This is a genomic window from Spirosoma aerophilum, from assembly GCF_054782495.1.
Genome location: NZ_BAAGSJ010000004.1, coordinates 173,014 through 230,684, shown reverse-complemented (window position 1 = coordinate 230,684; position 57,671 = coordinate 173,014). Strand labels below are relative to the sequence as shown.

The window sequence follows — 57,671 nt, the reverse complement described above, 5'->3', positions numbered from 1 at the left end:
ATATTTCCGGGCGTATCGTTCCGACAGGACGACCGTGTTGGGGGCTGCCAGCGCCGTTTTTGGATTGCCGTTTAGCCATTCGGTGTCGAAAATGTCGAAGTACTGCGGTTCGGTGAAACACAGGTTCCTGGATTCCTCAAACTTCTGTGAAAAGCCGCCTTTGCCATCGGGCACAGCCATGATACGCCGGGAGACATTTTCGAGCCGGGCCGCCGTTTCCACAAAGGGAAGTTCCTGCCGCAGCACATCGCCCATGGGCCGGGGCGTAGCATCGGTTGGCACCACGTTCTCCTGCCGTATGTCGGTAACGACCCAAAACGTCCGGTCGACTTTAGCATGGTATCGGTCAAAACTGAACATGTAGCTGACCAGTAGGAAAATCACCAGACTACACGCCAGACCAATGGAAAGGCCAATGATGCTGATGAGAGTAACTTTCCGGTTACGCCACAGATTACGAAGCGAGATGTTGAGGTAGTTGCGGAACATAAAAGTTGAGGGTTGAGGTAGTTTAGCTGGCGCGGGCAGTTGCCCGTGCCTTTTCATGAAGTCAGTATTCACTGACGCAAGCGAACCGGGACGTCGGACCGGCTTGCTACATGTGAAGGCATGGGTGAATACCCGCGCCAGCTAACACATCAGATCACCAACTACTATGATGGATCAAATATATATAATTTTCTTATATATAAGAAAATTATATATTACTCAAAAAGCCATCTTTTGTTAGCTGAAACCCGCTTGTATTTGCCCTAAATTAGCGGAGCCATGGGCTTTGAGACTAGTGAGGCAAAATGGTGTAATCAAGTACGTAATGACAAAGAAAGTTGCCATCGTGACAGGGGCTGCCCGGGGAATCGGTTTAGCCACAACAAAACTATTTCTGGAAGATAACTGGCAGGTCGCCATGGTTGACCTTGACGAAGCGGAACTGCAAAAAGCGACGGCAGAACTGCCCGGCACATTAGCTGTTCATTGTGACGTTTCCAATCCGGGCATGGTTACCGACATGGTAGCCAGGGTACTCTCTGCGTTCGGGCGCATTGACGCGCTGGTCAACAATGCCGGTGTCGCCATTTTCAGGCCGCTCGAAGAAACGGATTTTGAGGCCTGGCGAACGGTGATGGCGACGAATCTGGACGGTGTTTTTCTGTGTACCCAGGCCGTTATACCCGCCTTGAAAGAAACCCGGGGTGCCGTTGTGAATATAGCCTCTATTTCGGCGGTTCGGGCCAGTACCCTGCGGGTGGCCTATGGCACTTCGAAAGCCGCCGTTGTGCACCTGACCAAACAACTGGCGGTGGAACTTGGCGATTATGGCGTTCGGGTAAACTGCATTTCGCCCGGCCCGGTAAAGACTAAACTGGCCGAAGCCGTTCATTCGCCCGAAATCATCAAAGCCTATTACGACGGTATTCCGTTGAACCGCTCCGCTACCGAGCGGGATATTGCCGAAGCCGTCGTATTCCTCTGCTCCCCCAAGGCCTCCTTTATTACAGGGCAGATGATAGCCGTAGATGGCGGTTTCGACGCAGCGGGTATCGGCCTGCCTGCCCTTCGCAAAGCAAGGGAGTAGGTATAGGCTGTCGTACCGACCGTCGATGCGTCGAACCGTCCCGGTCGGTACGCCAATCAATACCTATGACGATGCCCGCAATAAGGTTCGCTGTTTGGCTAAATCTTCTTTCTTGACAAACGTGATGGGCACAAACTCATCGGTGGGGGAGCCGATGTAATAGAGCGTCCAGTCGCGGTCATATTCGGCCAGCAGCTGCCGGATGCACTCGACCCGGTCGAAGGTGGGCACGCGGCAGTCGCCCCAGTAGAACAGTTCGACCCGATAATGCAGTGCCTGCTTCTGTCCATTGATGGTTACGTCGATTTCGATGTCCTGCTTGCCGGGCAGCGAAGAGATGGGTATAGCGATGTACGACATAGTGTTAGGGAAAGGATAAGTGATTGAGTTTATTCATTTCTCAGGCTCTTCACCGGGTTTGTCAGGGCGGTCCGATACGTTCGCCAGCCAATCGTCAGCCCGCCCAGCAGGAGCATCGTGCCGAAACATAGCCCTAACAGGCCAAAGCCCACCGTGATGTGATAGGCAAACGTCATCAGAAAAAAGCTGCTGGCCAGGTACCCCAGCGGGAGGGCGACAGCCCCGGCAATGAGCAGCAGACGCAGAAAATCCCACGACAGCAGCCACACAACCTGCCCCACGTTGGCACCCATCACTTTACGCACACCCACTTCTTTGGTTCGCAGCGCGGTGGTGTAGGTAACCATTCCCAACAGGCCCAGACAGGCAATAGACATGGCTAAGCCAAGCAGTAAGCTCATGAAATTCAGGTCGTCGGTATGGCTGTGGCGCTGATACAGAAAGTCGTCGTACCACTGTCCGGTAAACGGCTCGTAGGGGTTAAGTCGTTTCCAGATGCGGGCAATATCGGCTTTAACGACTTCGGGGTTTCCGCCGGTAACTTTCACCGTCAGATACCGAAATTCACCTGGCTGGTAGCGCAGTATCAGCGGGCGAATTTTCCAGACCATCGTGGCAGACTGAAAGTCTTTCACAACACCAGCAATCTGCACATCCGTACTATCATTGAGCCAAAGCGTTTGCCCAACGGCTTCTTTGGCATCGCCAAGTCTAAAAGCCCGCACGGCTTCTTCGTTGATGACTACCCGGCTCGACGCTGAATCAGATACGGATAGTGGGATATTTTGTCCTTCCAGTAGGGTGAGCCCGGTGGCAGGAATTAGGTTGGCGTCGGTGGCAAAGACATCGGCTATTGAGGAGTCACTCCTGGTTTTCTGCCGATAGACTATCCGCCAGTTACTGCCATGATCGCCAAACAGGGCGGCCGTTGCGGTTACCCGTTCTACCCCCGCCAGTTGACTGATCTCGTCGGATAGTCTGGCCACTGGAAAGCCGTTCAGCGGAATGGTCAGCAGCCCTTTCCGTTGGAACCCGTAATCGGCTGTGGCCATAAACTGTTGCTGTCGGGCCATGGCCAGCAATGCAATCATAGCCAGCAGCGAAATAGAGAACTGGGCGACTATCAGCGATTTGCGGAGGGTTATCCCCTTAAACACCCGAATGCCCGTTTGGCTTCGGAGTACCTGCGCCGGTTGAAATCCCGACAGGACGCGGGCTGGTAACAATCCTGCCAATACCCCCGTGACAACGCTGAAAACAATGAAGACGAACCAGAGCATACGGTCGTTCTCCCAAGCTACACCGCCAATCAGCCACTGCTGCACAAAGGCCATCGGTTTCACAACCTGCAACATGAGGTAAGATAAGCCGAGCCCCAACACCGACAGAATCACCGATTCGGCCATGAACTGACCCATCAACTGCCAGCGTAGTGCCCCGGACACTTTCCGGATGCCAACCTCGCGGGCGCGGCTCAGTGACCGGGCCAGCGTTAGGTTGATGTAATTAAAGGCTGCCAGCAGCAGCGTCAACAGACCAACGCCCATTTCTGTCTCCAGTTTTCCGGCGGTGGGTTCGTAAGTCGCGTGCATGAGGTCTTCGCGCGAGGGCGAAAGGCTGGTCAACGACTGGCTTCGGAAGGTGTACCCTTTTTCGTCGGTAAACCGAATCCCTTTGGTGGCCCGGATGGCGAGTGATGGCAAGGCTGCATCGAGCGTTTCAACTGAAACACCGGGCTTGAGCTTGACATAGGTATATCCTTTGCTGTAGTATTTCCAGTCGGTCAGGGATCGCTGCCAGGCTGGCGTAGACAAGGTTGACATGGAAACAAGCATGTCGAAGTTCAGATGTGATTTGGCTGGGTTTTTAGCGAAAACACCTGTTACGGTCAGCGCGCCAAACTCGCCATGTTCCATAACTTTCCCAACAGGATTGGCGGTCCCGAAAAAACGCTCGGCGGTTTCCGGGGTCAACACCAACGTATTAGGCGCAATAGCGGCTCGACCGGCTGTTAGTTTGAATCCGAATACGGTGAAGAAACCCGGATCGACTGCGCTGAATACCACGGGCAATTGCTTCCGATTCGCCGTGACTTCGCCGTAAATCCGAACCACGCGGGTGACGGTTTCGACAAAGGGGTAATGACGTGCCAGGTCTTCGGCAAGTGGGAGGGGTGTTGTGGCGAACCCCTGCTCGTCGTTGGTGTTGGCTGTTACATCCGTGATGATCCGGTACGTACGGTCGGTGTGGGGGTGAAACGAATCATAATCGAACGCGCCTTTGATGTCGATCATGGCCAGCAAACAGACCAGCATGCCCGACGCCAGACCGAAAACGTTGATAAAGGAAAACAGCTTGTGTTTCCATAATGTACGCAGGGCCGTTTTTAGGTAATTTTGTAGCATGAGTCTGGATAACAGGTGGTTCCGTAATCGGGTGAGATAGTATGCCCAAATGTTGTACCAGTAATCGTAAAGATCTGTATGTTAATGACTTATCTAATGAAAATGAACGTCCACTGTCCGATTGCGGACAGTGGACGTTCATTTGTGGACAGGCACGTTATACCGATGCTTGTGCCCCTGAAGGGCAATGAAAAGAACTCCGTCAATTCGGCAGCATAACTGCCCGCTCGTCGAGGGTTTTGGCAATCTGGTTGGCCAGGGTGGTGGTTCGAAAAGCCGTTTGGCGGTCGCACTCGTTGGAGAAAACGACGATGCCCATGTTCAGCTCGGGGTAGTTGACGCATAAGCTGCTGAAACCGGGAATGTTGCCGTCCTGCCAGATGGCCCGGTAGCCGGACACGTTGCGTATCTGCCAGTTCAATCCGGCCGAATACCGGTTTTCATCACCCCAGGTTGGCCGGTGAGCCAGTTTTGCCGCTTCATGCTCTTCGGCCACGTTCCATTGGATGTACGTCAGCATGTCGGCCACGGTCGATTTCAGGGCACCGGCTCCCTGGAGTTGATCGGGGCTATTGGGCATCAGTACACCGTTGCAGTTGTAGCCCTTCGCGAACCGACTCTGATCGGCGGACGTCAGGGTAATTTTTGTGTCGTGCATCGCCAGCGGCCGGGTCAGTTTCTCCCGGATAAGCTCCTCGAACGGCATGTTGTAGATCCGCTCCAGAATGTATCCCAGTAACTGAGCACCCGCATTCGAGTAGTTGAACGTAGACCCCGGCGTACTGGAGAGCTTCACGGTATGCAGGTCGCTGAAAAAGTCATTCCGGCTGTAATTCTGCAAAAGCTCAGTGGCAATGGCCGACGACGGTACGCTCGTATCCGCAAACGCGTCCGGGCGATCGGGCAACAGAAACGGTAGCCCCGACCGGTGATTGATGAGGTGAAAAAGCCGGATGGGTTGCCCCTGATAAGCCAGATTGGGGTAACTGCCCGTCAGGTATTTGCGAATATCATCGCCCAGCCCGACCTTCTTTTCGACGACGGCCTGCGCCAGCAACGAACCTGTAAAGGTCTTGGTGATGGATGCGAGCGGATAAATCGTTTGACCCGTCGGGAGTTGCTGGCTCCCTTTTTCGACAGTGCCGTAGTTGTACACGTACGTTCGCCCATCCCTGACAATGCCAATCGATAGTCCGACAGCCTGCGGAACTGACATAAACTGTTGTGCCGCCTGTTCAACAACAGCGTCGACGGAGTTTTTGAGTGGATTATCCGTCAACGCCTTTTTCAGCAACGCGGGTAATACCGGCGACTGTTTCGGGTAAACAAGGGCCGTTGGCAGCAGTAACAGTGCGGAGGTAAGCCAGGCATTCATGGGTAGTTTCTGGTTTGAGTTTTGTCAATAGATGCAGGTTTGCGCAAACAGGTTGCGTCGGTAGTTGTCGCAAACAGCTTCTAGCTGTTTGAATTGGCTTTGTCTGGGCCAAGCTCTGGCTTGGCCTTATTTTTCAGCTCGCAACGGCCAAGCCAGAGCTTGGCCCAGACAAAGCCAATTCAAACAGTCTCTGGCCGCTTGGACTTACTCAACCTTCTTCAAATACTCAATCGCATTCGTATTTCTTGGGTTCAGCGCCAGCGACTGCTTGTAGTTTTTGATCGCTAATGCTCTGTTCCCCAGGCGGTCGTAGGTCTCAGCCAGGCTGTCGTAGGTGTTGTAGCCTTTCGGGTACAGACTGACATTCAACTTGAAAATCTCCAGCGCTTCCTTTAGTTTTCCCTGACCGGCCAGCGTATAGCCCCAGATGTTCACATACTCTTCACTCAGAAATAACTCCGGGTGTTTTTTTCGGACGGCCTTCACAACGGTAAGAGCCTGTGCATATCCCTGTTTTTTGAGTTCGGCATTGAGGGCCGTCAGGGCGGCTGGCTCACCAAATAGCGCGTCCATGATTTTACCGGATAGTTCGCCGAGTTGCCCCTGGGTTGATTGATCGGAGTTGTTAGCGAACAGGACAAGGGCCGTTTTCTGATCGGGATACAGGTCGCAGTAACTGGCGAAGCCGAACGTACCGCCCGAGTGCTCGATCCGTCGCTTGCTGTCGATGGTTTTGTGCAGAAACCAGTTCAGTCCAAACGCCTGACTGTCGGGGCTGCCCCAGGTCAGTTGATGGCTTAAGTTGACGGCCGGGTCGCGCTCATCCAACTGATACGCAGCATACTTCAGCAAATCGGCTGCACTATAGCGAAGGCCACCGGCGGCCTGCATGGCTTTCAGCGTAAAGGCTGGCATCTGGACGCCATTTCCACTGTAGCCTATCGCAAACTGATCCGCTGGTTGTGGCGAACCAAAGGTGTTGCGCATGGCGAGGGGTTGTTCAATTTGCGTGGCAACCAACTCCTCGAAAGGCTTTTGGTAAATCTTCTCCAGAATATACCCCAGCAATTGGGCCGCCACGTTGGAGTGACGGGGATTGTGACCGGGAGCCGCCCTGAGGGTAACCTTATGCAGGTCATTGAAAAAGTCGGGACGGGTGTAGTGCTGTAGGCCGTTCACCATCAGGAAGGGAATGGAATCGGGGTTCGCCTGCTTATAGGCGTCGGGCTTATCCGGGAAGTTATCCGGTAGCTCCGACGTCCAGTTGGTCAGGTTGACCAGCCGAATGGGTTGGCCGTTAAAGGCCAGATTCGGGTAATCGCCGTCGAGGTAGTTTCGAATGTCATCGTCGAGCCGGACGCGCTTGTCGACAACGGCCCGCGCCAGCAGCAGACCCCCAAACGTCTTGCTGATCGACCCGATTTCATAAATGGTCTGTTGCGTGGGCAATTCGTTTTTACCTTTCTCCGTCGTACCGAACGTATAGAACGATGTCTTTCCATTCCGAACAATCCCGATGGATAATCCCACGTGCGCCTTTTCCTGGACGAAGGCCGTTCCCAGTTGCTGGATAGCGGTTTCGGGCGGGTTGCTGACAGTAGATGAGATACGTTGACTGAAAGTCCTTATACCGGGTAATGCCAGCAAGCAGCAAGCGAACAGGAAGCGTATGTTCATGATGGAGAGTACGTTGGATGTAAAAACAACCGGTGCGGGTTGTGTCAATTAGTTATTGGATGGTGCCAGCCGTTTCAGATGCCCGGCCGCATTTTTATTGTCGGGGTTCAGGGCCAGGGAGCGGGTGTAATTTTTGACCGCCAGCGCCGAATTACCCAGCCGCTCGTAACCTTCGGCCAGACTGTCGTAGACGTTCCAGCTTTCGGGATAGAGGTCGACGTTCAGTTTGAAAAGCTCAAGGGCTTCTTTCGTCTGGCCGCTGCTCATCAGGCGGTAGGCCCAGTCGTTCAATTCGTCTTCATTCGGCTGCAGGTTTCGCTTTTTCAATTCGTTCGCCACCGGGATAGCCTGCTCGAAACCGCGTTTCTGTAGCTGTAGCCGAAGGCTCGTAATCGGGTCGGATGCCGGAATGTCCGGGTTGTAGTACCCAGCGATTTCCTCAAGGAAATTCTCCGGTGAAGAGCCCGCCAGATTCGTCAACACGATAACCGCCAGGTCATCATCGGGATAGACCAAAAAGGCCGATCGCCCACCTCCCGACATGCCTACGGCCTTATGCTTGGGTCGGAATTTAGTCAGTCCCCAACCCAGCGCCCATTGCGTAGGCGAACCGTTGTTGTATCGACCCGCTGTCCACATCGTATCGAGGGCCGCTTTCGTTTTTAGCAGTTTACCCTGCTGCAAGGCAATGATCCAATGAGCCATATCCTCCGCAGTGCTGTTCATGCCCGAAGCGGTCCGACGGAAGGCCGGAAATTCCTCATAGGCGGGCGTAAGCTTAGGCGGTTTCAGTACCTGCCCATCCAGCCGGGAAATATACCGGTAGGACGGAGCTTTATGCGGTATCACATCGCGGGAGTCGCCAAAACCGGTATTTGTCAGCCCGGCTAGCCTGAACTGTCGTTCGCTGAATACCTGGGCGAACGGCTTATCCCGGAGTTTGTCGATGATTTTGCCCAGTAGCGCGTAGTTGGTTTGGTTATACCTAAACTGCTCACCCGTTGGAAAATCCATCGGCATGGCCTTTGTTTGAGCCCAGGCGGTTTCCTCGCTGATATCCTGTCCTGGTGAACCGAGCACCCGAAGAATATCCGGCAAACCCGAAACATGGGTCAACAACTGGCGAATCGTTATGGGCTGCCAGGTGGCCGGGAGTCCGTCGAGATAGCGGGAAACGGGAGCACCCAGATCCACTTTGCCTTCTTCAACCAGTTGCATAATAGCCACGCCCGTAAACGCTTTGGTGCAGGAGTTGATCGCAAAAATGCTTTTACCCGTTACCGGAATGGAGTCCTGTACGTTGGCAAACCCATACGATCTGCTGAACACCAGCTGCCCATGCTGTACAACGGCCACCTGCATACCGGGAATCTTAAGCTGCGCCATCTGACCCCGTAAAAACCGGTCGAGCGCATGCGCCTTTTTTTGCGTGGCGACAGAGGAAGCCGCCGGAGCGGGGCGGTTTTGCCCGAAGCTGAAGGTTAATGACGCAGCTACCAATTCGAACAGGCAGATAGCCAGCCTAAGCGGATGCGTAGCCATACCGATTACTTCGCTTTGCGGATGTAAATATTCCCGTTCATGTTTTTCATCATGACTTCCGGGCCACCCCCGTTGATTTTGCCGTATACCCACTCGTCAATCTTGACCTGGTACATGCCCGACTGACTCGTACGGTTCACTTTAGGCTGGTTTTTATCCACGTCGATATCGAAGTCGCTGAAGATATCACCCCGGTCGGTTTTGAGTTTGCTGTTTGCTTTCACGCTGGACGGGAAGGTCACGTCGACGTTGCCGTTGAGTGTCGAAAAAGCCATAGGCGTACCGGAATCAATGGATTTAAATGTCGCTATCAGATCTCCGTTTACCGTACTGGCTACTGCCGAGCCCGCAATATTTGTCAGGTGAACGTAGCCATTCACGTTCGTTGCTTCCAGTGTTCCGCTCACATTTTCAACCTCAATGATGCCATTATTGACGGTGCTGACCTTGAGCGAGAAGCGTTGGGGTACTTTGATCGTCAGGTCGACCGTTTGCTTTATCGTGTTGGCGTGCACATTGACGGTATTGTTTTTCTCTTCGGCACTGACATCGAGCGGCATGCCCGTAGCAATGCGTTTCATGCCGTTGGCTGCCCGGTCAGAACGGTCATCCTCGTCGTCGCGTCGTCCGCGTTTGGGGCTGGCGGTAATGTCGATCACGACGTCTTTGCCGCTATAACCGATCACGTGGATGGAACCGTTGATGAGCCCTACTTTCAGGTTGCCGGGTTTGGATGGGTCGCTCAGCGGGACAACGAGCTGCTCCTTCACGTCGTTCTGAGCGGTTACTGGACGGGCCATAGACAAGCTAAAAAGCAAGAGCACGGTGGTGATTGTATGCATGTTCATCAGGATTGTTTTTTAATGTAAATGTTGCCGTTAAATGTTTCGAACTTGAAGGTCTTGCCGCCTTTGCCAATGCGAATGGCGGTGTTTTTGTTGAGTTTGTAGACAGTGCCTGTACCGGTTTGCTGGGTCGTTTTGATGGCCTGCACGGGCAGTACTTCCGTGTTGGGGAAGTCGGTATAAAACTTGCCCTGGAACGTTTTGAACTGCATGTCAGCCGATAAATTAGCCGGGTAGCTCACGTTAATATTCCCGTTGAGGGTATAATACGACGAGTTTTCGGGAGGGTTGGCTACATAATCGACGTCGAGATTTCCGTTGATGGTGTGGGCATCGGTTGTACCCTTTACGTTCGTAAGGGCAATGGCCCCGTTCACATTACGCGCTCGCAGGTTGCCTTCTACATCCTTCACTGACACATTGCCCCGATTAACCGTCGACGCGACGAGGTTTATCCGATTCGGTACTTTCACGGTGAAGTTGAGGGTGAAATCATAGTCATCATCCCGGTTCCGGTCCTGGTCCCGATTCCAGTTGCGCCGGGGCCGCGAATCGAAGGGTTCAGCAATGTAGGCGATGATGCTGTCGCCCTGCTGTTCGATTTTTAGCTGGAATTCTTTCTTGCCGACCTCCAAGCCTTGACTGCTTTTGGCCGTAATAGACTTGTCAATTTCCAGCACCACCTTATCGCCCGAATACCCTTCGACTTTAATAAAGCCGTTGATGTTATAGATGGCCAGCACGCTGCTGGCGGCTTTCGGTACCGTAAATTCTTTACGGATGTGCTCCTTCGATTCCTGAGCGGTAGCTGGCGACTGGACGCACGAGAGCACCAGCCCCGCCAGCGCGGGGATTAGTAGTCGTTTCATAAGCTTATAAGGTGAAAGAGCGAAAGAGTGAAAGAGTGAAAGATGAGAAAGAGTGAAAGATGAGAAAGGTATAGGTGACTGACGCTCCGCTTCGGCGGTCCGATTTCACTCTTTCACTCTTTCGCTCTTTATTTTATGACAAGTCCTTAATACTTTGTTCGATTTTGCCCTTGACCAGATGGTTCAGGTTATCGTCGTGGAGCAGTTGCCGGAGGGGTTTGATGGATCGCTTCTCCTGTAACTTCACCATCACATCGGCCAGCGCGGATTGCACCAACGGCGACTCCTGCCGGGTAATCGACTGGACCAGCCCTTCGCGCACCGTTGCGTTGTCGGCTAGTTTGGCGAGGGCTTCCAGTGTGACTAGCCGCACATTGACGTTATCGTCGTTGTTGAGGGTTGTCAGGAGAGCGTCCACCACTTTATTGTCCACGTTCGAAATGTCTTCCGTATAGCTCACCGCCCGAAGTCGCTCGGAAGCCGCCGGATTTTCGAGTAGCGAGAGCATCATCATCTGCCGCATGTCCTGCACCTGATTCGAGAGCGTGTCGATCTGCTGCTGCTGAATCGCTACGGTTGAGGTGCTTGAATTGCGGAACCAGTATCCGGCCGCTACGCCAACCATCAACAACGCAACGCTATACGCCAGCCGAACCGCGAATTGAGGAGCCAAAAACGACCGTAGTTTGTTGAGTAACCCGTCGAACGTACTTCGTTGCTGCGTCTGTACGGTATCGGTATACGTATCGAGCATGGCCTGAAAACGAATACGGGCCGTTTCGCTGGGTTCCGGTGTAGGCAGGTTGTCCATCATCTGCCAAAGCTGTTTCGTTGATTCGGCTTCGGCCCCACAGGCCGGGCACTGAGCCAGGTGATTTTCCAGGCGGGCCCGTTCGGCATCAGGCAACTGATTCCGTAACCAGTCGGCTAGCTGCCCGTTGGTCTGTTCACAGTTTATGGGTTGTCCGTTCATGGTCGATTGTCTGGTAAATTTTCTTCAATTCATTCATGGCGCGGTGTACACGCACTTTCACCGCGCCCTCCGTCGTATTCAGCACCTGCGCAATCTCATCGTACTTCAACTCCTGAAAGCGGCTCAATACCAGCACTTCCCGATGGTCGGCGCTTAATTTCGCCATGGCGTTATGGAGGCTATCCATTTCCTGTTGTTTCAGTAGTCGCTCATCGGCGGCTGATCCACCACCAATCCGGTCCGCTAATTCGGCCAGGTCATACTGATGCGCTGACCGCTTGTTCTGTTTGCTATGATCCACCAGTACATTTCGGGCCAGGTGATACATCCAGCTTCGGAACTCACCATCGCCGGTAAAGGTATGGCGGTACTTGAGCATCCGGTAGAACACCGTCTGCAGCATATCTTCGCTGGCTTCCCGCTGACCCGTCATGTGAAATAGAAAGCCGAACAGAGGCCGATGGTACCGCTCGAAGAGCAGGCCCATCGTATCCATATTGCCTGCTTTTACCTGCAACATGAGCGCGTTATCTGTCAGAGCGTTCAACCGGCTAAAGGGTGGGTTTGGTGGATTTTGGACTGGAAACTGCGGGAATCCGGGAAGGTTACAGGAAATGTGAAAAAAAGTAATTTACCACCCCCAACCTCCTCCTAAAACAGGAGGGGACTCTAAAAAGACGACCCTTCGGTTTAGTCCCCTCCTGTTTTAGGAGGGGGTTGGGGGTAAAAAAAAACAGGTCGCTTCGTAGGCGACCTGAGAGGAAGGGAAAACATACGGTGAAAAGAAGTCTCTAATAAGGGCAGATCCTTTTACTGATTGCCGGTCTTGATACCGAAGCTGCGTTCGGTCTCTTTGATGATCGCCTGTTTTTCGCGCTCGGTTTTACCCAATACATTGGCCGTGCGCTCAATGACCAGTTCTTCGCCATCTTTCTCGAAGGTGTACTGCATCCAGAGCCGACCATTTTCTTTGTCTTCTTTGACCAGCACCGACAACGGAGCTACATCACTCGGCGAAAGCGACGACGACGCATGCGCTTCCATGCGATCATATCGGATTTTCTCCGAACGCCATACCTGAACAGCCTGCTCTTTTTCTTCGTTCCGGTCATTCCAGGTATCCCGCTTCTGCTCAACCATAACAACCGAGGCATCCTCCGACGCTGCGCGGTCCAGCGAGTCGATGATGTGGGTTTCAAGGGCTTTTACCGCCTTATCATCCATATCCACCACGTCGAACGAACGACGGTAATGGACCGAGCGGCCGGGCTGCTCAATGTCAACGCGAATACGAAGCTGCCGACCATCGGTCGTAACGTGTTTGCTGGACGACCGTTGTGCCAACGCGCTGAAACCAACCGTGAGCAGTAACAGAGTAAAGAGCGTTTTCATAAAATCGGCAAAATGAATGATAGATCAGGTAAGTAAATTTACGGTATCCATCTTCGTGCCAGTTGTGTAAGTTATTGTCTGTTAGTGAGTTGTTATATGGTGAAGTCGGTTATTGTCCAATATCGGACAATTTTTGTACGGCTGCGGACAATGAACGAATAGGAACTCGGATTACACAGATCGGGCGGATTAACACAGATTATTTATCCGTGTTAATCCGCCCGATCCGTGTAATCCGCGTTCCTATTTATTTCGGTTAATAACTGGGGTTCTGTACCAGATACCCCGGCAGGTTCGACGCGCCGTCGATAGCCGTTTGCGGAATCGGGAAAATCCGTTTCTGCTTGTCGGTATTGGTCTTTTCAATCCAGGTCCCTTCGTATTTGCCAAAACGAATCATATCCGTCCGACGAACCATCTCCCAGTATAACTCGAAACCCCGCTCGCGGAATAGCAGATCGAGGGTCATGGCTGTGAGCGGTGGGGGAGGTGTCGTTATGTTCCGGGCGGCCCGAACGATGTTCACGTCGGCAAGTGCACTGGCGGCATCGCCACTTTTGCGGAGTTTGGCTTCGGCCCGCATCAGGTAAACATCGGCCAGACGAAGGATAATAATGTCGGCTTCACCGAAGTTACGACCGCTCACCGATTTCTTGCTGAACTCATATTTCTCGACCCGATAGCCGGTATTGTAGTTGCTGCCGGCTACGGTGTAATCGACCTGTTCGGTGAAGTCAACGGCCAGCGTGGGCTTGTTGCGGGTATCGTGGAAGAGTTTACCGACTTTGAATTTTCCGTCCGGACATTTCAGGAAAACCCCATTCCTCCGAATTAATCCGTATTGCTGACCGCGCAGAATACCCCGGTTGATATTGAAATCCGCTTCGGCAACGCATGAATCGGCGGGGTTGGCGTAGATCGTCAGGTTCTGCTTGTAAAAACGTGGATCGACCGATGGGTCTTTCGGCGCGTAGGCGTTTACCCAGGTCCGGTAATAGTCGGGCGTAATGGCCGGCCCGTCAGTACCGTTGGCGTTTGGATAGGCCGGAATCGGAAACTGGTCGCCCGATATGGAGAAGTAGGCCATGCGGTTGTGCCCATTGAGGTCGGCCCGCTGGTCGACGGCGAAAATCAATTCCTTGTTGTCGTGGTTAGCCGAACCGAAGATCGAAAAGAAATCATTCGACAACGCATATTGACCTGAGTTGATGATCTTGTCGCAATACTCGATCACCTTGTCCATATCGGCCGGAGCGAAGGTGAACGTAGCGGCATAACGATCGCGATACACACCGGCGTTGAGGTATAACCGCGCCAGCAGACCCCACACAGCGCCTTTGGTCAAGCGACCGGGACCAACCGTTGTTTCCAGATTCGGCTCAACGGCCAGGAACTCCTTCATCAGATAATCGAGAGCCTCTGAACTGCGCAGAACGACCGACGTTGCGCCCAGGTCATCTTTTACGAAAACAACCCCGAACAGGTCGAAGGCGAGCATGTTGTAGTAGGCCCGCATGCCCCGTGCTTCGGCCAGATACGTTTTGGCCGACGCGTCTTTGTTTGTTGGCAGGGCGTTGATGGCCGTAATAGACCGCGACAGACCCTGCAGGATAAAGCCCCAGGTGCTGCGGATGTTCGGGTCGGTGCTGGTGTGCGTGTGCTGGTGCATGGCAATGTAAATGCCATTGTCGCCCCAGTCAGTGCCGCCCCGGTAGGGCAGGATAGCTTCGTCGGAGGAGATCTCCTGAAGCGTGAAGTAGTTCGTGTGCAGGAAAATATCCGGCAGGCGGGCGTACACCGGCGCAATGATTCCATCGGCGGCCTGCTTGTCAGAAAGCCCCGTGGCCGATGTTTCGTCCAGGATAACCTCGTTCAGATTGGTACAACCATTTATGAACAGAATGCCAACCAGAGTCAGCAAAATTGATAGTCTTGTCTTCATGATGTTTTGCGGATTAGAGCGTCAGGTTCAAACCAAAAACGATAGATCTTGCTTTGGGATAGCTCAGGTAATCAATACCGTAGGACGAGATGCCGTTGATTTGCCGGTCGGTGTTCACTTCCGGGTCGTAGCCGTCGTACTTGGTGATCACGAACAGATTCTGGCCCGTTACGGAAAGCCGTAATCCGGGAACCCAGCGCTTGATGCCTAATGCCTTCGTGTTGATGTTATAGCCCAGCGAGAGGTTATTGAGCCGGAAGAACGCGCCGGGCTTCAAGTAACGTGTTGATACGGGAGCCGCATTGTTGACCGACTCATTGGCGTTCGCAACGGCCTCTGGTGTTGTATTGATGCCTTTCGACAGACGCAGCTTGTAGAAGTTCGAGTTGGCGGTGTTGTCGTACAGCTTGTTGCCTGATACGCCGTTGAAGTTAGCCGACAGATCGAATCCCTTAAACGCGGCATTGGCGTTAAAGTTAAATTGCTTGGTTGGCAGCGCACTACCAGCCGCAATCCGGTCTTTATCCGTTACCAGTCCGTCGCCATCGGCATCGCGGTAGGTGCTCAGCCCCTTGTCATCGAAGCCGGTGAACTCTTTCAGGAAGAACGAACCGATAGGCTGGCCGTTCAAATAGCCATTAATCGTAGCCGATGTCAGGCCCGAGCCCGATGCTGACCCCGATGGGATAACCGAGTAAGGCGAGTTGTTCACGATGTTGTCGATGAACGTAACGTTGCCACCCACGTCCAGCCGGAAACCACTTTTGGCCGTGTAATGGTACATCAGTTCCAGTTCAAGTCCTTTGTTGGTGATGGTCATATTGGGCACATTGGTCCAGAAAGTACCGGCGGGCTGAACGGGATCGGCCGGAATCACTTCAAGCAGGATATTGCTGGATACTTTCCGGAAATAGTCGATGCCGCCGGAAATGGCGCCATTGAACAGGGCGAAATCAAGGCCTATATCGGTCTGGTTCGACGCTTCCCACTGGATATCGGGGTTGGCCAGTCGGGAGTAGGACGTTCCCGCCGGATAAGGGCCTGTAGCTGCCAATGGGTAGCTGGTGGCTGCCGACACCTGCGAGGTGAACAGGGCCTGGGTGATTTTCGACGGGATTTCCTGGTTACCCGTCCGGCCCCAGCCTGCGCGAAGTTTGAGGTCGCTAAACGGTGACGACTTCATGAATTCTTCTTCCGACAAACGCCATCCCGCTGAGAACGAAGGGAAAATACCGTATTTATTATTCGACCCGAACTTCGAGGAACCATCCGCCCGGACGGTGGCTGTCAGCAGGTACTTGTCCTTGAACTGGTAGTTGACACGCCCGAAGAACGATTGCAGCTCGTTAAGGACAGCATATCCCGTTGGTTTGTTGTTCGTTAGCGTAAGCTCCTGGCCCAGACCGGGGTTATAGATCGGCAGAATGTCTGAAATCGGGAACTTGTTGATGCTGTATGCCCGGCCCTGCAGGCTGAACTTCTGGTAGGAATGCCCCGCCAAAGCCGTCAGGTTATGATCGCCTTTGTTGAGGGTGTACGTCAGGTAGTTCTCAATCAACCGGTTGTTGTTATACGTATTGTTCGTCTCCAGTCGGCCATCCTGAAAGGGTACCGCGTTGGGTAACGATTGCAGATCCCGTGTCGAACTCGAATTGTCGATACCAAAGTTCAGTTTATAGACCAGTCCGTTAGTGATTTTGAACGAAGGCGAAATGCTGCCGACAATCCGGGTGATCTTGGTGATGTCCTGGTTCAGCTGCAGCGCTTTCAGCGGGTTGCTGATCGACTGGTACTGGGCCGGATTGCCGAGGGCATCATAGGCGGGATAAGTCGGGTTATTGGATAGCGCGCTGCCGAGCATGCCTTCAATTGGAGGGCGCTCATTGTTGGTGTAGGACGCACTGAGATTAACATCAATGGTCAGCCGATCTTCCAGTAACTTTTGCGACACGTTGATACGGCCCGTGTAGCGGTCCATCTGGCTGCCTTTCAAAATACCATCCTGATTCTGCAAGCCAAAGGAGCCGTAATAGGTCGTCTTCTCCGAGCCGCCACCCAATGACAGGTTATGGTTTTTGGTGTAAGCCGTCCGGGTAATTTCCTTCTGCCAGTCGGTGTTGCCTTTCAGATCATCGAGAACACCGCCCACGAGTGGCACCTGTTTGCGGTATTCATCGGCCGAGAATACGGGCAGTGGACGCGCCAGGGTAGAAATCCCGTAACTGGTCGAATAGTTGAGTGTCGACGTGCCCGACTTACCCTTTTTGGTGGTGATCAGCACTACGCCGTTGGCTCCGCGAGATCCGTAAATAGCCGTTGCTGAGGCATCTTTCAATACGTCGATCGACTCGATGTCTTGTGGGTTCAGGAAGTTGAGAGGGTTAATGGGCGTACCACCGGCTGTGTTTGAGTTGTCCAGCGCCAGGCCGTCGAGTACAAAAAGAGGTGTACTGCCCGTCCGAACGCCACCCGGTCCGCGAATGGTGATCGACTGCGCACCGCCCGGCTCACCCGTTGCGGAGGTGACGTTCACCCCGGCCACTTTACCCTGCAACAGCTGCTCGGGCGAGTTGATGATGCCTTTGTTAAATTCGGTTGCCTTCAGGGATTTTACCGAGCCGGTCATGTCCTTTTTGGCAGCACTACCGTAGCCGATAACGACAACCTGCGAGAGTTCGGAAGCTTCGGCTTTCAGCTCGACGTCGATGACGGAGCGATTGCCCACGACGATCTCCTGCTTTTCGTAGCCAATAAATCCGATAACCAGCGTCGCCCGCTCATCGGGTACGGAAATGGAATAGTTACCATTGGCATCGGTCGAGGTACCCCGCTGACTGCCTTTAATCACGATGGTGCAACCTGTGAGGGCTTCGTTGGTCAGGGCGTCTTTCACCCGTCCTTTCACGACGATGTCGGCCGTTTTTCGTGGCGATGCCTTCAGGCTGTGCGCCGAAGCCATGGGGCTCTGAATCGCCAGAGCGATGAGCAGACAGGTTGTGAACAGAAATTTAAGTGGAGGAGGAGCCGTGTAAAAATGATTCATAGAAACTGAATTAGTGAACAGGTAAGAGACAATAGTACTATTAATAAAATTACTTACAAAAACAGGTACTCACTTTAATATTTTAGTAATAAGCACCTTAGTGTTCGTAATTTATATTCCTAAGAAAATCAGCCCGATGCCGATTTCTACTTAGTGGATACGCTGAGGGGAGGATGGCTATGTTAAGAAATTGTTCTTTACAGGGCGGCCCCGTCCGTTGTCCAACAGGGCCGATTTGACATACGTAATAAATAGAAAAGGCTGAACGGTCATGTTCAGCCTTTATAATACCAGCCGTTCAGATGGCTCCTCACTCCTCATATTATTCCGATCGCAGGGACTTCACCGGGTTCATCAATGCGGCTTTAATGCTTTGAAAACTTACGGTCAATAGGGCGATGCCTACGGCCAATGTACCCGCCAGCACGAACATCCACCATTCGATGTCAATCTTGTATTCGAAGTTCTGTAGCCAGCGGTTCATGGCCCACCACGCTATGGGCGAAGCAATCAGGATAGCGATAGTAACCAGTTTCAGGAAATCTTTAGAAAGCAGCGTGACAATACTCGTGACCGAGGCACCCAGCACTTTACGAACGCCGATCTCTTTGGTGCGTTGCTCGGTGGTGAAGGCTGCCAGCCCGAACAGGCCCAAACAGGCAATGAAGATGGCCAACGCCGACGCGATCGTAAATACCCGGCCGTACTGCTGCTCGCTCTGGTACTGTTTATTATAATTGGCGTCGACGAAGTAAAGTTCAAAGGGGTTACCGGGGTAACTGGCTTTGTAAAGTCGTTCCAGTTCGGCCAGCTTCGCCTGAATATTATCCGTTGTTAATTGAATTGTCAGATCGCTGGTCGACCGGCGGGGCATGAAAATGACCGGCTCGATGGCTTTTTGTAAGCCCTGATGATGGTAGTCTTTCACCACGCCAACGAGTTCGTAGGGTTGTCCCCAGTTAATGATCTTGCCAACGGCCTGCGCGGGCGAGGCAAAACCCAGTTGCCTGGCTGCCGTTTCGTTGATCATAAGTTTGCCGCTCTTCTCCCAACCCAGTTCGGCTTCGCGCATCGTGAAGTTGCGACCTGCCGCCAACCCTATTTCATAGGTTTTCAGGAAGCGGTCGTCAATGATGCCCATTGAATAGCCTTTCTTCTCATCGCCGATACGCGGGTTCTGTTTGGTGATGCCGTTGGCCGTGAAGTTGTAGAAGTTGCCCGGCACGATGGTCGTTTGCGAGAAGCTTTTGACATAGGGCAGTTGTGCCAGTTGATCTTCCAGCATCGTTGTTTTAGGCGCAAAAGGGCCGTCGCCAATTTCTGGCCGCTTGATCACCACCCGCTGCGCCAGCCGGACACCGAGGTCTTTGTTCTGCATGAATTGCAACTGCCGGTACAGCACCAATGTGGCAATGACCAGCGCCACCGATGCGCTGAACTGTGCGACGACCAGCGTTTTACGCAGCCATCCGCCTTTGCCGGCCTGATAAGCACCCTTGAGGGTTTTGATTGGTTGAAACGAGGTTAGCGTGAACGCGACATACCCGCCCGAAGCCACAGCTCCGATAACCAGCATCGCTAACCCGACCAGCCAGAAACCATTTTCGTTGAGTATCGTCAGCGACAACTCTTTTTGCACAAAGGTGTTGAAGGCGTTCTGCAACGAAGCGACCAGCACCAGTGCCAGCCCGAAGCCAACAAGATTTAACAATAACGACTCGCCCAGAAATTGTACAATGAGCTGTTGCGGGGCAGCTCCAATCACCTTTCGAACACCCACTTCTTTGGCCCGTTTCAACGCGCCCGCTGTTGATAGGTTGACGTAGTTAAACCACGCAATCAGTAAAATCAGACCGGCAATGCCGCTCAGCAGATACACAAATCCCAGGCTACCGGTGGTCGGGTAGCTGTCGCTGAGGGATGCCGCTAAGTGCATATTAGTAGCGGGTTGCACCAAAAATACATCCTCGCTCTCAGGTGCTACTTTCTTGCTGTAGGCGTTGATCTTAGCCGCCAGTGCGGTATAATTAGCGGGTATGCCCGGTGCTTCGTCGGCTAGTTTCAGAAAGGTTGTCAGGTAATTACCATCGAAACCATCGAGTCGCGCCCAGTCATTGCCATTGAGGTTGGCGGGGTTCGCCAATGTTACCAGCGAAAAGACCGCATCGTAAACCATGTCGGAGTTCTGGGGCATATCGGCATACACCGCCGAAACGGTGTAGAGTGTCTTGCCAAACTGGTTATTGAGCGTTAAGGTCTGACCCAGCGGTTTTTTATCGCCAAAATATTTCCGGGCCTGCGCCTGCGACAGCGCTACCGTATTGGGTCGCGCCAGTGCTGATGCTGCCGTTCCCTGAACCAGGGGAAAGGTGAAGAGCGTAAAGAAATTAGCGTCGGCATAGGCCAGTTTATCTTCCCGAAATGACTGAGCCGATTGGCTATTGCTGCCATTGGTAAAACTGACAATACCATTGGCCGAATGATCGCCAACGCGGCAGAATTCGGTTACCTCCGGGAACTGCTGTTTCGCCAGCGGGCCTACTGCCGGAGCCATATCACTCAACACATCGCCCTCGCGGGTTTGCGTCAGCATCCGGTACAGCGAGGGCAGGTTTTTATGAAACCCGTTGACACTCCGTTCGTAGGCCACATATTCCAGAATGAACACAAAAGCCGCAATGCCCAGGGCCAGCCCGGCGATGTTGATCAGCGAGAACACCCGGTTTTTTCGCAACGTGCGCAGGGTGATTTTTAGGTAGTTGATTAGCATGATTAGAAGGGAAGAAAGGGGAGGAAAGGGAGGATGGAGGAAAGGAAGCGTAGCGGGGCTGGCGTCAGCAATCCCCTCTCGTCCCTTTCCTCCATCCTCCCTTTCCTCCTTTTTATTCTGATCGCAGGGATTTTACCGGATCCATCATGGCGGCTTTTACGCTTTGAAAACTCACCGTCAACAACGCAATGCCAACCGCCAGCACACCCGCCAGCACGAACATCCACCATTCGATGTCAATTTTATAGGGGAAATCGGCCAGCCACTTGTTCATGAAATACCCGGCTACCGGCGAGGCAATGACCAGCGCAATCAAGACAAGCTTCACGAAATCAATGGAGAACAACCCAAAAATGTGCGTGGTCGAAGCGCCCAGTGCTTTTCGGATACCAACCTCTTTCGTTCGCGATTCGGCCATGAACGCCACCACGCCATACAGCCCCAGACAGCCGATGAAAATGGCAATGCCTGCCAGCAACCGGAAGAGCGAATACATGCGCTCTTCACTTTTGTAGAAACTTGCCAGCGTCTGGTCCAGGAACTCGTACTTAAAAACGAAATCCGGGAAAGTAGTATTCCAGTTTCGTTCGACCTCACTGATGAGCTGACGAATGGCTTCGGTACCGCCCTGTTGAGTCGATAGTTTGATGCCGAGCACGTGGTACGCATCGCGTCGGTTGGTGAGTACACTGGGGTTCGTTAGCTGATGGAGGGAGAACGTGTTGAAATCTTTCACAACGCCAACGATCTGTTTTTTGGCAAACGAACGCCCACCCAGCGTGATGTACTTGCCGAGAATTTGCTGGGGGTCGCGCAGGCCTACTTTCCTGACGAACGATTCATTGACCACCACATCCCGCGCTGTATCGCCGGGTTGGAACAGTTGACCGGCAATTAGTTTCAGGCCGTAGGTATTGAGGTATGCCGTATCGGCAAAGCGCATCACAATACCGAAGTCGGCATCTTTCTCCGCATTTTCGTACCGAAAACTCGTCCACCAGTTGCCATCCGAAGAGGGTATCGAAATGCCATAACTCAGCGATTTTACGTTAGGCAAAGCGGCCAGACTGGCTTTCAGCGTTTCCAGTTTACCCGGAGTCTGTTCGGGAATATTGACGGTCAGCACGGCGTCTTTGTTATAACCCAGATCGGCCGTACGAACATACTTCATCTGGCTATAGGCGATGATCGTACCGATAATCAGCATCTGCGAAATGGCAAACTGAAACACGATCAGACCCCGCCGAAGGGTTAACTGGCTACTGCCAGCCAGGCGAATCTTGCCGCGCAGGGCCACCACAGGCTGGTAACCCGATAAAACCAGTGCTGGATAAAAGCCCGCCAGCACCGTTGTCAGCATTGCCAGCAATACCACAAAACCCACCACCGACGGGTCGAATAACACCAGGGCAGTGGCTTTAATGTCGAGGAGTTCAGCCGCATAAGGCAGCGATACGTAAGCAACGGCGAAGGCCAGCCCAACGGCTACGCCTGTCAGCAGACCCGTTTCGCCCAGAAACTGCCGCACCAACTGCCCGCGTGAACTACCCAGAACCTTCCGGACGCCCACTTCTTTCGCCCGTCGAATGGCCTGGGCCGTGGCCAGATTGATGAAGTTGACACAAGCCGTAATCAGAATGAACAGGCCAATCAACCCCATGGCCATAATCATTTTCTTGCTGACGGTCCGGTTGGCCGAGTTACCCGTGCGGTCATCGAAATGGATGTTGGTCAGGGGTTGCAGTTCGTATTGCAGGACTTTGGATTGCTCCGGGTCCATGTACTTTTTAACAAAGGGGACGAACTGCCGTTCCAGTTGCGCCGAAGCCAGGTTTTCGGGTAAGGTCATGTACAACTGGGCCCCGCTGTAGGTCGACTTCCAGTCGTCCCACCCCCCATTGGCTCCGTATTGTTTTAGCGACGCAAACGAAAGCAGTACCTCAAACGGCACGCTGCTGGTGGCGGGTGGATTTTGCACCACACCCGTCACGACGAAATCCAGTTTGTTCTCGATTCGAATGGATTTGCCGATGGGGTCCGCATCGCCAAAATACTTACGCGCCATCCGCTCCGATAGGACCACCGTGTTTGGGTTGTTGACCGCCGTAGCCGGATCGCCTTTGCTCCACTGGTAATCGAACACCTTGAAAAAGGCCGGTTCAACAAATGTGACGACCCCGGTTTCTTCCTGAAACTTCGCGGCTTTCGTGTCATTAACGCGTACCAGGGCTCCATACAACTCATAGACCATTGTCAGCTGATCTTTTAACTGAGGAAAATCGGCGCGAAGAGCTGCCAGCGCCGGCAGAGGAACACCTGTATTGCGCCCCTCATCCGTCGATGTCCTGTCAAAGGTGATAAGCCGATACGTCCGGTCGGCGTTGGCGTGGTGCTGGTCGTAGCTAAGTTCATATCGAATGGCAAGGAACAGCAACAAACAGCACGCCAGCCCGAAGGTGAGCCCAATGCTATTGATAACGGTATAATTCCAGTTGCGCTTCAGGGCGCGGAAGGCGGTAGTAAAGTAGCTTTGTAACATGGGAGGAGCAAAGGAATGAAAGGAATAAGAGGGAGGGGAAAAGAAAGTAAGGGCTGGCTATTTCCCCTTTCTTCCCCTCCTCCCTCTATTCCGTTTTTAAACTTTTCACGGGATCCATCAGGGCAGCTTTCACGCTTTGGAAACCGACCGTCATCAGGGCGATACCTACCGCCAATAGACCGGCCAGCGCGAAAACCCACCATTCGATATTGATTTTATAGGCGAAACTCTGCAACCACTGATTCATGGCGTACCAAGCCAGCGGTGTGGCAATTACAATGGCTATGACGACCAGTTTCAGGAAATCTTGGGAGAGCAGCGTGACAATACTCACCACCGAAGCTCCCAGTACTTTACGAACGCCAATCTCTTTGGTGCGGGCTTCTGCTGCCAGAGCTGCCAGACCGAACAAGCCCAAACAAGCAATCAGCACGGCCAGAATAGTGAAGGTAAGCAGTAATTGCCCCTGTTTCTGTTCGGCTTTGTACTGGCGGGAAAAATTCTCATCCAGAAAATGAAAACCTGGACTGGCGGCCGGGTCAAATTGCTGGTAAACCGTTTTGATATAGGCGAGCGCTTCTGCCGTTTGCCCGGCCCGGATACGGATATACAAGTTGTCCTGATCTTCGGGTGCCGGAATCTGCAACACCAGCGGTTCTATTTTGTGCTGAAGTGAGTAGGTGTGAAAGTCCTTCACAACACCAACCACCTGCGATTCAACGGCTTTGTCCAGGCTGACATAGGATTTGACGCGTTTCCCGACGGGGTTTTTCCAGCCCATTTCCTTCACCAGTGCTTCGTTGACCAGCACCGCCCCCGTCACATCAGCCTGAGATGAGGCCGAGAAATTGCGCCCTTCCAGCAGCTTGATCTGTAGCGTGTTCAGGTAGTCGGCGTCGACCGCGAATTTTTGAACGACCTGTGTCTCAGTGGGCATGACGCCGTTCTTTTCGAAGATCATCCCTTTCGTACCGATGTTGTTGTTGCCAATGGGGTTGCTGGCCGCCGACACCGCTTCGATGAGCGGGCTTTTTCGTAATTCTTCTTTCAGCGACTGAATCTGTTTTCGGGGGGCTTCGCTTTCCAGGTGGAACGTCAGCACCTGATCTTTGTTGAATCCCAGGTCTTTGTGCATCACGTAGCCCATCTGCCGGTAAATAACCCACGAACAGGCGATCAACCCTACGGCGGCTACAAACTGAAAAACAACCAGTGCTTTCCTGAATCCGATGCCACCAACCCTACTGCTCGTTTGCCCTTTCAGCGCGACGACCGTTCGGAAACCCGACAGAAACAGGGCCGGATAAAGGCCGCTTCCGGCACCCAGCAACACGGCAAACAGACCCACCACGCCGAGCATCAGCCAGGGGCCATAGGTCGTCAGAGACAATGACTTATCGGCCAATTCGTTGAACAGCGGTAAAGCCATGTTCGCAAACACCACCCCGACCACACTGGCCAGCAACGCCATCAACATCGATTCCGCAACAAACTGCCCCATCAGCTGACTGCGGTGGGAGCCAATCGCCTTCCGAACGCCCACTTCGCGCAGGCGACTCATAGACCGGACGGTGTACAAGTTCACGTAGTTGATGCCCGCGATGAGCAGAATCAGGGCGGCTACCAGTGCGAAAATATAAACGGTCTGGCTGTTACCGTTGGCCCCGGCTTCGTAGTCCAGATGCGAATGCAGGTGAATGGACGGCAGTGGCTGAAGCTCCATGCGGTACGTCACATCGCCCATTTCCTTTTTCAGGTATTTGGGAAAGAAGCCCGTTAACTTGGCCTCCAGTGTTTTGGCGTCGCTGCCTTTGTTGAGCAGCACGTAGGTGTACAGATCGAAACTCTGCCAGCCGTTGGTATAGTTGGTGGGCAGCGAGCGCAGGGCACTGAATTGTATATGCGAATTAGTTGGCACATCGGCGATGACGCCCGTTACCGTGTTGGGAAAATTATTGCTGAATTCAACCGTCTTACCAATGGCTTTAGCCGGATCGCCAAACAGCTTTTCAGCCAGGCTTTTAGTCAGAACAATACGCTGGGGTTGCGTTAGGGCCGTGGCCGGATTGCCGTACAGAACTGGTAGCGTAAAGACATCGAATACCGAGGCATCGGCGAACATGATGTCGTTGGCTTCGATTTTCTTGTCCTTGTAGGTGATCAAGCCGCCCCCTTCCGGGTTCAGACGAACCGTTTTCTCGATCTCGGGATGATCGTTTTTCAACGCGTCGGCAAACGGAGCCGATGTGGGCGCCAGTTGCAGGTTACCCCCCGCCCATTGTGCGTAATGAACGACCCGGAAAATCCGGTTGGCGTTGGCGTGAAAACGGTCGTAACTCAGCTCGTGCCATACATATAAAACCATCAGGCCAACGGCGGCAATACCCACGCCCATGCCCACAATATTCAACACGCTGAACAGCCGGTTTTTCCACAGATTCCGGAAAGCGATTTTAAGGTAGTTGCGTAGCATATACGAGCAGAGATAGTTCAGGCTAAAATAGATATTAGGTATATGCCAAAAGTTGTACCATAAAGCCAACTAATTGATAGTCAAATGGCTGCAATTTGTTTAAACAGGCGATGTCCGAAACTGGACAAGATTGTGTTCAGTTGCGGACAGGGTGGTTTATCCGTAGAGACAACGCACGCGTTGTCTCTACCACGTTGATACCCGTTATCCGTTAATGCCGCTATTCTGATCGTAACGATTTCACCGGATTCATTAGGGCGGCTTTTATACTTTGGTAGATGACCGTCAGCCAGCAAATGAGCAGGGTGAGCAAACAGGCCAGCACAAAAACCCACACACCGATGTCGGTCTTGTACGGGAAATTTTGCAGCCATGTGTACATCGAATACCAGGCAATTGGAATAGCGATGGGGAAGGAGAACAATACCAGCCTGGTGAAGTCTTTGGACAGCAGTACCACCACGCTCGATACCGACGCCCCCAACACCTTCCGCACCCCGATCTCCTTTATACGCTGTTCCGTCGTGAAGGTTGCCAGACCGAACAGGCCCAGGCAGGCAATGAGAATAGTCAGGGCCGAGAAGGTCGTGAAAATACGTCCGCGAAGTTCATCGGCCTGGTAAGCCGATTCAAAATCCTGATCCAGAAAACGGTATTCAAACAGCCGGTCGGGATAGGTCTCACGCCATTTCTGCCCGATGAAGGCAACGGTTTGGTCGACATTCTTTGCCTGTACTTTTATATGAACGACGCCATTTGCCTGCCGGCACAGCATGACCAGGGGTTCGATAGGGTTGTAAAGTGACTGCTGATGAAAGTCCTTTACGACGCCTATCACCTGCGCCGTTGGGGGAGCGGGCTGGCCCGCCTGAGGGAGGCCGCCCAGCATAAATTTTTTGCCCAGTGGCTCTTTCCAACCCATCCGCTCCACTACGGCCTGATTGATAATGACCGAGTTGAGCGTGTCGGACGGGGTTTTCTCGGAGAAATCACGACCACTCATCAGTTTCATGCCCATCGTTTTCAGGTAGGTGTAATCGACGCTCATGGGCTTGAAGCCCATTTCTTTCAAGCCCGTATTGGACTCGACGGTGAAAATGACCCGGCCACCGATGTTGCTGGCCGGTGCCGACGCGGTAGCTACCTCCCGGATGTTGGGGTTGGCGAGTAAGGTATTCTTCAACGCATTGAAACGGCCTCTTGGCTGCCGGTCCTGGTAGTCGATGGTCAACACCTGCTCCTGATCGTAGCCCAGATCATGGTTTCGCATGAAGTTGAGTTGCTTATACACGATCCAAGTGCAGATCAGCATGATCAGCGAGATGGCAAATTGAGATACCACCAATGCTTTCCGGAAAAAGCTCCCGCCTTTGGCATTGAACGATCCCTTCAGCACGGCCGCCGGTTCGAAAGCCGACAAATAAAAGGCCGGATAGCTGCCACTGATGAACCCCGTAAAGACGACAATTGCCAGACCGATAAGCAGGAAACCGGGACGCAGTAATTCGCCATACCGTATGTCCTTTCCCGAAACGGAATTGAAAAAAGGCAGTAATATGACGACTAAAAGTAAACTGGCGCCCAAGGCCAGCACCGTCATCAGGACCGATTCGGTCAGAAACTGCGCCATCAGTCGGCTTCTTAGGGAGCCCATCACCTTCCGCAGCCCTACTTCCTTCGCGCGTTTGGCCGAGCGGGCCGTCGCCAGATTCATGTAGTTGATACTGGCCAGCAGCAGCATGAAAAATGCCACGGCACTGAAGGTGTACACGTAGCCGATGTTTCCGTTGGACTCGCCTTCGAGGTTCGAGTAAAGGTGAATGCGGGTCAGCGGCTGTAACTCATAACTGACCTTAATTCCCATTCGCTTGAAAATCGGACCTATGTATTTGTCATAAACCTGCGGAAACTTGCTTTCGAGAATCTTCGTGTCGAAGTTATCGGGCAGAACCAGGTAGCTGAGTATGTAAAAACCGCCCCAGTTGGTGGCTTGGCTCCGTTCATTCTGACCCGTAGACAGTAAGGCATTGAACGTGAATTGGGAATTCTTCGGCACATCTTCCAGCACGCCCGTTACTTTATAAAAGGTCGTGTCGTTCGTCTGGAGCGACTGCCCCAGCGCCGTTCGGGAGCCAAAAAATTTCTGAGCAGCCTTTTGCGTCAATACCACACTACCCGGCTGATCTAGCGCCGTTTTGGCATCGCCTTCAATGAATTTGTAACTGAACACATCGAATACGGTGGAGTCGGCCGCGTAGACATTGTCTTCGTAAAATCGTTTCTCGCCCTGCCGGAACATAACCCGCCCGTAGGGAAAGAACCGGACGTAATTTTTGATAAACGGGTAATCCTGCTTCAGCGTTTTAACTAACGGTGGCTGCGTACTGCTCCAGCGGTTGACTTTGTCCGGCTCGGTAATGTGCGAAACGATGCGGTAGATCTGCGAGGCATTGGCATGATAGCGGTCGTAGCTCAGTTCGTCCGTTACGTAGAGCAGCAATAGCAACCCGCAGGTAACCCCAATGGTCAGCCCCAGAATGTTGATCAGGCTGTAGAATTTATCTTTCCGGAGATTCCGCCAGGCGATTTTTAAGTAGTTGAGGAGCATAGGAGTAAGGGCGTAGGGTAGAGTTAGGTAGTTGATTTGCCACCCGTTGACATCGACGGTGGGAAAGGAAACGCGTTATCGACTGACCTTAGGGACGCCTATCGTCTTCTCGATGTCATCAATGATCCGTTGCCGCTCCTGCTGGGATTTATCCGGCGCGTCGATGGTGCGTTCGTAGGTGAAGTCGTCGTCATCTTTCTTGAACCGGTAGCGCAGGTACAGCTTCCCTGATTCAGCATTGTAGCGTACCTCTTTTGTATAAGGCTGTTTGCCACCTACAGCCACCACCTGGTTGTCATTGCCGGATACGGAAACGGTTTGCCCATCGGTGGTAATAACCGACACCGACTCGCCGGGCTGTCTGAGCGAATTAATCTGTGGTGGAGTAGGTGCCAGTGGAGCACGGGGAGCCAACGGAGCGCGGGGTGCGGCATGCATTCTGACCGGCTCGCGCATACCGACATGTAAGGAGTCAAGAATGTGTTCACGCAGGGCGTTCCGTTCGTCTTTATTTAAGCCGGATACATCGAATGTGCGGTCATAGTCAATCGGTTTGTCCTCCACGGTGCCGTTGATGCGAATGGACAGTGTCTTCCCATCGTCGTTGATGCTGCGGCTGATGGAGGTGTTGCGCTGGGCCATAACCAGCGAGGTCGTCAGGGCAAGTAATGTTGTTACGAAAGTTCTCATGTGCGCTGTTCAGTTTATGGTTTATTGTAGATGGACCAACTACCTAACAGACACCTATTTCTTTGGTACGTTGCGTTGATTGAAGGAAGAGAGGAGAAAAATTAGTTCGTTGGTCGTTTGATCTCACGTATTGGCGGAACCAGTAACTGATACAGCGGTATTCGGGAACAAGGCCACCCAGCAATAAAATGGCATCGTACTCCTCAACGACAACATCCAGTATGGCTAGGTCTTAGGCCAGACAATAGCCGGGCCGCTCGACGTAGGTATCCCGGCCCAGCTCAAGATCGTGCATAACCAGGTTGAGCCGCCGTTTGCCGGGAGCGGCAATGAAGGCTGAAATACCCTCTTCCTGAAAACGGTGAACGGCGTAGAGGGTTTCGTAACTTTAGCCACCATCACCGGTAACGATCAAAATGTTGCGATTCATAGCCAGCAGGTTTAAAGGAATTATAGGCATTCTCTCTAACGACGTCCAACGCGGTAGGGACTGAAAATGCCGATTAGATCCTGTGTCTCAACGATGGCCCTCTACAAAAACGTGGACGACTGATACGGTGTTAACGTCTGTATTTGTAGATGTGCTCATCATTCCCGAATGATTCGAACTTCTTTGGGACTGTTGATGTCCGATCGAATTTTTCCATTGGCTAATCGGGTATGCTTAACCGTCAGCTTGCCATAGGGAGTTGGGTAGGTGCCTTCCGCAAAACGCAGGTCGCCCAGATGAGGCACTATTTTGATGACTTTGCAGCCTGGTTCCACAACCTGAATGCCCAGTACATGCTCGGTGAGCCAGGGCGTGGGTCCAGATGCCCAGCCATGTGCCAGACTGTGCCGGAAACCCACGTAACAATAGGCTCCACAATCGCCGTGAATATCTTTTTTGCCGGGAGGGACCAGTTCATCGATGCGACTCGCATTCGCTACCCAGTCCAGATTAAAGTCTTCCCAGAAGGTGGTAGCGCCTAAGTTCAGCATGCCACCCCAGAAATCACGAATATTCGTGAGCGCCCCCTGATAGTCGCCTGCTTTAGCTTGCGCCTGCAGCATATAATACCCGTAAAACGTGGAGAAATTGTGTGCTCCCTTCACGGCCAGTACCGTTTTGTTGGCGGTCTGAGCGGGCATGAGCCCCGATAAGGCCAGTAAAGCAGCCCCTTGTTTGGAGCCATTGGGATCGGGCACATATTGCTTCAGACGCCTTACTGCCGACTCGCATTGGCGGGCCATGTCCGGCTCGCCCAGTCGCCGGCACAAGTCGGCGCCAGCATCCAGTGAGAGTACCATCATCGACTGTAAACCGGCGTGAATGCCCGGCGGATTTTCGCTCGAAGGCCAGTCCAGAAACCGCGTGCCGTCCAGCTTTTCACGGTTCTTCTCATCTATTTTCTGCATCAACTGGTTAAGCAGGCCAACCAGATAGCCTTTCTGCTGCTGCAGGTAAGCCATATTGCCGTGGTGCATGTACCAGTCACGCTGGATAAGAATCCACCACATCGAATACGTGCTAATGCCATTCATCCAGCCGGGAAGGGGTGTAATGTCGCGGGCCAGGTCAAGGCTTTTGGGCACCACCTCGTTATAGCCAAAAACGGCGTTGATGGTGGATACTTCCGGGTGCATATCGCCCACCCACACCAGCCGATCGCGCTTGATTCCGTCCCAGAGGTAATCCTGCATATTCAGGTGCACCGTATAGGCTCCGGTGTTCCAGATGGTATTCAACAGCGTATCGCTGCAGCGAAAGGAACCTACGTAGGGAATATCCCGAAAAGTAAACACGGCATTTGCCTCTTTCAGGAGCAGTTCGGCGGTGGAATCAACGAGGTCGATTCGCACAAAACGAAAGCCTGTATTTCCAACTTCCAGCTTACCCAGCCAGGGCAGCGGTACGGTGAGGTCCCGAATGGCGTGGTCGTTGGTCGCATTTTGTTTGGGCTCAATATCCGACATGGCTTCACTGGCCGATTCGCCAAACCGGATTCGAACAAGAATTGGTTTGCTGACACTCCATTGACCCGTTACCAGTTGAATGCCCCCATGAAGCTCCCGTCCGAAGTCCAGCAAAATGCCCGCTTTGGCTGTTCCGTTGTTCTTGAGCGAACAGGTGCCTTTGCCCGATAAGTCAGCCTGCCCGTTACCGGCCTTGAGCAACTGGTCAGCGTTGGTGATGGCACCGGTTTGCCAGAGAATTTTTACCGGTGGCAAATACCGCCGAACGGTCGGTGTGGTCCGGCTTTGTTGAGCCTGTTGGGCATTGAAAATAGGCGGTAGCTGGGCCAAAAGTGGTTGATTAGCCACGAAAAAAGCAAGAAAAGTCAGCCAAAGAAGTCGGTTCATAGGTAATAAATGGCTCACGGCCTGCTTTTTACTGTTGCTGGTCTGGCTATTTTCACCGCGAGTCAGAACGTCTAACTTGATGACAACAAATCATTGATTTAGATGGTGTACTTACTATTAGTTTTCCCGTTGACAGCAGGTAGATTGAAGGTCGGATATAGCTCTTGAACGATTACTTCGTACCTGATCCATTCTCAACGGCTATTGTATTTTTTGCCCTATATCTGATTATCAAACGACGTCACCATGCTTACCCAAGAGGAAATCGAGTTTTTAGACACCTTCGGCTATCTCAATTTAGGGCAACTATTGACTCCTGAAGCCGTACACCAAACCAATGATCGATTAGCCCAATTGCTGGAATTGGAGGGTGAACAGGCAGGCTATGAGCTGACGCAATCCAAGTATATTCGCCACCCCAAAGAAGAAGGGGCCGACCGGCTGGCCGATCTGGTCAACAAGGGGCCGGTTTTCGATCTATTTTATACCCACCCTCGCGTGCTGGCGGGCATTGAAGCTGTTCTGGGGCAGCACTACAAGCTGTCGTCGCTGAACTATCGGGCCGCCAAACCGGGGAAAGGGCACCAAAAACTCCATGTCGACTGGAAAAATACGGTGGTCAATGGCGCTTATCAGGTCTGCAATAGCATCTGGTTGTTAGACGATTTTACCGAATTCAACGGGTCCACGCGCATCGTACCGAAAACGCATAAACAGACCCGTTTGCCCGACCAGGCCATGGCCGATCCGAACGATAAACACCCCGACGAAATTCGGATTTTGGCGCCCGCCGGTTCGGTCTTTATTTTTAACTCGCACGTTTGGCACGGAGGGACCACCAACCTGACCGATAAAGACCGGCGCAGCATTCACAGCTATTTTTGCCATAGAAACCAACCACAGCAAATCGACCAAAGTCGCTACATTACTGAAGACACTCGGCAACGCATCGGTGAAAAAGGCCAGTATATCTTAACGGTTTGACCCGCCATTTACTTTTTTGTTCTAAAACCTTCCACAACGGTCGTTGTAATCGCGTTTCGGATAATGAAGCTGTTTAGGATTTTTACAATCCATCTTGTGTGGAGTTAAAATCCTAAACAGCTTCTTAGAGTGTCAATGTTAGCTATCTATCTTTCTTATAAAAGCTATTTACTTCTTTCTTTAGAGCGTGTTGGGGAATTGAAAAGAGTTGAGAGTCGTGTCAACTTTGTATCGACCAAAATGCAAAGTGATGACCAAACAGTGGCAACCACTGACCGACCCTCAATGGGACGCAATTTCGCCTTTCTTTGACCGCTCCAGCGGCCTGGCTCAAACGCAAGCGAAAACATGAATTGCGCCAGATCATCAACGTTATTCTGTGGCTGCTGCGAACCGGTTGTCAATGGCGGAACCTGCCACCGCAATGGCCTAACTGGCAGGCGGTTTACTAGTACTTTGACCGCTGGAAGCAGGACGGCACCTTCGAACGAATCAACGCAGCCTTGAATCAATCAGACCGAAAACGAGTGGGTAAGGAAGCTCAGCCATCTGTTCTATGCATTGATGAACAAAGTGTTAAGTTAAATCCCATGATCTGCGAACACCGGGGTATGGACGTCAATAAACGCGTCAACGGGCGAAAACGAGAGTTCGTCGTGGATACCGACGGCCGCTTGTGGGTGGTCGATGTGCATGCGGCAAATGAAGCAGAAGGACCGGCGTCAATTTCTCTGATTGGGACAATCCTTTGGCGAGTTGGGGAACGACTGGAGAAGGTTTACGGCGATCAGGCTTACAATGGAGCTTTTGCCCAGGCATTAACCGAGTGGAGCATCGATTTCGAGAAGGCTTCGCGTCCCGAATCAACCCAAGGTTTTGTGCCTGTGGCCAAGCGATGGGTCGTTGAACGGAGCATTGCCTGGACGAATTTCTTCCGGCGCATCGTCAAAGATTACGAGTACACGCTATCTTCTTCGGTGAGTTGGCTGTATTTAGCAAACATTCAGATCATGCTACAACGCCTTTGACTGCTTCGCCAAATAAAATTCCCCAACACGTTCTAAGGGATAGTAAAGAAAAAATGACGACAGGAATTTGCTGAGGTAAAATAGGAAATCGAACGGCTTATACTGGGCTAAACTGTCTGTTACAGTAAAAGGAATATTAGCTCAATTTTTGTTAATTATGTAACAAGTATATATATTAGTTAGTTATCTTTTATGATTGACAAACAGAAGGTTATCCATAATTAAATTCCTTTTGTTGTGGATAATCTTCCTGAAAAATCGTACTTTTGTAACAATAATCTACCAACTCTCCATCCTACTTATGAACCTTACTGACGAAACGGTCGGCCAGAACATCCGCCAGTTTCGCGAGCGACTTGGCTTCACGCAGGCCAGCGTAGCTGACTTTCTCGGCATCAGCCGGGAGCAAATCAGCTACTATGAAACCAATGCCCGGCCCGTCTCGACCGACCACCTCCAGAAACTAGCCGACTTGTTCGGTATTGATGCCTACGACCTGCTTGAAGCCGATAGCGCTCAGCAGCAAATTAATGTAAACTTAGCTTTCCGGGCCACTGATCTCAATGCACAAGATCTGGCTAGCATTGCCCGGTTCCGGCGTGTAGTGAACAATTACCTCAAAATGCAACACGCCCTGACCAATGAAGCTTAAGAGCAATGGAACACAGCTTTCTCTGGAAAAACGTGCCAGCGCTTTCCGGCAAGCGTATGGCCTGAATGATCGGGAGCCCATTCGGCTCAAAAGTTTGCTACAGACCTTAAATGTGCAAACTCTGTTCAGTCCTTTGAGTGAGCAATTTTGTGGTATGGCCATCAAGTCGGGTGAAGACCGGTTTATGCTTGTCAATAGTAACCAGTCTCTGGGTCGGCAGCACTTCACCATCTGTCACGAACTTTATCACCTGTTTATTCAAAACAATTTTGCCTTTCAGGTATGTGTGCCGGGGCAGTTCGATTATAAAAATCCTGAAGAATATAAAGCCGACTGGTTTGCCGCTTATCTACTCATCCCGCGTGATGGCGTGTTGTCGCAAATCAATAATCTGGATGAGTTTGATTTAAATCAAATTCAGTTGCCTACTATCTTACGAATTGAGCAGTATTTCTCCTGTTCACGTCAGGCTCTACTAAGGCGTCTGGAAGACATGATGCTGATTGACCGAGCCTACGGAGAGCAGTTTAAGCAGGATGTGAAACGGTCGGCGACCCTGTTTGGCTTAACAACAGATTTGTATGAGTCGGGCAATGAAGGGCAGCATATCGGCGATTATGGCACCAAAGCTCGACAGCTATTTGATGCCGAAAAAATCTCTGAAAGCCACTACTTTTCCCTGCTGAAAGATATAGGCGTCGATATAAACGCTTTGCAATAATAGAAACGCCTATCCCTCCGTAATGAGTAAGCTAATTTTACTTGATGCCGATGTAGTATCCCACTTTATCTACGCTGGTGAGATTTTTTCGTTACCACAAATTTTTCGCCCGTTGCCTATACGCATTTTGGACAAGGTCTACGAGGAACTGGAGGCATGGCGTGAAAAGAAGATACAGGTAGATAATCTTGTCAATATGAAATTACTGGCGATTATGCCTTTCCCGGACGATAATCCTGCCATCGTCCGGGAGTTTTTGCATATCCAGAAGGTGATGTTCAAGGGTAAAGGCGAAAGTGCCTGTATGGCGGTCGTTCGGCATACAAACGATATTTTAGCCAGTAGTAATTTGAAAGACATCAAGCGTTACTGCGATATGCATAAAATTGTCTACCTCACAACCATGGACTTTTTGTGCCATGCCTTATCAACAGGCTTATTCGATGAAGATCGCTGTAATGCATTCATAAAGGCGGTTCGAAGCAAAGGGCAAAAGCTACCTGTCGAGTCAATGAGTGCTTTTGATTGCCGTGATCTATCAACTGTTGGGGCGTAGACGTCTCTTTCTCTACTCCGACCGCAACGATTTCACCGGATTCATCAACGCAGCTTTTACACTCTGAAAACTCACCGTCAGCAGCGCGACACTCACTACCGAGAGGCCAACCAGTACAAAGAGCCAACCGGTCAATTCCATGCGGTACACAAATGTATCGAGCCAGTTCCGGGCTGCATACCAGCCGATGGGCGTGGCGATTAAAAACGCGATCAGTACCAGCTTCAGGAAGTTGAGGGATAGTAGCCGGGCTACCTCCAGCGTGCTGGCCCCCAGTACTTTTCGGATGCCGATTTCCTTCGTGCGCTGTTCGATCATGAGCGATACCAGCCCAAACAGACCCAGTCCGGCAATGAGTACTGCCAGCAGGGCAGCATCGGTAACCAGTTCTTTCCAGCGGGCGTCGTCGGCGTAGCTTTCCAGTCGGTCGTCTTCCATAAAGTGGTAGCTGAACGGCTGGTAGGGTATCAATTTTCTGAACAGGCCCTCAATGGTTTGCAGCCCTGCCGATGTCTGGTTCGGGTTGAGTTTGACGTACAACTGATTCATCTGCTCGGGCTTACCCAGTTGCAGCAGAACGGGTTCGGGTTTATCGCGGAGGGAGCGGTACTGGTAATCGCGCACCACGCCTACCACCGTCAGGTCGTGCCGCACGTTGTTTTCCTCCCGTTGCACCACCTGGCCAATAGCGGGGCGGTCGGCCGAGAGAAACTGCTTCACGAAGGTTTCGTTGACCAGAACATTCGAGATGCTGTCAGCCGGGTTGACGTGGCTCAGGCTCCGACCTACCATAATCGGAATGTTCACGAAGGTCAGGTACTGATCGTCGATGTACTCGTTGCCCGCTTTGATGGGTTTGTTTTGACTATAAAACGTGCTGGATCGGTGCCCGCCCGATTTACGCGCCACAGCCTCGATGCCGGGTTGGCTTCGTAGCGCCTGCTTCACGAGTTCGCCCTGTCGTTCACGGCCCCAGGGAACATAAATCCGCACCCGATTGGCGCGTTCGTAGCCCACATTGGCGTTCTGGATGTAGTTGAATTGCCCATGCAACACCGCCGTTCCGATCAGCAACACAATAGCAATAACGAACTGTAGAATCAGCAGCGATTTGCCGACGTTGTTACGTCCCGCCAGTTGTACACGTCCATACAGTACCTGCGTTGGGTTGAAGCCCGACAGGATCAGGGCCGGATAAAAACCAGCCAGTAATGTAACGAGTACAACGAGGCCTGCAAACAGGCCAAGCGTTTGTGGAGTCAGCAGAAAACTGATCTGTAACGCTTTGTTGGCGAGGGTTGAAAACTGGGGCAACAGACTATACACAAGGAATATGGCCGGAACGAACGCCAGCAAAGTCAACAAAAAAGTTTCGCCGACAAACTGGCCAATGAGTTGCGCGCGGGTGCTGCCCGTTGCTTTTCGGATACCGATCTCCTTTGTCCGGCGTAACGACCGGGCCAGCGTCAGGTTGATGAAGTTGATACAGGCCAGCAGCAGAATCAGTCCGGCTATACCACTCAGCACATAGGAGTACACCGACGTGGAGCCCGGCATGAGTCCATTACTCAACTCGTAGCGGTCATTGAGGTGCATGTCGGTGAATGGTTGCAGGTGATAGACCGAGCTGAAAGACCCGTACTCACGCTCCATTTTAGCCAGTTGCTCACTGGCGTGCCGTTTGAATACGGACGTCATTTTCTGCTCAACCGCAGCCGGGTTGGCCGATGCTCCATTCCGGTCGGCGCGCAGCAGCACGAACGTGTTCAGAAAACCATCCGACCAATCGTTCTCATTCCAGTCGCTGCGGTTGGGCGGCAGCGATGCCACGAACGGACGCAGCACATCGAAGCGGATGCTCGAATTGATGGGGGGCGCTTTCACGACGCCCGTAATGCGGTAGTTCTCGAAACTTCCACCGGCGTCAATCGTCAACTGCCGGTTCAATACATCCGTTGTTCCGAAATACTTGAGGGCTATTTCGTCTGTGACCACCACATTACCGGGCTCACTCAGTAACGTTCGGGCATCGGTTCCCGCCAGTAGTTCGAAACTGAACAGCCGAAAGAACGACGTGTCGACGTACATGACCTGCTGGTAAATGCCTTCGTTTTTGTATCGGAACAGCATTTCAAAGCCCTTCACCCGGCAAAAGTCAGCTACTTCCGGAATCTCAGCCTGAAACGTTGGACCTTGCGGCAAGCCCGTAGCACCGGTCACGACTTCCTTACCTTCGGGGTTCTTTGTGTCCATCACCACCCGGTAAAGCTGGTCGCCCTGCGTATGAAAGCGATCGAATGACACTTCGTCCTGCACAAACAGCATGATGAACATGACGGCCGCCAGACCTGCACTCAGGCCAACGATATTGATCGTGCTGAGCGACCAGTTGCGGAGCAGATTCCGGATGGCGATTTTGAGGTAGTTCGTTAGCATGCTGGTCTATTCTTTTTAGTTATCTTTGACTTACTAGTTGTGTACAAAATCCAGCAAGTAATGAATTACTCTAGTCCGGCTCACCAAAAGTCCTTTTTCCACGACGATGGCGTAAATGCCCCACTTCTTCATCAGCAAATCATCTCTCGTCTGCATGTTGAACTAGGAATTCTTTACTACAAACAGCACAGTATTCCCTATGAGCCACTCCCCGAAACCATGCTCACGGAAGGCTACGGCAATCCGGTTCCCGACATTCTGCTCTATGACCATGAGGCTGAAAAAACCCGGGTCATTATTGAGGTTTGTCAGACGAGCGGGGAGAAGAGCGACCTTAGAAAAGTAATTCGGCTGATTGAAGACGAAGACTACGGCATTCTGGAAGGTTTCGTCTTCAATTACAAAACCCGAACATGGGTACGCTATGGCAAAGGCGACGGAAATATGGCGACCAATTCCTCATTCTCAACCGTATTGAATCTTGATTTAAGCCCCTTTGTCTGACCCTGGAAGAGTAAGCTATATATGTTTCTCCTTCATTCCTCTCCTCCCTTTTCTCCTTCCTCCCGCATCGGCGGCCCGGCCTTACTCCGTCTTCAAGGATTTCACCGGGTCCATCAGAGCAGCTTTGATGCTTTGGAAACTGATGGTCAGGAGGGCAATGGCCACCGCCAGCAGACCGGCCAGGGCAAAGACCCACCACTCCAGGTCAATACGGTAGGCGAAGTCCTGTAGCCATCGGTGCATGGCAAACCAGGCAACAGGCACGGCCAGACAGATAGCGATCAGCACCAGTTTCAGGAAATCTTTGGACAACAGCGCGATGATGCTGCCAACCGATGCACCCAGCACTTTCCGGACACCAATCTCCTTGGTACGCTGTTCGGCGGTGAACGCGGCCAGACCAAATAAGCCCAGACAGGCAATGACGATGGAGATAACGGCGAAAACCGTAAACAGCTGGCTCGTTTTCTGTTCAGCCTCATACAGAAACGCAAAGCGCTCATCCAAAAACGAATACGTGAAGGGTGCCGCCGGATTGAAAGCATCCCATTGTTTTCGGAACGACGCGATCACAGCTGCTGCATCGGTCGCTTTTATTTTGACGATGATCGCCCCGGAGTTACGCCCCAGAAGCATCATCAGGGGCGCTATTTTCTGCCGGGCCGATGCATAATGAAAATCTTTCACGACACCGATAATGGTGAATGCGTGTTGCCCCGACCGGACAATGGTTTTGCCAATGGGGCTGGTCTTGCCAAGTCCCAGGTCACGAGCTGCCGTTTCGTTGATGAGGACAGCGCTGGAATCGGTTGAAAATGCCTTTGAAAAGAAACGACCTTCTTTCAATTCCATACCCAGCGTTTTCAGGTAATCTTCATCGACATGGTAAATGTTGGCTGGAATTTCGGCATGGGCTTCTTTATCGTTCTCTCGTTTCGCGTAAATGATTGTTCCATCCATATTGCCCATACCAACCGGAATACTGGCGGATAGGGAGGCCTCCATGACACGACTGTCTTTCTGAAGCTGCTGCTTGAAAATCGGCTCATTTTGCCCCAGCATGTATGAGTCCTGGATAACCAGTACCTGGTCCTTATCGAAGCCAATCTTCTTGTTCTGCATGAAATGCAATTGCCGGTAGGTCACCAGGGTAGCCACGATCAACGCGCCGGAAACGGCAAACTGGAATACAACCAGCCCACTTCTCAAGTTGCTGCGTCGGCTGGTTTGTACGGCTGAGCCACCTTTTAGGACTGATGTGATTTTTGAGAAGGAGAGCAGAAAAGCGGGATAAGCGCCGGCCAGAATGCCCACGAAACCGCCAAACGCTAACAGGATAAGCGCGTTTTTGACCGAAAGGAAGGTGTTGAGCGAAATTTCTTTGCCCGCCAGCATGTTGAACGAAGGCAGGAGCAAGGCAACGGCGAAAACGGCCAGGATCAGCGCAAAAAAGGTCAGGAGCGTCGATTCGATCAGAAACTGCTTGATCAACTGCGTTTTGACCGAGCCCATGACTTTGCGAATACCAATCTCTTTGGATCGACTCGAAGCCCCCGCTGTCGATAAGTTGGTGAAGTTGACAATGGCCAGCAGCAGAATGAAAACCGCCAGAATACTGAATATGTAAACCGAGTTTATATCGCCGTTTGCCGCTAATTCATATTTCGATGCGGAGTGCAGATGGATGTCGGTCAGCGGCATGAGCGTAAACCGGAATGTATTAACCGATTTTTGGGCTTCGGCCAGACTAACGCCCATATCGCGCTGGATTTCCGGCACGACGTTTTTGGCAACGAGCTGAGGCAATTTAGCTTCCAGTTTGGTCGGATCAGCCTCTCTGTTCAGCACCACATAGGTATAAAACCCGACATTGCTCCAGGTGAACGACTTCGAAGGTAAATCGGCTGTGCTTAAAAAGGCGTCGAAATGAAAGTGGGTGTTGCCGGGTATTTTGTCAATAACGCCCGTTACCCTGCGTACTTCCTGCCCTTTCCCGAAGAGCAGGGCCTTGCCCATTGCCGGAGCTGTGCCAAAGTATTTTTGCGCAAAGGCTTTGGTGACCACGATAGAGCCCGGCTCTTTGAGGGCTGTTTTTAAGTTGCCCTCCAGCAACGGGATGGAGAAGATTTCCAGGAAGTTGGAATCGGCCATGGCAATGGCCTGCTCCTTAAACTGCTTGTCCTGATAGCGCATGAATACCTGCGCCCACGGCAACAGCCGGGTAGCCGCCTGCACATCGGCAAACGCAGCCTGAATACCCGGTCCCACGCCCCCATCGACATTGGAAAAATGGGTAACGCCCCCGTTCTCCGTTAATCGGAGTTCTACCCGGTAGATCTGGTTCGCCAGAGCCGCATAACGATCGTAACTCAGCTCATCGGTAACGAAAGCCGCAATCAGCATGCAGCAGGTCATACCCACGGCCAGTCCGACAATGTTGATGAAGGAGAACGCTTTCTTCTTCATCAGGTTCCGCCACGAAATTTTGATATAGTTTGTAAGCATAGGAGAGAAGGGGAGGAATAGAGGGAGGAAAAGGGGGAAAGGGAGGAGGGGAGGATGGGGTAGTAGGAAACCCCTCTCGTCCCTCTCCTCCCTTTATTCCCTTTCCTCCCTTTTATTCCGTTTTTAAACTTTTCACCGGATTCATCAACGCGGCTTTCACGCTTTGGAAACTGACCGTTAGTAAGGCGATGCCCACCGCCAGCACGCCCGCCAGCGCGAAGACCCACCAAGCCAGGTCGATCTTGTAGGCAAAGTCCTGCAGCCATTTGTCCATCACGTACCAGGCCACGGGAACGGCCAGCAGAATGGCAATCAGCACCAGCTTTAAGAAGTCTTTGGAGAGCAGGCCAACAATACTGACAACCGATGCCCCCAATACTTTTCGCACGCCAATCTCTTTGGTGCGCTGCTCGGCCGTGAAGGTGGCCAGTCCGAACAGGCCCAGGCAGGCGACGAAGATGGTGAGTCCGGCGAAAAGGCCAAGGATACGACCGGTTTTCTGTTCGGCGAGGTACGTATCGTTGAACCGTTTGTCCAGAAAGGAATAGGTAAACGGCGCATCCGAGGCAAGCCTCTTCCATTCGTTCTCCAGCGAAGTCAGCAGCCCGGCCACGTCTTTCGTTTTGGTCTTGACAATTATGGTTCCGTTATTTTGTCCGAGGGTCATTATCAGGGGAGAAATCGACTCGTGCAGCGAGCGAAAGTGGAAATCTTTCACGACACCAATCACCCGATACGTTTTCCTCAACCCATCGTTTTCAGCATGACCGATGGATTTCCCAACCGCATTACCCTGCCAGCCAAGTGTTTTGACGGCCGTCTCATTTAAAATTACGCCTGAGGAATCGGTGCCGTATTCTTTGGAGAAGTTTCGACCAGCGGCCATTTCCATGCCCAGTGTTGGGATGTACTCGTAATCAACATCGTACCGAAGGCCCTTTATAAACTGGTCAGGGTTGCTTTCCGCATACATCATGTAGTTATTGTTATTACTCGGCCCCGCTGGCAGATAGCCCGACATACTCACCCGCATAACCCGAGGGTCCTGCATGATCTGGTTGCGGAAAACTTCTTCTTTTTTTGCCAGTTGCCATGTATCGGGTAGTACCAGCACCTGCTCTTTTGAGTAGCCCAGCTTCTTATTCTGTATGTAACTCAGCTGCCGGTAAACAACGGTGGTGCCAATCATCAGGATGATCGAAATGGAAAACTGAACCACAACCAGGCCGCTGCGTAAGCCAATACTTTTCCGGTCGCCCGTGAACTTCGTGCCTTTCAGCACGGCGATGGGTTTGAACGACGACAGAAAGAACGCCGGATAGCTTCCGGCCAGCATCGACACCAATGCGCCCAGCAGCAGCAGGCTCGGTAACAGCCAGACAGACTCGCCAAGGTTCAGTGTCAGTGTTTTGCCGGCAAGGTCATTGAAAAGGGGCAAGGCCATGTAAACGATGCCGATAGCCAGCACCAGCGCTATCATGGTCAGCAACAGCGATTCGATCAGAAACTGATTCGCCAGACTTTGCCGGACAGACCCCAGTACTTTCCGAATACCCACTTCTTTGGCCCGTTTCGAGGCTCCGGCCGTAGACAGGTTCATGAAATTGATGCAGGCAATCAGCAGCATAAACAGGGCAATGGCTCCGAAGATGTACACGTATTGAACATCACCGTTGGCTTCCATTTCTCCGGTCAGATTCGAGTGCAGATGAATGTCGGTCAAGGGCTGTAGCAAAAAAGCAATGTCGTTTCCTTTTTGTCGAAACTGGGTCATGTTCATGCCAAACGCCTTCTGGATTTGCGGCCCCATGTATTTACTGACCATTTGGGGGAGTTTGGCTTCCAGTTGTTTTGGATTATACCCTTTGTTAAGAACCAGATAGGTAAAGAAGCCCGACGTCATCCACGTAGGCGATTTTGCATCCGAAACGCCTGCCATCGACATAAACATGTCGAAATGGAAGTGCGAGTTAACCGGCATTTTGCCCATGACGCCGGTAACCTTGAACAGGGCGTTCCAGCTTTTGATCGTTACGAACTTGCCCAGTGAATTGTCATTGCCAAAATACTTGCGGGCCATCTCCTGGGTAATTACAGCCGTATTGGGCTGAATCAGCGCTGTTTTCGCATCGCCCTGGATGAGGGGAAGTGTGAACACCTGCAGGAAATTAGAGTCGACATACGCCAGCTGATCATCCCGAAATGATTTGTCGCCAACGGTAATGCCCGGCGCGCCGACGGTATGAATTCGGGTGGCTTCGTCAACTTCCGGATAATCCGCTTTCAACATCTGTGCAACGGGGGGCATGACATTCGCTTCGTTAATCTCTCCGCCGTTCATAACGGCGTGAAAGACAACCCGCACGATCCGGTCGGCCTTGTCATTGTATCGGTCGTAGCTCAGTTCATCGAGCACAAACAGCATGATGAGCAGGCAGGTCGCCAGCCCCAGCGCTAACCCGACGATGTTAATGGCCGAGAACGCCCGGTTGCGAGCCAGATTCCGCCAGGCAATTTTTACGTAGGATTGAAGCATGTGCGTCGAAGGGATACGAAAAGAGAGTAGTTATTAAATCGAGTTGCTGGGTGATTTTGTACAACGGAGTACCACCGCTCGGGCGGCCCCGTCCGTTGTACAAAATCACCCAGTAACTGTTAGACAACTGTCATGCCACGACTATAAAAGGCCGTCTAGGGCCTGTAGAGCCCTCTCTTGCCAAGCATCTCTGTCCGAAATTGGACAACGCCCGTCCGAAATTGTACGGGTTGTGGACTCGGTAAACAGTTGCATATTAGTATTATTATAGATGGCTCCTTAGTCTACATAAGCCAAACATATTCAACCAATCTGGTAAGTCAAAAAAGATTTCACCACAGAGACGGTCCGCCGTTGCGGCACAGAGTACACAGAGGTCTAATGGGTTACTTTCTTCCCCGTTAGACCTCTGTGTACTCTGTGCCGCAACGGCGGACCGTCTCTGTGGTGAAATCATTTAAACACTTTTGCGATTATTTTTCGCTACCTGGCGGCTCCCTTGCCCTTTTTGCTTTTTACAGCTGTTCCGCTCACGCCCAGATGCGCTAGTGCCGCTTCCAGAACGGTATCCCGACCGGCTTTCCAGTCGGCAACCGTTGGCTTGACCAGCACCTGTGGCTGAATACCTTTGGCGTTCCATTCGGTGCCGTCGGGATACATGTCCCGTTTGGTACACACGCGGGCCGTCACGCCACCGGGCAGCGCAAAGAATAGCGGCTGACCGGTGCTGCCGCCCGTTGGTTCGCCAATGATGGTGCCCCGTTTCATGGCGTCGAAAACGACAGCAAAGTCTTCGGCTGCGGAGAACGTCTGTCCGCTGGTGAGCACCACCACGGGTTTGGTATATAATTTCTTGCCATTGGCAGGCCAGCCGGAATCGTCGGTTTGGACGGGTTCAAAAACCACACCTTCGCCCCTGGCCCGGCGGAGGGGACTGTAAAGTCTTGCCGAATACGAGCCCGTTTTCATGGGTTTGTCGGTCAGGTAACCGAGTACATTCCAGCCGTAACCGCTGTCGCCCCCACCATTTTGCCGAATATCCAGGATAAGGGCGTTGCTGGTGGCGATGGAGTCGAATGCGGCCTTGAAGCCATCCAGCGCCTTGCTGTTGTCGAAGCTGTTGAGCTGCACATAGGCCACATTGCCCGGTAACAGGCGGAAACTGAAATCGGGCAGGGCTTTTAATTTGCTGTACCCGGTTCGGGGCAATGTGCGGCTGAAGGTCTTACCATCCGGCGAACGGAAACCAACCGTAACGGGCTTGTTTTTGGCCCCCCGCAGCAGGTTGTAAATGTAGGTCTGTACATCCACGTTCTGTACCGTCGAGCCGCTTTGGTAAGGACGCACAAAGCGGTCGGCGTAGTCTTTTACGGGCATGCCATCGACTGTCATTATTTCAAGGCCGGGGCGAATGCCGGTCTGGTACAGACTGTCGCTGGTCACATCCTGCACCATCACCTTGTCCTCAATCAGCACCCCCCAGATGGGTGGTCGGCGGGCAACGGAATCGGCCAATGCCGGGTCACTGATCCCTACGTCGGTATGGCCATCATGCAGCTGTGCACAGAACTCTTTGAGCGTGCGGTAATACTCAACCGTCGAGCGGGTAGCCCGGATTTTGGGCAGGTAGTCGAGGTAGAGTTTATCCCAGTCGACATCAGGGATATGATCGAAATACGCGAAGTTATACTTGGCTTCCGACCATAGTTTCGACAGCCCGGCCACTTTCTCATCTTCACCAATGTTAGGTTGATACGGTGTTTTCAGCGCAGAGGAGTTGAAAATCTGGTCCGCCACTTTCGCTTTCGTCAGCAAGCGGGCAACTTCCGGCGTACTGCGAACAGCGGCAAAGGCGGGTTCATCGAGAATGTATTTGGCGTATAAAGGGGCACTATTTCCCGCCAGTGGATAACTCAGCGACTTCGCGGCTTCGGCAGTTTTGCCCATCCTGGCCTGAATCAGCCCCAGATCAAAGGAGATATCGCCTTTGCGTGCAAAGAGGTATTTATTCGTTTTGGCCAGTTCGACAATATCGGGACGGTGGTAGTATACCAGCGCATCGAGTAATACTTTTTCAGCTTTTGCCAGACTGTCTGGCGAAGGTTTAGCGCCCTCACCAACGATTTTGTCGGCCTTTTGTCGCTCGCCTTGTAAATAGTTATAAGCCTCCATACTGGTCAATGCCGCCTGGGCCTGAACGGGATTATGACCGGCTATGAACAGGAATAAAAGACCGAGAAGGACGTGTCTCATAAGATGCGTTGTTTTCGATCATAAGATGCAATAAAACAGGCATCCGGTTGCTTTTCGAGGGAAAAATTTAATGATCAGGTTCATTGTAGAGACAACGCATGCTTTTCGTCTCTATTCCGACCGCAACGATTTCACCGGGTTCATCAGGGCCGCTTTTACACTCTGGAAACTCACGGTAGCCAGCGCAATAAAGATGGCCGACAGGCCAACGCCAACAAATACCCACGGACTGATGTCGATGCGGTACGAGTAGTTGTTCAGCCATTGTTGCATGCCAAACCACGACAGCGGCACCGCAATGCACAGCGCAATCAGCACCAGTTTGACAAAGCCACAGGAGAGCATCAGGACAATGCCGGGAATGCTGGCCCCCATTACTTTCCGGATACCAATTTCTTTGGTTCGCTGCTCGACCATAAGCAGGGCAATGGCAAATAAACCAATGCACGACAGCAGAATAGCCACGCCCGATGCCAGACTCAATACCTGCGAAAGCTGTTCTTCATTCTGATACCAGGCATCGACGTTCTCGTCCAGAAACGAACCCATGAACTCCGACTGGGGCGCTACTTCAGCCCACACGTTCTGAAGTTTCTCCATGGCACCACCCAGACTTTGCGGGGCTACCCGGACAAAAACGTAGTGAATCGGTTCGGTGGCCGACAGGTACATGGTAATTGGGTTGGCGTTGTCGGCCACGGAGTACAGCCGAAAATCGGGTACGACGCCGATGATCTGGGATTTGGTGCCCGTTGTGTCGCCATCATCGCCGAGCAACATACCCACCGGGTTGGCTACGCCCATCATTTTGGCCATGCTCTGCGTAACGATCACCCGATTGACCGAATCGCTGGCGTAGGCCCGGTTAAAATCGCGTCCGGCCAACAGCTTTATTTTAAGCGTCTTGAGATAGTCATAATCGATCATCAAAACGTCGGTGGAGATTTTCTTCCCCTTGTTCGTGTACCCAACCGTCGATCGCGAACTTACCCGATCTTTGCCTTTACCCAAATTGACGCTGGTTCCTGTCAGGGCCAACACGGTTGGGTCATTGGCCAGTTTATTTCGTAGCCGCTGCAACACCTGCCGACCGTCTACCTGCGTACCCACCGGGATGCTGATCACCTGCTCCTTGTCGAAACCGAGCGGACTTTGGCGGAGATGACCCACTTGCTGGAAGGCAATAACGGTGCAGCAAACCAATAGGCAGGAGAGGGTAAACTGGGTGATAATAAGCGCATTCCGCAGCACGCCCGGCCGCTTAGTCGTCACTTTGCCCTTGAGCACTTCGACTGTATTGAACTTGGCCATTTGCCAGGCCGGATACCCGCCCACCACCAGCGTAACCAGCGCAATAACGAACCCGCAGAGGGCGATAAATCCGGGCTGGAGTGCGTAGGCCAGTTGGAGTTTCGCCCCAAACTGAGCGTTAAAGGCGGGCATGAGCAGGTAAGCCAGCACCGATCCCGCCAGAAAACCCGCGACGCAGATCAAGCCCGATTCACTCCAGATCTGGACAAACAAACTACTTTTAAGGGCGCCCAGCGATTTGCGAACGCCAATCTCCCGAGCCCGGGTAAAAGACCGGGCAATACTCAGGTTAATGAAGTTGATGCAGGCAATGGCCAGAATAAAAAAGGCCATGCCCATCAGCACGTAAATCACCGCAATGGGTGTGCCTTTGCTGTCGCTCAAATCCCGGTTGAAATGGACGTTGGCGAGTTTTTGTAAGCGTACGGCAAACAGATCACCACGTGCGTCGGGCTGGGCCTTTTTCTTCTTAAGCTCCTCGATAGCGCCTTGATAATACTTCTGCGCAAAGGGTTTCAGCCGGTCTTCAAACGCTGCCTGATCGACCTGAGCCGGTAATTTGACGAATACCGTATGTGAATTGGCATCCCACTTATCTTTGCTGTCCTGGTAATTCGGGGCGTTTTCAATACGCGCCAGCGCATCGAACCGAACCGACGAGTTATCGGGCACATCGGCCACAACGCCCGTCACGACATAGTCTTTCTGACGGCCATCGTTGCCCATCCGCAGGCGCTTTCCTACCGGGTTTGTCGTGCCAAACAGGTCTTTCGCCATGTTCTCACTGATGACGATGCTGCTCAACTCACGCAGAACCGTTGCCCGATTGCCAGCAAGGAGTGGGAAGGAGAAGATGTTCAGGAACGCTGGGTCCGTGAAGTTGATCAGTTTATCATAATACTTGCCGTTGGCTTCGACCAGACTCTTCCGACCGACCATGACGCGGGTGGCTTCCAGTTCAGGAAAATCGGCGTGGAGGGCGGGAGCAAGCGGCAGTGGTAAACTTCCGCTTTTCGTGGGCTTTTCGGGGTCATTGGCGAAGAGGTACGCCTGGAAAATCCGGTCGCCATCCTGGTGGAAGGAGTCGAACGTGAGGTGCAGATAGGCCGTCAGCAGTAGAAAGGTGCTGATGCAGAAGGCGACTCCCAGACCCACAACATTAATAGTGGCATACCCCCGGTTTCTCCAGAGGTTACGGAAAGCGATTTTGAGGTAGTTGGTTAGCATAGAATAGAGGGAGGAGAGGGGGTAGAGGGAGGAAGGAGGAGAGGGAATCGGGAGAGATAGCCAGCTGACTCTTTTTCCCCTTTCTCCCTCTACTCCCTTTCCTCCCTCTACTCCGTTTTTAAACTTTTCACCGGGTTCATCAGGGCGGCTTTGATGCTCTGGAAACTCACCGTCAACAGCGCAATGCTCACCGCCAGTAGGCCCGCCAGGGCGAACATCCACCATTCAATGTCGATCTTATAGATGAATTTTTGCAGCCATTTGTCCATAATATACCAGGCCACCGGCGAACTCAGCACCAGGGCGATCAGGACCAGCTTAACAAAATCGAAGGAGAACAGGCCAAAAATATGGGCTGTCGATGCACCCAGTACTTTTCGGACCCCCACTTCCTTGGTGCGGGTTTCGGCCATGAACGCCACCACGCCGTAGAGACCCAGGCAGCCGATAAACAGGGCAATGCCCGCCAGTAACTGGAACAGCGAATACATCTGTTCTTCACTCTTGTAGAAGTTGGCGAGCGTTTCGTCCAGAAATTCATAGCTGAAAACAAACTCCGGGAAGGTGGCTGTCCAGGCCGTTTCGACTTGTTTCAGCAGTTGGCTGAGGCCTTCGGTGCCACCCTGCCGGGTCGATAGTTTGAGGGCGATGGTACGATAGTTGCCCCGCTGGGTGGTCAGGACGCTTGGCTCAACGCGTTCCCGCAGCGAAAACATGTTGAAATCCTTCACCACGCCCACGATGGGTTTCTTCACGCTCTCGCCCGCCACCGTCATGAGTTTGCCAAGCACCTGCTCGGGCTTCTGAAAGCCCAGCCGTTTCATGAACGTTTCGTTGATGACCAGTTCGCGGATGGAGTCGGCGGGCTGGTACAGGCGTCCGGCAATGAGTTTCAGTCCGTAGGTGCGTACATAGGCCGTATCGCCGGGGCGCATCAGAATGCCATAGCCAGGGTCTTTGTCGTCGTTGCCGTATCGGAAACCCGTTGTCCAGTTGCTGGTCGAGGAAGGGCTGGTCATGCCAAAGCTAATCGACTGAATACCCGGCAGACCCGTGAGCCTAGCCCGTAAATTGGCAATTGGCCCCGGATCGTTGTCGGGCAAAGGCAGCGTCAGGACGGCGTCTTTATTGTACCCCAGATCGGCCGAGCGAAAGAAGCTCATCTGGTTATAGGCGATAATAGTGCCGATGATCAGTAGCTGGGAAATGGCAAACTGCCCCACAATCAGCCCGCGCCGAAGCGTCAGATAACGCCCCGTCCCCGTTTCTCGAACCTTCCCTTTCAGAGCCAGAATGGGTTGGTAACCCGACAATACCAGTGCCGGATAAAAACCTGCCAGCACAGTTGTTAGTACACCCAATACCAGTAAGAATCCAAGTACAATCGGGCTAAAGAGGGTTACGGCTCCCGGCTTGATGTTGAGCAGGTCACCTACATAAGGTAACGAAACCTGGGCGACCAACAGCGCCAGCACAACCGCCACGCCGGTCAGCACACTGGTTTCGCCCAGAAACTGCCGCACCAGTTGACTGCGCGTACTCCCCAGCACTTTCCGAACGCCCACTTCTCTGGACCGGCGAATGGCCTGTGCCGTAGCCAGATTGATGAAGTTGACGCAGGCCGTTCCCAGAATGAAGAGGCCAATGAGCACCATCGCCCAGATCATTTCCATGCTGATGCTCCGCTGTGCGTAATTCGAGATATTGGTCGCGAAATGAATGCTGGTCAGCGGTTGTAGAATGTAGGCCAACGTTTTGGCATCCTCGGGATCGTGGTATTTATTGACAAAGCCCACCAACTGACGCTCCATCCGGGCCGCCGGTGTTTCTGCGCCGGGGGTAGGTGGGGGCAGCATTAAGTAAATCTGGGCTCCCCCATAGGATGATTTCCAGTCGTCGGGGGGCGAGGTGCTGCCATAGGCCAGTACGGACGCGTGCGACAGGAACACATCGAACGGCAGGCTGCTCGTAGGCAGTGGGTCCGCAATAATACCCGTTACTGCGAAGTCCATCCGGTTTTCCAGCCGAATGGTTTTGCCCATCGGGTTGGTATCGCCGAAGTACTTATGAGCCATCCGCTCCGACAGCACCACCGTATTCGGGTTAGTAAGCGCCGTTTGCGGACTGCCTTTTTTCCAGGTATAATCGAAGAGGGTAAAATACTCCGGTTCGGCAAAAGCGATGACGCCATCCGTTTCCTGAAAACGTTTGGTATCGGCATTGGCTTTACCTGGTACGGCAACCACCGCCGATTTTATCCGGGTAACCAGGGTAAGCTGGTGTTTCAGTTCCGGGAAGTCGTTCCGGAGTGCAGCCAGTGCCGGAAACGTGATGCCCGTGTTCAGCTTGCCATTAGGGTCCGTTTTGTTGGCGCCGAGCATGCGGTAAATCCGGTCGGCGTTGGCATTGTGTTTGTCGAAGCTGAGTTCGTAGCGCACGGCCACAAATAGCAGCAGACAGCAGGCCAGACCCAGTGTCAGACCGAGTACATTGATGGTGGAGTAACTCCAGTTGCGCTTTAGTGCGCGCAGGGCGGTTGTGAGATAGCTTTTTAACATAAGTAGTTAGGAGTTAGGAGCGAGGAGCGAGGAGTTGCTGACGCGTGTTGTGCCGCCGGATGGCTCCTCACTCCTCACTCCTAATCGTGTCATTCCGACCGCAAAGATTTCACCGGGTTCATCAGGGCGGTGGCGATGGTTTTACTGCTAATGGATATGAGCACCAGCATCAGGATCAACAGGGCGGGGGCCGCAAAAAGCCACCAGCTCAGTTCGATGCGGGACGCGTAATTGGCCAGCCAGTTTTTGACCAGAAAATAGGTAACAGGCAGGCCAATCAGGATGGAGATCAGGACCGTTCGGATAAACTCTTTCGAGAGCAAAAGCATCAGGTTGGTCGTACTGGCACCAATGACTTTACGAATGCCGATTTCCTTCGTTCGTTTGGAAACGGTAAACGTGGCCAGACCGAACAGCCCCAGGCAGGAGATCAGAATGGCGAAGCCCGTTAACGCACCAAACACCTGCTGAAAGCGGTCGTCGGCTTTGTACTGCTTGTCGTATTCCGCGTCCATGAAGAAATAACTGAACGGTGAATAGGGGAAATTGGCCTCGTAGATTCGCTTGAGGGTAGCGAGCTGCTCTTTCGCATTGCTCCGGGCTGGATGGCCCCCGGCTGGATGGCTCCGGGCTGGATTGCCCCCGGCAAATTTCACGCTGGCGAACGAGCTGAAATCGGGCGAGTACAGATGGATGATCGGGATATGGGCCGCCTTGGGCGATTCGTAATGGTAGTTTTTGATAACGCCCCGAATCGTGGCCTTGTGTCCCCAAAAGTCAATACGCCTGCCGATAGCTTGGGCCGGTGTCGGGATTTCCCAAAGCCGGATCGCTTCTTCATTGACAATCAATTGCCGATCGGTTGTGTCGGCAAAGCCTGGCCGGGTGGTGGCATCAAAGTTTTTACCCGCCAGCAATTTGATGCCCATCAGGTCGATAAACGAGGTGTCGATGCGGGTCAGGTAAAAGTTGTAATACGTTTTTTTGACGGCATCGGCCAGGTTTAGGCCCGTTGTTGTTCCCATCTGGGCCGAACCCAGACCGGGTACGGTGCCGGACAGTGAGACTGCGTTTACCTGTGCCTGATCGAGCAGCATTTGGCGGAACCGACCGTAATCTTTCCGGGCATTCTCCCCCACCGGAGCTTTCACTACGATGGTATGATCCAGATTAACACCCAGATTCTGATCACGCAGGAAATTGACCTGCTGGTAAACGGCGAACGTTTGCACCAGTAGAATGAGGGTGATGGCAAACTGAAAAACCACCAGCGACTTGCGCAGGAAAACCCCTTTCGTAGAATGCGAGAAATGGCCCTTGAGAACAGTGATCGGATCAAACGACGACAGGACAAAAGCCGGATAAAACCCCGACAGCACAATGCTCAGCAGCAGAAACGCCCCGACGCTTTCCCAGAAAAATACGTCCTGAAATACGTTGAAGCCGTCGGGCAAACCTGCCACCTCCACGAATATCGGGCGAAGGCCCGCGACCAACCCCACCGCCAGGGCTCCGGCAACGATATTGACCAGAATCGTTTCGGTGAAAATCTGGGTTCGTATCTGGGCCTGCGTAGACCCTACCACTTTTCGCATGCCAATTTCCCGCGCCCGGTCGAGGGCTTTGGCCGTGGTTAGGTTCACATAGTTGACGAAGGCGCTCAGGAGCACCAGAAACGCAACGCCCAGCAGAAAATACACCGACCGCGCGTCGCCATTCGGTTCTGTTTCAAAGTTCTTACGGGAGTACAGATGAATGTCGCCAATCGGCTGGGCGATCACCTGCTCGTTGTGTATTTTTCGTTCGCTGATCATCCGGTCACTGAAGGCTGCCAGCGCTTTAGTAAACCCTTCATACGTAGCGTTTTCGGCCAACTGGACATACGTATACGTGTTGTTGTTGTTCCAGTTGTCTTCCCGCTCGCCAAAGTCCGACAGCATGGTCGGGTAGGAGAGAAGCATGTCGAATTTCAGGTGCGTGTTGACCGGGCTGTCCGGCACAACGCCCACAACTTCCAGCAGAACGCTACCTGCCGACTTGGGAATTTTCATGGTTTTACCCAGTACATCGAGCGTTTTAAAGTAGGTCAACGCCATTGTTTCGGTCAGCACAACCTGCCGGGGCCGGGTAAAAAGGCCGTTGCGACTTCCCCGCAGCAGTGGATAGTCGAACATGGTAAAAAAGGACGCATCGACCGCGTAGACGTTGTCGACCAGGTAATAGGCATCGCCAATCTGCACTGTCACGTTGGGTCTGCGTAAGGGATAAGCGCGGGCGTAAGTAACGACCTCGCTCATTTCCCGTTTGGCTTTGGCACCAATGGGGGGATAGGTTTCGGCATCCTGTGCGTCTACGGCACCCCCGTTCAGGTAGTCGATGGTGAGCCGCACCAGCCGGTTTGCCTGCGGGTAGGTGTTCTCATAGCTCAACTCAAACCGCACATACTGGATAATGAGCAAGGCTACCGCCAAACCCGTTGCCAGCCCCACCACGTTGATGAGCGTGAAGGTGGAATCTTTCCGGACGATTCGCAGGGCGATTTTGATGTAGTTTGTTAGCATAACAAGGGGGTAAAGGAGGAAGGGGAGTAAAGGAAGGAAGGAGGAGAGGGATTTTCCATTGTCCCTTTCCTCCTTCCTCCCTTTACTCCGTTTTTAATGATTTCACCGGGTTCATTAAGGCCGCTTTGATGCTCTGGAAACTGACCGTCAGCAAGGCGATACCCACCGCCAGCAAGCCGACTAGGGCAAAGATCCACCACGACAGGTCGACGCGGTACGCAAAATTTTGCAGCCACTCATTCATTGCATACCACGCAATAGGGCTGGCAATGAGAATGGCAATGCCTACCGGTTTCAGAAAATCGCCGGAAAGCAGGTTGACAATACTGCCCACCGATGCACCCAATACTTTGCGGACGCCGATCTCTTTGGTGCGCTGCTGGGCCGAGAAAGAAGCCAGCCCAAACAAACCCAGACAAGCGATAAAAATGGCCAGCCCCGCAAAAACGCGCATAATCGTTTGTTGACGCAGGTCGGCCTGGTACAGCTGGTCGAACTTCTGATCCAGAAAATGGTACTCAAACGGATAGGCCGGGCGCGTTTGGGCGTATAACCGCTGGATGGCTTCGACCGTAGCGGACAAGTTGCCCGGACTCAGCCTGATCAGAGCCGCCCGTCGGTCGTCGGCGGGGGAGATCACCAGAGGTTCGATGCCTGCTTTCAGGGAAAGGAAATTAAAGTCTTCGACGACGCCAATGATCGTGCGGTTCGTGCTATCCCGTAAGGTGTTTTTCAGCCATTTGCCAACGGCATCTTTGGGTGTCCAGCCGAGCCGGGCGGCCGCCGTGCGGTTAATCAGAGCCGCACGGGTGGTGTCGGAAGGGTACTGTGCCGAAAAGTCGCGACCGGCAATTACTTTCAAGCCAAGGGTCTTTACATAGTCGAAATCGGCAAACTCCGTCCGGGATTTCCATCGGTCAGGATGCGCTTCGACGTCGAACATATGCCCATCGAAAAAACCGCCCGGCTCACCCGACATCATCGAAACGGCCTCCACCCGGCTTTGGGTCAAGAGTTCCTGTTTATGCCTCAGGAAGAACATATAGATGTCGTCGTTGTCGATGGGGACGACGAGGGTCTGCTCTTTATGGTACCCGAGCTGTTTGTTTTTAAGGTAGCTCATTTGCTGGGTACCGATAGCTGTTCCGAGCATGAGGAGTATCGAGATGCTGAACTGCACGACCACCAGTATCTGCCTCAGCGACGTGCCGCCTTTACCCATCCGCAACTTGCCCTTCAACGCCTGGATGGGCGAAAAGGCTGCCAGCACAAAGGCCGGGTAACTCCCCGACAGGAAACCTACCAGCCCGATGATGGCGATGAGAAACAGCACGATCGGCCCGGCATAAACGGCCAGATTCAGGGGGTAACCCAGCAACTCTTTGTAGAAGGGAAAGGCCAGGGCCAGCAAGCCCAGTGCCATCAGGCTTGAGAACGTTGCTAGTAGCACCGACTCGCCAATGAACTGCCATACCAGATGCGTTTTGAAGGCGCCCAGCACTTTCCGAACGCCAATTTCCTTCGATCGCTCCACTGCCCGCACTGTGCTCAGGTTCATGAAATTGATGCAGGCCACCAGCAAAATGAGGATGGCAATCGACAGAAAGATATAGACGACTTTTTTGTCGCCGTGCTTCACACTGTCGAAGGCCGATTGTTCAAAGTAAATGGCCTCCATGGGGGTGAGCGACAGCTTGAAATGATAACCTGCCTGCTTCATGAGTTGCCCCATGTGTTTGTCCATGAAGCGCGGGAAGTTTCGTTCAACCTGTTCTTTACTGACCGTTGGAGCTAGCTGCACATAAGTGTACAGACCATTGTTGATCCAGACGTTCATGTAGCTCCGGTCTTTGTAGTTCGCCAGCGGTATCACCAGATCGAAATCCAGGTGCGAATTGGCGGGCACATCCTGGGCAATACCGGTGACTTTAAGCGGCAGATTTTTGTCGACTTTAATAATCTGGCCCATCGCCTTGTCGATGCTGCCAAAATACTTTTGGGCGGTCGCTTCGGTGAGTACAACGCTGGCGGGCTCTGTCAAAACCGTTGCCGGGTCCCCTTTCAGCAACGGGAAGGAGAACAGGGTGAAAAAGTTAGGGTCGACATCAATGATTTTGCGTTCATGAAACGACTTGTCCTGCGCACTGACCAGCGCATCGGTCGGGTTTACCCGCACGGCCTGGGTGATCTGCCCTTTAAAGTCAGTTAGCAAAGCCGGTGCATATGGCCCCGACAGATAAGAGACCCCAATCTCTTTGCCTTCATTCTCGATGCCGCGCATCACGCGGTAGATGCTTTTTCCATTTTTGTGGAAATTATCGACGCTGAACTCATTGCTGATGAACAGGAAAATCATCAGGCATACGGTGATGCCTGTAGACAGACCGAGCAGGTTAATGACCGAAAAAGCTTTGTTTCGGGTCAGGTTGCGGAAGGCGATTTTGAGATAGTTTCGTAGCATGGGGTAAAGAGGAGTAGGGGAGGAGAGCGAGGATGGAGGAGAGGGAGGATGGAGTAGCTTGGCGTCAGCAATCCATTTCCTCCCTCTCGTCCCTTTTCTCCCCCTACTCCGTTTTTAATGATTTCACCGGATTCATCAATGCAGCTTTCACGCTCTGGAAACTGACTGTCAGCAGGGCGATTAATACCGTCAGGCCACCAGCCAGCAGGAATACCCACCAATGAATGTCGGTGCGGTAGGCGAAGTCGCTGAGCCAGGTGTGCATGGCGTACCAGGCAATGGGCGAGGCAATCAGTAAGGCGATCAACACCAGTTTCATGAAGTCCTGAGAGAACATAGCCACCAGACTCGCTTCCGTCGCGCCCAGCACTTTCCGAATGCCGATCTCTTTGGTGCGCTGTTCCGCCATAAACATCGACAGGCCAAATAGTCCCAGACAGGAAATCAGGATAGCCACCCCCGCGAAAATGCTGAACAGCGTCTGCTGCGTTTGCTCGCGGGCGTAGAGCCGGTCGAACCGCGTATCCAGAAACTGATAATCGAAGGGACGCTGAGGGAAATATTGTTTCCAGACGGATTCAACCTGTTGGGTGCTGGCGGTAACGTTTCCTTTGAGTGGTATCGAGATCCAGTTGAGCTGGCGAGGGGTCAGAATCATAGCCAGTGCCGCCACCTGCTGGTGCAGGGATTCAAAATGGTAATCTTTCGTGACACCAATGATCTGCCCTTTGGCGGGGCCATACTGAAACGGTTTTCCGATGGCCTGCTCGGGTGTCCAGCCCAACTGCCGGGCGGCCGTTTCGTTCAGCACGACCATCGACGTATCGGTGGAGTAGTCGCGGGAGAAGTTGCGTCCGGCGGCCATGCTGATCTGATAAGCCGGAATGAAATCATAATCGACCCGCAGTCCCCGCAGGTTAATTTTGACAGGGGCCATGCTGTCGCCTTTCATCGCCATGCCGCCGTACGAATCCAGCAACCGCCCCGACGGTACCCGCGACGATCGGCCCATGTCGCGCACGGCACCCGTTCGAACGAGCTGCTGTTTGAGCGTTTCGTAATTCGTTGTCGAATCACCAATGTCAGAGAGGAGCAGGACCTGATCCTTCGCGTAGCCCAGTCGATAATCCTGAATGTATTTCATCTGGTTATAGACGACGGCTGTGCTGATAATGAGCGCAATGGCAATGGCGAACTGCGTAATGACCAACACCTGCCGTAGTTTGCCCGTCCGCATGGTCGAGGCAATCTGCCCTTTCAGCACGCCCAATGGCCGGAAGGAGGTGAGGAAGAACGCTGGGTAACTACCCGCCACCAGGCCGGTGAGCAAGGTAATACCAATGAGAACACTTAAAAAAACAGGGTCAAGCAGCTGGCTAAACGCCATGTGCTTTTGCGTAAACTCGTTCAGCACAGGCAAACAAAGCAGCACCAGCCCGATGGCAATGAACAATGAGAAGGTCACCACCAGAATCGACTCGCTCAAAAACTGCCCAATAAGCTGGGAGCGCAAAGCCCCTACAACCTTGCGCATCCCAACCTCTTTGGCCCGCCCCGCCGACCGGGCTGTTGCCAGATTCATATAATTGATGCAGGCAATGAGCAGAATGAATAAACCAATGGCCGAAAACAGATAGATATAACTCATGTCGCCGGTGGGTTCTATCTCCGAATCGGTATGCGACTTCAGGTGAATATCGGTGAGTTTTTGGAGGTTCAGCACCGAGAAAGCGGACGCTTTCCGCCCTTCCTCGGCGGGCACATATTTGTCCTGAAACGCCGGGAAAGCCGCTTCCATCCGGTGTGGATTGCCGTTGGGCTTTAGCAGCACATACGTATTGAATGCGTTGTTGCTCCAACTGGTGCGAAGCTGTTCGGCTCCATAAACGCGGTTGTCGTTGAAGGTAGAGAATGAGACCAGAAAGCTGGGGTGAAAATGCGATTGGGCGGGCAGCG

At 52.7% G+C, this 57,671-nt stretch carries 36 protein-coding genes (2 of these 36 only partly in view); 8 read left to right on the top strand and 28 right to left on the bottom strand.

What is annotated here, in order from left to right:
- A protein-coding gene (locus ACYVK4_RS02795) for an ABC transporter permease (RefSeq protein WP_461125964.1) crosses the window boundary here: on the bottom strand, window positions 1-489 show its beginning. 1,917 nt of this gene lie to the left of the window's left edge; only the first 489 of its 2,406 coding nucleotides appear in the window; the start codon lies at window positions 487-489; the stop codon falls past the left edge of the window.
- A gap of 325 nt (window positions 490-814) precedes the next feature.
- On the opposite strand from ACYVK4_RS02795, the gene ACYVK4_RS02790 reads away from it, so the two are divergent.
- Window positions 815-1,576 carry an SDR family NAD(P)-dependent oxidoreductase gene (locus ACYVK4_RS02790; protein WP_461125963.1) on the top strand — a complete coding sequence of 254 codons (762 nt, stop codon included), beginning with the start codon at window positions 815-817 and terminating at the stop codon, window positions 1,574-1,576.
- 63 nt (window positions 1,577-1,639) lie between these two features.
- Here ACYVK4_RS02790 and ACYVK4_RS02785 read toward each other — a convergent pair whose 3' ends face one another.
- From ACYVK4_RS02785 to ACYVK4_RS02700, 18 genes are all read right to left on the bottom strand, one after another.
- On the bottom strand, window positions 1,640-1,936 hold the full coding sequence (locus ACYVK4_RS02785) for a hypothetical protein (protein ID WP_461125962.1): 297 nt from the start codon (window positions 1,934-1,936) through the stop codon (window positions 1,640-1,642).
- A gap of 29 nt (window positions 1,937-1,965) precedes the next feature.
- Window positions 1,966-4,341, bottom strand: a complete 2,376-nt coding sequence (locus tag ACYVK4_RS02780; RefSeq protein ID WP_461125961.1) for an ABC transporter permease — start codon at window positions 4,339-4,341, stop codon at window positions 1,966-1,968.
- Between the two features lie 202 nt (window positions 4,342-4,543).
- A complete protein-coding gene (locus tag ACYVK4_RS02775; RefSeq protein WP_461125960.1) occupies window positions 4,544-5,716 on the bottom strand; it encodes a serine hydrolase domain-containing protein in 1,173 nt (390 codons plus the stop codon).
- A 204-nt stretch (window positions 5,717-5,920) separates the two neighbouring features.
- The gene (locus ACYVK4_RS02770; protein WP_461125959.1) at window positions 5,921-7,393 is read right to left on the bottom strand and encodes a serine hydrolase; all 1,473 of its coding nucleotides are present in this window, start codon (window positions 7,391-7,393) and stop codon (window positions 5,921-5,923) included.
- 48 nt (window positions 7,394-7,441) lie between these two features.
- On the bottom strand, window positions 7,442-8,935 hold the full coding sequence (locus ACYVK4_RS02765; protein ID WP_461125958.1) for a serine hydrolase: 1,494 nt from the start codon (window positions 8,933-8,935) through the stop codon (window positions 7,442-7,444).
- Between the two features lie 5 nt (window positions 8,936-8,940).
- Window positions 8,941-9,783 (bottom strand): DUF4097 family beta strand repeat-containing protein, encoded by an 843-nt coding sequence (locus ACYVK4_RS02760; RefSeq protein WP_461125957.1) that lies wholly within the window; start codon window positions 9,781-9,783, stop codon window positions 8,941-8,943.
- Window positions 9,783-10,649 carry a DUF4097 family beta strand repeat-containing protein gene (locus tag ACYVK4_RS02755; RefSeq protein ID WP_461125956.1) on the bottom strand — a complete coding sequence of 289 codons (867 nt, stop codon included), beginning with the start codon at window positions 10,647-10,649 and terminating at the stop codon, window positions 9,783-9,785. Before ACYVK4_RS02755 ends, ACYVK4_RS02760 begins: the two co-directional genes overlap by 1 nt.
- A 133-nt stretch (window positions 10,650-10,782) precedes the next feature.
- Window positions 10,783-11,622, bottom strand: coding sequence for a zf-HC2 domain-containing protein (locus tag ACYVK4_RS02750; protein WP_461125955.1), 840 nt, complete (start codon window positions 11,620-11,622; stop codon window positions 10,783-10,785).
- Window positions 11,597-12,142 carry an RNA polymerase sigma factor gene (locus ACYVK4_RS02745; protein WP_461126651.1) on the bottom strand — a complete coding sequence of 182 codons (546 nt, stop codon included), beginning with the start codon at window positions 12,140-12,142 and terminating at the stop codon, window positions 11,597-11,599. The genes ACYVK4_RS02750 and ACYVK4_RS02745 overlap by 26 nt, the downstream gene beginning before the upstream one ends.
- A 290-nt stretch (window positions 12,143-12,432) precedes the next feature.
- Window positions 12,433-13,014, bottom strand: a complete 582-nt coding sequence (locus ACYVK4_RS02740; protein WP_461125954.1) for a hypothetical protein — start codon at window positions 13,012-13,014, stop codon at window positions 12,433-12,435.
- Between the two features lie 256 nt (window positions 13,015-13,270).
- Complete coding sequence (locus ACYVK4_RS02735) at window positions 13,271-14,956, bottom strand: RagB/SusD family nutrient uptake outer membrane protein (protein WP_461125953.1); 1,686 nt, start codon at window positions 14,954-14,956, stop codon at window positions 13,271-13,273.
- 13 nt (window positions 14,957-14,969) lie between these two features.
- Entirely contained in the window at window positions 14,970-17,915 is a 2,946-nt protein-coding gene (locus tag ACYVK4_RS02730) for a SusC/RagA family TonB-linked outer membrane protein (RefSeq protein WP_461126650.1), read from the bottom strand.
- 406 nt (window positions 17,916-18,321) lie between these two features.
- Complete coding sequence (locus tag ACYVK4_RS02725; RefSeq protein ID WP_461125952.1) at window positions 18,322-20,769, bottom strand: ABC transporter permease; 2,448 nt, start codon at window positions 20,767-20,769, stop codon at window positions 18,322-18,324.
- Between the two features lie 112 nt (window positions 20,770-20,881).
- On the bottom strand, window positions 20,882-23,308 hold the full coding sequence (locus ACYVK4_RS02720; RefSeq protein WP_461125951.1) for an ABC transporter permease: 2,427 nt from the start codon (window positions 23,306-23,308) through the stop codon (window positions 20,882-20,884).
- A gap of 85 nt (window positions 23,309-23,393) precedes the next feature.
- On the bottom strand, window positions 23,394-25,781 hold the full coding sequence (locus tag ACYVK4_RS02715; RefSeq protein ID WP_461125950.1) for an ABC transporter permease: 2,388 nt from the start codon (window positions 25,779-25,781) through the stop codon (window positions 23,394-23,396).
- 220 nt (window positions 25,782-26,001) lie between these two features.
- Window positions 26,002-28,389 (bottom strand): ABC transporter permease, encoded by a 2,388-nt coding sequence (locus ACYVK4_RS02710; RefSeq protein ID WP_461125949.1) that lies wholly within the window; start codon window positions 28,387-28,389, stop codon window positions 26,002-26,004.
- Between the two features lie 75 nt (window positions 28,390-28,464).
- Window positions 28,465-29,079: a hypothetical protein gene (locus ACYVK4_RS02705; protein WP_461125948.1), complete on the bottom strand. Its 615-nt coding sequence runs from the start codon at window positions 29,077-29,079 to the stop codon at window positions 28,465-28,467.
- 588 nt (window positions 29,080-29,667) lie between these two features.
- Window positions 29,668-31,422 carry an alpha-L-rhamnosidase-related protein gene (locus tag ACYVK4_RS02700; protein ID WP_461125947.1) on the bottom strand — a complete coding sequence of 585 codons (1,755 nt, stop codon included), beginning with the start codon at window positions 31,420-31,422 and terminating at the stop codon, window positions 29,668-29,670.
- Between the two features lie 246 nt (window positions 31,423-31,668).
- Here ACYVK4_RS02700 and ACYVK4_RS02695 point away from each other — a divergent pair, with 246 nt between their 5' ends.
- From ACYVK4_RS02695 to ACYVK4_RS02670, 6 genes are all read left to right on the top strand, one after another.
- Window positions 31,669-32,406, top strand: coding sequence for a phytanoyl-CoA dioxygenase family protein (locus ACYVK4_RS02695; RefSeq protein ID WP_461125946.1), 738 nt, complete (start codon window positions 31,669-31,671; stop codon window positions 32,404-32,406).
- A 308-nt stretch (window positions 32,407-32,714) separates the two neighbouring features.
- Window positions 32,715-32,858, top strand: a complete 144-nt coding sequence (locus tag ACYVK4_RS02690) for a transposase (RefSeq protein ID WP_461125945.1) — start codon at window positions 32,715-32,717, stop codon at window positions 32,856-32,858.
- A gap of 51 nt (window positions 32,859-32,909) precedes the next feature.
- Window positions 32,910-33,434, top strand: a complete 525-nt coding sequence (locus tag ACYVK4_RS02685) for a transposase (RefSeq protein WP_461125944.1) — start codon at window positions 32,910-32,912, stop codon at window positions 33,432-33,434.
- Window positions 33,435-33,735: 301 nt separating this feature from the next.
- Window positions 33,736-34,086 carry a helix-turn-helix domain-containing protein gene (locus tag ACYVK4_RS02680; protein WP_461125943.1) on the top strand — a complete coding sequence of 117 codons (351 nt, stop codon included), beginning with the start codon at window positions 33,736-33,738 and terminating at the stop codon, window positions 34,084-34,086.
- Window positions 34,076-34,807, top strand: a complete 732-nt coding sequence (locus ACYVK4_RS02675; RefSeq protein WP_461125942.1) for an ImmA/IrrE family metallo-endopeptidase — start codon at window positions 34,076-34,078, stop codon at window positions 34,805-34,807. The genes ACYVK4_RS02680 and ACYVK4_RS02675 overlap by 11 nt, the downstream gene beginning before the upstream one ends.
- A gap of 22 nt (window positions 34,808-34,829) precedes the next feature.
- The gene (locus tag ACYVK4_RS02670) at window positions 34,830-35,363 is read left to right on the top strand and encodes a hypothetical protein (protein WP_461125941.1); all 534 of its coding nucleotides are present in this window, start codon (window positions 34,830-34,832) and stop codon (window positions 35,361-35,363) included.
- Window positions 35,364-35,375: 12 nt separating this feature from the next.
- Here ACYVK4_RS02670 and ACYVK4_RS02665 read toward each other — a convergent pair whose 3' ends face one another.
- A complete protein-coding gene (locus ACYVK4_RS02665) occupies window positions 35,376-37,799 on the bottom strand; it encodes an ABC transporter permease (protein ID WP_461125940.1) in 2,424 nt (807 codons plus the stop codon).
- A 60-nt stretch (window positions 37,800-37,859) separates the two neighbouring features.
- On the opposite strand from ACYVK4_RS02665, the gene ACYVK4_RS02660 reads away from it, so the two are divergent.
- Window positions 37,860-38,303 (top strand): hypothetical protein, encoded by a 444-nt coding sequence (locus ACYVK4_RS02660; RefSeq protein WP_461125939.1) that lies wholly within the window; start codon window positions 37,860-37,862, stop codon window positions 38,301-38,303.
- Between the two features lie 81 nt (window positions 38,304-38,384).
- Here ACYVK4_RS02660 and ACYVK4_RS02655 read toward each other — a convergent pair whose 3' ends face one another.
- The 8 genes from ACYVK4_RS02655 to ACYVK4_RS02620 all read right to left on the bottom strand — a co-directional run.
- On the bottom strand, window positions 38,385-40,808 hold the full coding sequence (locus ACYVK4_RS02655) for an ABC transporter permease (RefSeq protein WP_461125938.1): 2,424 nt from the start codon (window positions 40,806-40,808) through the stop codon (window positions 38,385-38,387).
- Window positions 40,809-40,920: 112 nt separating this feature from the next.
- Window positions 40,921-43,344: an ABC transporter permease gene (locus ACYVK4_RS02650; protein ID WP_461125937.1), complete on the bottom strand. Its 2,424-nt coding sequence runs from the start codon at window positions 43,342-43,344 to the stop codon at window positions 40,921-40,923.
- A gap of 483 nt (window positions 43,345-43,827) precedes the next feature.
- Window positions 43,828-45,597: a S41 family peptidase gene (locus tag ACYVK4_RS02645; RefSeq protein ID WP_461125936.1), complete on the bottom strand. Its 1,770-nt coding sequence runs from the start codon at window positions 45,595-45,597 to the stop codon at window positions 43,828-43,830.
- A 111-nt stretch (window positions 45,598-45,708) separates the two neighbouring features.
- The gene (locus tag ACYVK4_RS02640; protein WP_461125935.1) at window positions 45,709-48,135 is read right to left on the bottom strand and encodes an ABC transporter permease; all 2,427 of its coding nucleotides are present in this window, start codon (window positions 48,133-48,135) and stop codon (window positions 45,709-45,711) included.
- Window positions 48,136-48,242: 107 nt separating this feature from the next.
- On the bottom strand, window positions 48,243-50,693 hold the full coding sequence (locus tag ACYVK4_RS02635) for an ABC transporter permease (RefSeq protein ID WP_461125934.1): 2,451 nt from the start codon (window positions 50,691-50,693) through the stop codon (window positions 48,243-48,245).
- Window positions 50,694-50,782: 89 nt separating this feature from the next.
- The gene (locus ACYVK4_RS02630; RefSeq protein WP_461125933.1) at window positions 50,783-53,254 is read right to left on the bottom strand and encodes an FtsX-like permease family protein; all 2,472 of its coding nucleotides are present in this window, start codon (window positions 53,252-53,254) and stop codon (window positions 50,783-50,785) included.
- Between the two features lie 82 nt (window positions 53,255-53,336).
- Window positions 53,337-55,715, bottom strand: a complete 2,379-nt coding sequence (locus ACYVK4_RS02625) for an ABC transporter permease (protein WP_461125932.1) — start codon at window positions 55,713-55,715, stop codon at window positions 53,337-53,339.
- 103 nt (window positions 55,716-55,818) lie between these two features.
- Window positions 55,819-57,671 carry the 3' portion of an ABC transporter permease gene (locus ACYVK4_RS02620; protein WP_461125931.1) on the bottom strand. Its footprint extends 553 nt past the window's final position, so the window shows 1,853 of its 2,406 coding nt (coding positions 554-2,406); its start codon lies off the right edge, out of view; its stop codon occupies window positions 55,819-55,821.

What these genes read in the sequence shown, in the direction of transcription:
- ACYVK4_RS02695 (WP_461125946.1), top strand. Translation starts at nt 31,669, where the DNA reads ATGCTTACCCAAGAGGAAATCGAGTTTTTAGACACCTTCGGCTATCTC.
- ACYVK4_RS02780 (WP_461125961.1), bottom strand. Translation starts at nt 4,341, where the DNA reads ATGCTACAAAATTACCTAAAAACGGCCCTGCGTACATTATGGAAACAC.
- ACYVK4_RS02675 (WP_461125942.1), top strand. Translation starts at nt 34,076, where the DNA reads ATGAAGCTTAAGAGCAATGGAACACAGCTTTCTCTGGAAAAACGTGCC.
- ACYVK4_RS02650 (WP_461125937.1), bottom strand. Translation starts at nt 43,344, where the DNA reads ATGCTTCAATCCTACGTAAAAATTGCCTGGCGGAATCTGGCTCGCAAC.
- ACYVK4_RS02755 (WP_461125956.1), bottom strand. Translation starts at nt 10,649, where the DNA reads ATGAAACGACTACTAATCCCCGCGCTGGCGGGGCTGGTGCTCTCGTGC.
- ACYVK4_RS02700 (WP_461125947.1), bottom strand. Translation starts at nt 31,422, where the DNA reads ATGAACCGACTTCTTTGGCTGACTTTTCTTGCTTTTTTCGTGGCTAAT.
- ACYVK4_RS02645 (WP_461125936.1), bottom strand. Translation starts at nt 45,597, where the DNA reads ATGAGACACGTCCTTCTCGGTCTTTTATTCCTGTTCATAGCCGGTCAT.
- ACYVK4_RS02730 (WP_461126650.1), bottom strand. Translation starts at nt 17,915, where the DNA reads ATGGCTTCGGCGCACAGCCTGAAGGCATCGCCACGAAAAACGGCCGAC.
- ACYVK4_RS02640 (WP_461125935.1), bottom strand. Translation starts at nt 48,135, where the DNA reads ATGCTAACCAACTACCTCAAAATCGCTTTCCGTAACCTCTGGAGAAAC.
- ACYVK4_RS02710 (WP_461125949.1), bottom strand. Translation starts at nt 28,389, where the DNA reads ATGCTCCTCAACTACTTAAAAATCGCCTGGCGGAATCTCCGGAAAGAT.
- ACYVK4_RS02655 (WP_461125938.1), bottom strand. Translation starts at nt 40,808, where the DNA reads ATGCTTACAAACTATATCAAAATTTCGTGGCGGAACCTGATGAAGAAG.
- ACYVK4_RS02790 (WP_461125963.1), top strand. Translation starts at nt 815, where the DNA reads ATGACAAAGAAAGTTGCCATCGTGACAGGGGCTGCCCGGGGAATCGGT.
- ACYVK4_RS02770 (WP_461125959.1), bottom strand. Translation starts at nt 7,393, where the DNA reads ATGAACATACGCTTCCTGTTCGCTTGCTGCTTGCTGGCATTACCCGGT.
- ACYVK4_RS02625 (WP_461125932.1), bottom strand. Translation starts at nt 55,715, where the DNA reads ATGCTACGAAACTATCTCAAAATCGCCTTCCGCAACCTGACCCGAAAC.
- ACYVK4_RS02775 (WP_461125960.1), bottom strand. Translation starts at nt 5,716, where the DNA reads ATGAATGCCTGGCTTACCTCCGCACTGTTACTGCTGCCAACGGCCCTT.
- ACYVK4_RS02725 (WP_461125952.1), bottom strand. Translation starts at nt 20,769, where the DNA reads ATGCTAATCAACTACCTAAAAATCACCCTGCGCACGTTGCGAAAAAAC.
- ACYVK4_RS02750 (WP_461125955.1), bottom strand. Translation starts at nt 11,622, where the DNA reads ATGAACGGACAACCCATAAACTGTGAACAGACCAACGGGCAGCTAGCC.
- ACYVK4_RS02720 (WP_461125951.1), bottom strand. Translation starts at nt 23,308, where the DNA reads ATGTTACAAAGCTACTTTACTACCGCCTTCCGCGCCCTGAAGCGCAAC.
- ACYVK4_RS02665 (WP_461125940.1), bottom strand. Translation starts at nt 37,799, where the DNA reads ATGCTAACGAACTACCTCAAAATCGCCATCCGGAATCTGCTCCGCAAC.
- ACYVK4_RS02630 (WP_461125933.1), bottom strand. Translation starts at nt 53,254, where the DNA reads ATGCTAACAAACTACATCAAAATCGCCCTGCGAATCGTCCGGAAAGAT.
- ACYVK4_RS02635 (WP_461125934.1), bottom strand. Translation starts at nt 50,693, where the DNA reads ATGTTAAAAAGCTATCTCACAACCGCCCTGCGCGCACTAAAGCGCAAC.
- ACYVK4_RS02785 (WP_461125962.1), bottom strand. Translation starts at nt 1,936, where the DNA reads ATGTCGTACATCGCTATACCCATCTCTTCGCTGCCCGGCAAGCAGGAC.
- ACYVK4_RS02705 (WP_461125948.1), bottom strand. Translation starts at nt 29,079, where the DNA reads ATGAGAACTTTCGTAACAACATTACTTGCCCTGACGACCTCGCTGGTT.
- ACYVK4_RS02680 (WP_461125943.1), top strand. Translation starts at nt 33,736, where the DNA reads ATGAACCTTACTGACGAAACGGTCGGCCAGAACATCCGCCAGTTTCGC.
- ACYVK4_RS02715 (WP_461125950.1), bottom strand. Translation starts at nt 25,781, where the DNA reads ATGCTACGCAACTACCTTAAAATCGCTTTCCGGAATCTGTGGAAAAAC.
- ACYVK4_RS02740 (WP_461125954.1), bottom strand. Translation starts at nt 13,014, where the DNA reads ATGAAAACGCTCTTTACTCTGTTACTGCTCACGGTTGGTTTCAGCGCG.
- ACYVK4_RS02660 (WP_461125939.1), top strand. Translation starts at nt 37,860, where the DNA reads ATGAATTACTCTAGTCCGGCTCACCAAAAGTCCTTTTTCCACGACGAT.
- ACYVK4_RS02765 (WP_461125958.1), bottom strand. Translation starts at nt 8,935, where the DNA reads ATGGCTACGCATCCGCTTAGGCTGGCTATCTGCCTGTTCGAATTGGTA.
- ACYVK4_RS02670 (WP_461125941.1), top strand. Translation starts at nt 34,830, where the DNA reads ATGAGTAAGCTAATTTTACTTGATGCCGATGTAGTATCCCACTTTATC.
- ACYVK4_RS02745 (WP_461126651.1), bottom strand. Translation starts at nt 12,142, where the DNA reads ATGTTGCAGGTAAAAGCAGGCAATATGGATACGATGGGCCTGCTCTTC.
- ACYVK4_RS02760 (WP_461125957.1), bottom strand. Translation starts at nt 9,783, where the DNA reads ATGAACATGCATACAATCACCACCGTGCTCTTGCTTTTTAGCTTGTCT.
- ACYVK4_RS02735 (WP_461125953.1), bottom strand. Translation starts at nt 14,956, where the DNA reads ATGAAGACAAGACTATCAATTTTGCTGACTCTGGTTGGCATTCTGTTC.